This is a genomic window from Seonamhaeicola algicola (assembly GCF_007997385.1).
GTDB lineage: Bacteria > Bacteroidota > Bacteroidia > Flavobacteriales > Flavobacteriaceae > Seonamhaeicola > Seonamhaeicola algicola.
Genome location: NZ_VOSC01000019.1, coordinates 549,891 through 607,561, shown reverse-complemented (window position 1 = coordinate 607,561; position 57,671 = coordinate 549,891). Strand labels below are relative to the sequence as shown.

Annotated in this window: 60 protein-coding genes (2 of these 60 cut by a window edge); 34 read left to right on the top strand and 26 right to left on the bottom strand. The window is 31.3% G+C overall.

Annotation, left to right across the window (positions count from 1 at the left end; translation table 11 throughout):
* The 5 genes in view from FUA26_RS08130 to FUA26_RS08110 are tightly spaced (at most 55 nt apart) and all read left to right on the top strand, a layout consistent with a single transcriptional unit that may run on beyond the window.
* Window positions 1–557, top strand: the 3' portion of a protein-coding gene (locus FUA26_RS08130) for a glycosyltransferase (RefSeq protein ID WP_147134148.1). The gene continues 550 nt to the left of window position 1, outside the view; 557 of the gene's 1,107 nt are visible here — the last part of the coding sequence; its start codon lies beyond the left edge, outside the window; it ends in the stop codon at window positions 555–557.
* A 2-nt stretch (window positions 558–559) separates the two neighbouring features.
* Window positions 560–1,633, top strand: a complete 1,074-nt coding sequence (locus tag FUA26_RS08125) for a glycosyltransferase (protein ID WP_147134145.1) — start codon at window positions 560–562, stop codon at window positions 1,631–1,633.
* Window positions 1,633–2,997, top strand: coding sequence for an O-antigen ligase family protein (locus FUA26_RS08120; protein WP_147134143.1), 1,365 nt, complete (start codon window positions 1,633–1,635; stop codon window positions 2,995–2,997). Before FUA26_RS08125 ends, FUA26_RS08120 begins: the two co-directional genes overlap by 1 nt.
* A 33-nt stretch (window positions 2,998–3,030) precedes the next feature.
* On the top strand, window positions 3,031–4,041 hold the full coding sequence (locus tag FUA26_RS08115) for a glycosyltransferase family 4 protein (protein WP_147134140.1): 1,011 nt from the start codon (window positions 3,031–3,033) through the stop codon (window positions 4,039–4,041).
* Window positions 4,042–4,096: 55 nt separating this feature from the next.
* Window positions 4,097–5,488, top strand: a complete 1,392-nt coding sequence (locus FUA26_RS08110) for an exopolysaccharide biosynthesis polyprenyl glycosylphosphotransferase (RefSeq protein ID WP_147134137.1) — start codon at window positions 4,097–4,099, stop codon at window positions 5,486–5,488.
* Between the two features lie 13 nt (window positions 5,489–5,501).
* Here the strand turns inward: FUA26_RS08110 and FUA26_RS08105 are convergent, their stop codons facing one another.
* Window positions 5,502–6,680 (bottom strand): lipoprotein N-acyltransferase Lnb domain-containing protein, encoded by a 1,179-nt coding sequence (locus FUA26_RS08105; protein WP_147134134.1) that lies wholly within the window; start codon window positions 6,678–6,680, stop codon window positions 5,502–5,504.
* Window positions 6,680–7,750, bottom strand: a complete 1,071-nt coding sequence (locus FUA26_RS08100) for a putative type IX sorting system protein PorV2 (RefSeq protein WP_394344914.1) — start codon at window positions 7,748–7,750, stop codon at window positions 6,680–6,682. The genes FUA26_RS08105 and FUA26_RS08100 overlap by 1 nt, the downstream gene beginning before the upstream one ends.
* Window positions 7,751–7,866: 116 nt before the next feature.
* Between FUA26_RS08100 and FUA26_RS08095 the strand changes: the two genes are divergently transcribed.
* A complete protein-coding gene (locus FUA26_RS08095) occupies window positions 7,867–8,592 on the top strand; it encodes a CDP-alcohol phosphatidyltransferase family protein (RefSeq protein ID WP_147134129.1) in 726 nt (241 codons plus the stop codon).
* A 9-nt stretch (window positions 8,593–8,601) separates the two neighbouring features.
* Complete coding sequence (locus FUA26_RS08090; protein WP_147134126.1) at window positions 8,602–9,420, top strand: TerC family protein; 819 nt, start codon at window positions 8,602–8,604, stop codon at window positions 9,418–9,420.
* Window positions 9,421–9,468: 48 nt separating this feature from the next.
* On the opposite strand, the gene FUA26_RS08085 is transcribed toward FUA26_RS08090, so the two are convergent.
* Entirely contained in the window at window positions 9,469–10,059 is a 591-nt protein-coding gene (locus tag FUA26_RS08085) for an NAD(P)H-dependent oxidoreductase (RefSeq protein ID WP_147134123.1), read from the bottom strand.
* A 91-nt stretch (window positions 10,060–10,150) separates the two neighbouring features.
* On the opposite strand from FUA26_RS08085, the gene FUA26_RS08080 reads away from it, so the two are divergent.
* On the top strand, window positions 10,151–11,059 hold the full coding sequence (locus FUA26_RS08080; protein WP_147134120.1) for a LysR family transcriptional regulator: 909 nt from the start codon (window positions 10,151–10,153) through the stop codon (window positions 11,057–11,059).
* 16 nt (window positions 11,060–11,075) lie between these two features.
* On the opposite strand, the gene lptB is transcribed toward FUA26_RS08080, so the two are convergent.
* The 4 genes from lptB to FUA26_RS08060 all read right to left on the bottom strand — a co-directional run bounded on the left by lptB (window position 11,076) and on the right by FUA26_RS08060 (window position 14,026).
* Window positions 11,076–11,816, bottom strand: coding sequence for an LPS export ABC transporter ATP-binding protein (gene lptB / locus FUA26_RS08075; protein ID WP_147134117.1), 741 nt, complete (start codon window positions 11,814–11,816; stop codon window positions 11,076–11,078).
* Between the two features lie 83 nt (window positions 11,817–11,899).
* Window positions 11,900–12,244 carry a carboxymuconolactone decarboxylase family protein gene (locus FUA26_RS08070; RefSeq protein ID WP_147134115.1) on the bottom strand — a complete coding sequence of 115 codons (345 nt, stop codon included), beginning with the start codon at window positions 12,242–12,244 and terminating at the stop codon, window positions 11,900–11,902.
* Entirely contained in the window at window positions 12,237–13,061 is an 825-nt protein-coding gene (gene tatC / locus FUA26_RS08065) for a twin-arginine translocase subunit TatC (RefSeq protein ID WP_147134112.1), read from the bottom strand. Before tatC ends, FUA26_RS08070 begins: the two co-directional genes overlap by 8 nt.
* Window positions 13,061–14,026 carry a KpsF/GutQ family sugar-phosphate isomerase gene (locus FUA26_RS08060; RefSeq protein WP_147134109.1) on the bottom strand — a complete coding sequence of 322 codons (966 nt, stop codon included), beginning with the start codon at window positions 14,024–14,026 and terminating at the stop codon, window positions 13,061–13,063. The genes tatC and FUA26_RS08060 overlap by 1 nt, the downstream gene beginning before the upstream one ends.
* 201 nt (window positions 14,027–14,227) lie before the next feature.
* Here FUA26_RS08060 and FUA26_RS08055 point away from each other — a divergent pair, with 201 nt between their 5' ends.
* The 5 genes from FUA26_RS08055 to FUA26_RS08035 all read left to right on the top strand — a co-directional run bounded on the left by FUA26_RS08055 (window position 14,228) and on the right by FUA26_RS08035 (window position 19,080).
* Window positions 14,228–16,432, top strand: a complete 2,205-nt coding sequence (locus tag FUA26_RS08055) for an ATP-dependent DNA helicase RecQ (protein WP_147134106.1) — start codon at window positions 14,228–14,230, stop codon at window positions 16,430–16,432.
* A 93-nt stretch (window positions 16,433–16,525) separates the two neighbouring features.
* Window positions 16,526–17,458, top strand: a complete 933-nt coding sequence (locus FUA26_RS08050; protein WP_147134101.1) for a peptidylprolyl isomerase — start codon at window positions 16,526–16,528, stop codon at window positions 17,456–17,458.
* Between the two features lie 124 nt (window positions 17,459–17,582).
* The gene (locus FUA26_RS08045; RefSeq protein WP_147134098.1) at window positions 17,583–18,002 is read left to right on the top strand and encodes a hypothetical protein; all 420 of its coding nucleotides are present in this window, start codon (window positions 17,583–17,585) and stop codon (window positions 18,000–18,002) included.
* 42 nt (window positions 18,003–18,044) lie between these two features.
* A complete protein-coding gene (locus FUA26_RS08040) occupies window positions 18,045–18,587 on the top strand; it encodes a YfiT family bacillithiol transferase (RefSeq protein ID WP_246109102.1) in 543 nt (180 codons plus the stop codon).
* A 4-nt stretch (window positions 18,588–18,591) separates the two neighbouring features.
* Window positions 18,592–19,080 (top strand): GNAT family N-acetyltransferase, encoded by a 489-nt coding sequence (locus tag FUA26_RS08035; RefSeq protein ID WP_147134093.1) that lies wholly within the window; start codon window positions 18,592–18,594, stop codon window positions 19,078–19,080.
* Here FUA26_RS08035 and FUA26_RS08030 read toward each other — a convergent pair.
* A complete protein-coding gene (locus tag FUA26_RS08030) occupies window positions 19,064–19,621 on the bottom strand; it encodes a thioredoxin family protein (RefSeq protein ID WP_147134091.1) in 558 nt (185 codons plus the stop codon). The two genes, FUA26_RS08035 and FUA26_RS08030, sit on opposite strands and share 17 nt — an antisense overlap.
* 47 nt (window positions 19,622–19,668) lie before the next feature.
* On the opposite strand from FUA26_RS08030, the gene FUA26_RS08025 reads away from it, so the two are divergent.
* Window positions 19,669–20,004, top strand: a complete 336-nt coding sequence (locus FUA26_RS08025; RefSeq protein ID WP_147134088.1) for a tRNA-binding protein — start codon at window positions 19,669–19,671, stop codon at window positions 20,002–20,004.
* A 49-nt stretch (window positions 20,005–20,053) separates the two neighbouring features.
* Here the strand turns inward: FUA26_RS08025 and FUA26_RS08020 are convergent, their stop codons facing one another.
* Both FUA26_RS08020 and FUA26_RS08015 read right to left on the bottom strand, forming a co-directional pair.
* Entirely contained in the window at window positions 20,054–20,446 is a 393-nt protein-coding gene (locus FUA26_RS08020) for a PUR family DNA/RNA-binding protein (protein ID WP_147134085.1), read from the bottom strand.
* A 151-nt stretch (window positions 20,447–20,597) separates the two neighbouring features.
* Window positions 20,598–22,355 carry an ABC transporter ATP-binding protein gene (locus FUA26_RS08015; protein WP_147134082.1) on the bottom strand — a complete coding sequence of 586 codons (1,758 nt, stop codon included), beginning with the start codon at window positions 22,353–22,355 and terminating at the stop codon, window positions 20,598–20,600.
* A 239-nt stretch (window positions 22,356–22,594) separates the two neighbouring features.
* Here FUA26_RS08015 and nusB point away from each other — a divergent pair, with 239 nt between their 5' ends.
* The 3 genes from nusB to yajC all read left to right on the top strand — a co-directional run bounded on the left by nusB (window position 22,595) and on the right by yajC (window position 24,367).
* Window positions 22,595–23,506: a transcription antitermination factor NusB gene (nusB, locus tag FUA26_RS08010; RefSeq protein ID WP_147134410.1), complete on the top strand. Its 912-nt coding sequence runs from the start codon at window positions 22,595–22,597 to the stop codon at window positions 23,504–23,506.
* An 83-nt stretch (window positions 23,507–23,589) separates the two neighbouring features.
* On the top strand, window positions 23,590–24,063 hold the full coding sequence (locus tag FUA26_RS08005; RefSeq protein ID WP_147134079.1) for a DUF1573 domain-containing protein: 474 nt from the start codon (window positions 23,590–23,592) through the stop codon (window positions 24,061–24,063).
* A gap of 10 nt (window positions 24,064–24,073) precedes the next feature.
* Entirely contained in the window at window positions 24,074–24,367 is a 294-nt protein-coding gene (yajC, locus tag FUA26_RS08000) for a preprotein translocase subunit YajC (protein ID WP_147134077.1), read from the top strand.
* Between the two features lie 165 nt (window positions 24,368–24,532).
* On the opposite strand, the gene FUA26_RS07995 is transcribed toward yajC, so the two are convergent.
* Together FUA26_RS07995 and pepT are read right to left on the bottom strand one after the other, a co-directional pair.
* Window positions 24,533–24,868 (bottom strand): PID-CTERM protein-sorting domain-containing protein, encoded by a 336-nt coding sequence (locus tag FUA26_RS07995; RefSeq protein WP_147134074.1) that lies wholly within the window; start codon window positions 24,866–24,868, stop codon window positions 24,533–24,535.
* 199 nt (window positions 24,869–25,067) lie between these two features.
* A complete protein-coding gene (pepT, locus tag FUA26_RS07990; protein ID WP_147134071.1) occupies window positions 25,068–26,300 on the bottom strand; it encodes a peptidase T in 1,233 nt (410 codons plus the stop codon).
* 124 nt (window positions 26,301–26,424) lie between these two features.
* Here pepT and FUA26_RS07985 point away from each other — a divergent pair, with 124 nt between their 5' ends.
* Window positions 26,425–27,459 carry a quinone-dependent dihydroorotate dehydrogenase gene (locus tag FUA26_RS07985; protein WP_147134068.1) on the top strand — a complete coding sequence of 345 codons (1,035 nt, stop codon included), beginning with the start codon at window positions 26,425–26,427 and terminating at the stop codon, window positions 27,457–27,459.
* Here FUA26_RS07985 and FUA26_RS07980 read toward each other — a convergent pair.
* Both FUA26_RS07980 and FUA26_RS07975 read right to left on the bottom strand, forming a co-directional pair.
* Complete coding sequence (locus FUA26_RS07980) at window positions 27,452–29,386, bottom strand: T9SS-dependent choice-of-anchor J family protein (RefSeq protein ID WP_147134065.1); 1,935 nt, start codon at window positions 29,384–29,386, stop codon at window positions 27,452–27,454. The genes FUA26_RS07985 and FUA26_RS07980 overlap by 8 nt on opposite strands.
* 90 nt (window positions 29,387–29,476) lie before the next feature.
* On the bottom strand, window positions 29,477–30,391 hold the full coding sequence (locus FUA26_RS07975; RefSeq protein ID WP_147134062.1) for a T9SS type A sorting domain-containing protein: 915 nt from the start codon (window positions 30,389–30,391) through the stop codon (window positions 29,477–29,479).
* A 93-nt stretch (window positions 30,392–30,484) separates the two neighbouring features.
* Between FUA26_RS07975 and FUA26_RS07970 the strand changes: the two genes are divergently transcribed.
* The 5 genes from FUA26_RS07970 (at window position 30,485) to FUA26_RS07950 (ending at window position 37,782) form a co-directional block, all read left to right on the top strand.
* Entirely contained in the window at window positions 30,485–31,348 is an 864-nt protein-coding gene (locus FUA26_RS07970; protein ID WP_147134059.1) for a hydroxymethylglutaryl-CoA lyase, read from the top strand.
* Between the two features lie 138 nt (window positions 31,349–31,486).
* The gene (locus tag FUA26_RS07965; protein ID WP_147134056.1) at window positions 31,487–32,686 is read left to right on the top strand and encodes a DUF4856 domain-containing protein; all 1,200 of its coding nucleotides are present in this window, start codon (window positions 31,487–31,489) and stop codon (window positions 32,684–32,686) included.
* A 122-nt stretch (window positions 32,687–32,808) separates the two neighbouring features.
* Window positions 32,809–33,993: an imelysin family protein gene (locus tag FUA26_RS07960; protein ID WP_186826886.1), complete on the top strand. Its 1,185-nt coding sequence runs from the start codon at window positions 32,809–32,811 to the stop codon at window positions 33,991–33,993.
* Window positions 33,994–34,010: 17 nt separating this feature from the next.
* Complete coding sequence (locus tag FUA26_RS07955; protein WP_147134050.1) at window positions 34,011–35,378, top strand: HTTM domain-containing protein; 1,368 nt, start codon at window positions 34,011–34,013, stop codon at window positions 35,376–35,378.
* Window positions 35,359–37,782 (top strand): TonB-dependent receptor family protein, encoded by a 2,424-nt coding sequence (locus FUA26_RS07950; protein WP_147134047.1) that lies wholly within the window; start codon window positions 35,359–35,361, stop codon window positions 37,780–37,782. Before FUA26_RS07955 ends, FUA26_RS07950 begins: the two co-directional genes overlap by 20 nt.
* Here FUA26_RS07950 and FUA26_RS07945 read toward each other — a convergent pair whose 3' ends face one another.
* Window positions 37,783–38,127 (bottom strand): hypothetical protein, encoded by a 345-nt coding sequence (locus FUA26_RS07945; RefSeq protein ID WP_147134044.1) that lies wholly within the window; start codon window positions 38,125–38,127, stop codon window positions 37,783–37,785.
* 7 nt (window positions 38,128–38,134) lie between these two features.
* Window positions 38,135–38,488 (bottom strand): DUF6686 family protein, encoded by a 354-nt coding sequence (locus FUA26_RS07940; protein ID WP_147134041.1) that lies wholly within the window; start codon window positions 38,486–38,488, stop codon window positions 38,135–38,137.
* 161 nt (window positions 38,489–38,649) lie between these two features.
* Between FUA26_RS07940 and guaB the strand changes: the two genes are divergently transcribed.
* The gene (gene guaB / locus FUA26_RS07935; RefSeq protein WP_147134038.1) at window positions 38,650–40,122 is read left to right on the top strand and encodes an IMP dehydrogenase; all 1,473 of its coding nucleotides are present in this window, start codon (window positions 38,650–38,652) and stop codon (window positions 40,120–40,122) included.
* A 74-nt stretch (window positions 40,123–40,196) separates the two neighbouring features.
* On the opposite strand, the gene FUA26_RS07930 is transcribed toward guaB, so the two are convergent.
* The 3 genes from FUA26_RS07930 to FUA26_RS07920 form a co-directional block, all read right to left on the bottom strand.
* Window positions 40,197–40,820 carry a tRNA (guanine-N1)-methyltransferase gene (locus tag FUA26_RS07930; RefSeq protein ID WP_147134035.1) on the bottom strand — a complete coding sequence of 208 codons (624 nt, stop codon included), beginning with the start codon at window positions 40,818–40,820 and terminating at the stop codon, window positions 40,197–40,199.
* Between the two features lie 139 nt (window positions 40,821–40,959).
* Window positions 40,960–42,408 carry a glyceraldehyde-3-phosphate dehydrogenase gene (locus FUA26_RS07925; protein WP_147134032.1) on the bottom strand — a complete coding sequence of 483 codons (1,449 nt, stop codon included), beginning with the start codon at window positions 42,406–42,408 and terminating at the stop codon, window positions 40,960–40,962.
* Between the two features lie 138 nt (window positions 42,409–42,546).
* On the bottom strand, window positions 42,547–43,950 hold the full coding sequence (locus tag FUA26_RS07920; protein WP_147134029.1) for a trypsin-like peptidase domain-containing protein: 1,404 nt from the start codon (window positions 43,948–43,950) through the stop codon (window positions 42,547–42,549).
* A gap of 218 nt (window positions 43,951–44,168) precedes the next feature.
* On the opposite strand from FUA26_RS07920, the gene dapF reads away from it, so the two are divergent.
* From dapF to FUA26_RS07895, 5 genes are all read left to right on the top strand, one after another.
* Window positions 44,169–44,945 (top strand): diaminopimelate epimerase, encoded by a 777-nt coding sequence (gene dapF / locus FUA26_RS07915; RefSeq protein ID WP_147134026.1) that lies wholly within the window; start codon window positions 44,169–44,171, stop codon window positions 44,943–44,945.
* Window positions 44,942–45,466 (top strand): GNAT family N-acetyltransferase, encoded by a 525-nt coding sequence (locus FUA26_RS07910; protein WP_147134024.1) that lies wholly within the window; start codon window positions 44,942–44,944, stop codon window positions 45,464–45,466. The genes dapF and FUA26_RS07910 overlap by 4 nt, the downstream gene beginning before the upstream one ends.
* Window position 45,467: 1 nt before the next feature.
* A complete protein-coding gene (gene mltG / locus FUA26_RS07905; protein ID WP_147134021.1) occupies window positions 45,468–46,511 on the top strand; it encodes an endolytic transglycosylase MltG in 1,044 nt (347 codons plus the stop codon).
* The gene (locus tag FUA26_RS07900) at window positions 46,511–47,422 is read left to right on the top strand and encodes a DUF2279 domain-containing protein (protein ID WP_394344913.1); all 912 of its coding nucleotides are present in this window, start codon (window positions 46,511–46,513) and stop codon (window positions 47,420–47,422) included. The genes mltG and FUA26_RS07900 overlap by 1 nt, the downstream gene beginning before the upstream one ends.
* A gap of 111 nt (window positions 47,423–47,533) precedes the next feature.
* Entirely contained in the window at window positions 47,534–48,184 is a 651-nt protein-coding gene (locus FUA26_RS07895; RefSeq protein ID WP_147134018.1) for a peptidoglycan-binding protein LysM, read from the top strand.
* A 22-nt stretch (window positions 48,185–48,206) separates the two neighbouring features.
* Here the strand turns inward: FUA26_RS07895 and FUA26_RS07890 are convergent, their stop codons facing one another.
* The 3 genes from FUA26_RS07890 to dnaA are packed head-to-tail and all read right to left on the bottom strand — an operon-like array spanning window position 48,207 to window position 50,816.
* Complete coding sequence (locus FUA26_RS07890) at window positions 48,207–48,920, bottom strand: SAM-dependent methyltransferase (protein ID WP_147134015.1); 714 nt, start codon at window positions 48,918–48,920, stop codon at window positions 48,207–48,209.
* Between the two features lie 4 nt (window positions 48,921–48,924).
* Window positions 48,925–49,377 (bottom strand): low molecular weight protein-tyrosine-phosphatase, encoded by a 453-nt coding sequence (locus FUA26_RS07885; protein ID WP_186826885.1) that lies wholly within the window; start codon window positions 49,375–49,377, stop codon window positions 48,925–48,927.
* An 11-nt stretch (window positions 49,378–49,388) separates the two neighbouring features.
* Window positions 49,389–50,816, bottom strand: coding sequence for a chromosomal replication initiator protein DnaA (gene dnaA, locus FUA26_RS07880; protein ID WP_147134009.1), 1,428 nt, complete (start codon window positions 50,814–50,816; stop codon window positions 49,389–49,391).
* Window positions 50,817–51,004: 188 nt separating this feature from the next.
* On the opposite strand from dnaA, the gene FUA26_RS07875 reads away from it, so the two are divergent.
* Window positions 51,005–51,403, top strand: coding sequence for an acyl-CoA thioesterase (locus tag FUA26_RS07875; RefSeq protein ID WP_147134006.1), 399 nt, complete (start codon window positions 51,005–51,007; stop codon window positions 51,401–51,403).
* Here the strand turns inward: FUA26_RS07875 and FUA26_RS07870 are convergent.
* The 4 genes from FUA26_RS07870 to FUA26_RS07855 are packed head-to-tail and all read right to left on the bottom strand — an operon-like array spanning window position 51,400 to window position 54,133.
* Window positions 51,400–52,011, bottom strand: coding sequence for an IMPACT family protein (locus tag FUA26_RS07870; RefSeq protein ID WP_147134003.1), 612 nt, complete (start codon window positions 52,009–52,011; stop codon window positions 51,400–51,402). The genes FUA26_RS07875 and FUA26_RS07870 overlap by 4 nt on opposite strands.
* Before the next feature lie 4 nt (window positions 52,012–52,015).
* A complete protein-coding gene (locus tag FUA26_RS07865; RefSeq protein WP_147134000.1) occupies window positions 52,016–52,624 on the bottom strand; it encodes an HAD family hydrolase in 609 nt (202 codons plus the stop codon).
* Window positions 52,617–53,669: a bifunctional diaminohydroxyphosphoribosylaminopyrimidine deaminase/5-amino-6-(5-phosphoribosylamino)uracil reductase RibD gene (ribD, locus tag FUA26_RS07860; protein WP_147133997.1), complete on the bottom strand. Its 1,053-nt coding sequence runs from the start codon at window positions 53,667–53,669 to the stop codon at window positions 52,617–52,619. Before ribD ends, FUA26_RS07865 begins: the two co-directional genes overlap by 8 nt.
* 2 nt (window positions 53,670–53,671) lie before the next feature.
* Window positions 53,672–54,133: a hypothetical protein gene (locus FUA26_RS07855; RefSeq protein WP_147133994.1), complete on the bottom strand. Its 462-nt coding sequence runs from the start codon at window positions 54,131–54,133 to the stop codon at window positions 53,672–53,674.
* A gap of 47 nt (window positions 54,134–54,180) precedes the next feature.
* On the opposite strand from FUA26_RS07855, the gene FUA26_RS07850 reads away from it, so the two are divergent.
* The 4 genes from FUA26_RS07850 to FUA26_RS07835 all read left to right on the top strand — a co-directional run.
* Window positions 54,181–54,672: a GNAT family N-acetyltransferase gene (locus FUA26_RS07850; RefSeq protein ID WP_147133991.1), complete on the top strand. Its 492-nt coding sequence runs from the start codon at window positions 54,181–54,183 to the stop codon at window positions 54,670–54,672.
* Window positions 54,669–55,526, top strand: a complete 858-nt coding sequence (gene prmC, locus FUA26_RS07845; protein WP_147133988.1) for a peptide chain release factor N(5)-glutamine methyltransferase — start codon at window positions 54,669–54,671, stop codon at window positions 55,524–55,526. Before FUA26_RS07850 ends, prmC begins: the two co-directional genes overlap by 4 nt.
* Window positions 55,526–57,520, top strand: coding sequence for an NAD-dependent DNA ligase LigA (gene ligA, locus FUA26_RS07840; RefSeq protein ID WP_147133985.1), 1,995 nt, complete (start codon window positions 55,526–55,528; stop codon window positions 57,518–57,520). Before prmC ends, ligA begins: the two co-directional genes overlap by 1 nt.
* An 84-nt stretch (window positions 57,521–57,604) precedes the next feature.
* Window positions 57,605–57,671 carry the 5' portion of a hypothetical protein gene (locus tag FUA26_RS07835; protein ID WP_147133982.1) on the top strand. The gene runs 662 nt beyond the window's last position, so only the first 67 of its 729 coding nucleotides appear in the window; it begins with the start codon at window positions 57,605–57,607; its stop codon lies off the right edge, out of view.

The window sequence follows — 57,671 nt, the reverse complement described above, 5'->3', positions numbered from 1 at the left end:
AAATTGAAGATTTAAAACCCAAAGATTATACAAAAACACTACATATGGTGTTTGTAGGTAGTTTGGTTGAAGGAAAACATCCGCTTTTTACCATAAAGCTTGTTGAGCAACTAATAAAACAAGGAAAACGTATTTGTTTAAACATGTATGGTAATGGTGTTTTAAAACAAGAGTTACAAGACTATATAGATTATAAAAATTTAAAAACGTCTGTTTTTTTACATGGAAACCAAACAAAAGAAGTTATAAAAACCGCCCTGAAACAAGCGCATTTTTCTATATTACCATCAAAATCTGAAGGGTGGCCTAAAGCCATTGCCGAAGCTATGTTTTTTGGCGTTATTCCTATTGCAACCAAAGTGTCTTGTGTGCCCTATATGTTAGATTATGGAAAAAGAGGTATTTTAATAGATTTAAATTTAAAAACAGCTATACAGCTCATTTTGCACTATCTTGCTTCTGAAAATTTAACAGAAATATCAGACCAAGCAGCACAATGGTCACAGCAATACACTTTAGATGTTTTTGAAGCTGATATAAAAACATTATTACACTAATTATGAGAGTGCTTCAGTTGGTAGATTCTTTAGATGTTGGCGGAACAGAGCGCGTTGCCGTTAACATAGCTAATGCGTTATCTACTAAAATTGAAACATCTTTTTTGTGCGCAACCCGTAGCGAAGGTATGCTAAAACAAAGTTTAAACGCAGGTGTTGGTTATCTGTTTTTAAACAAAAAATCAACCTTTGATATTTCGGCAGTAAAAAACTTAAAACATTACATAGAGCAAAATAACATAAACATACTACATGCACATTCAAGTTCATTTTTTTTAGCTGTTTTAGTGAAGTTGAGGTATTCAAAAGTTAAAATTATTTGGCATGATCATTACGGAAATAGTGCTTTTTTAAATAACAGAAAATCAAAAGTACTAAAACTAGCATCTTATTTTTTTGAGCATGTTTTATGTGTTAATCAAACTCTAAAAGATTGGGCAATAAGTAATTTACACTGTAAACACGTAAATTTTATTCCAAATTTTGCTGTTTCTGTTTTAAATAAACCAGAAACACAATTAAAAGGTATAGAAGGAAAACGTCTTGTGCATTTAGCAAATTTAAGACCTCAAAAAGATCATGAAACGCTATTAGAGGCGTTTGCTATTTTAGTTAAAAGCAATACAGACTGGACCTTGCATTGTGTTGGTAAAGATTTTAATGATGATTACAGTAGGCAAATTAAGCAACAAATAACAGCTTTAAAACTTGAAAAACATGTGTTTTTATATGGAAGTAAGCCAGACATAGCACATATTTTAAAGCAGAGTACCATAGGAGTATTATCTTCAAAATCTGAAGGATTACCATTAGCGTTATTAGAGTATGGCTTAGCCAATTTGCCCTGTGTAGCCACTAATGTAGGCGATTGTAAAAAAGTTATAAGCTCACAAACTGAAGGTTTTTTAGTTGAAAAGCAAAACAGTTATGTTTTAGCAGAAGCCATTACAAAACTTATAAAAAATAAAGATTTACAAGAAACAATAGCAAAACATTTGTATAAAAAAGTAACACAATCTTTTTCAGAAGAAGCAATAATAAATAAATTGCTAACTATTTATAAGCAGTACATTTAATGAAGTTGAGTTTATACTATAAATTATTAATATTTCATGTGTGTTTAGGGGTTTTAGTTTTTGCATTTAAGCCCTTTGCAACAGTATATTTTTTATTTATATCAGCTTTTTTAGGATATAAAATTCTTAAAGTTTCAAAAAAAAATAAAGTGTTTTATGTGTTGTTAGCTTGTGCCTATATTGTTGGTGCTGAGGTTTTTTTACGAATGAATAATGGCACCATATTTTATGAAGCTAGTAAATATTTAGTTATTTTATACGTGCTTTTAGGTATGTTTAGTGTAAGTTTTACCAATAGAGCATTTTCATATGTGTTGTATATTTTATTGTTATTACCAGGTGTTTTTGTGGCTGTAACCGAAATGGGTTTTGAAACCAACATACGCAAAGCTATAGCATTTAATTTAAGTGGTCCCATATGTTTAGGTTTAGTAGCTGTTTTTTGTTACCGAAAAACCGTTACTTTCAAACAAATGCGTGTTATTTTATTAGGGTTTTTAATGCCACTGGTAAGCATGACGGTATATTTGTTTTTATTTACTCCAGATGTAAGTGCGGTAATAGATGGAACAGGTTCAAATTTTGCTACTTCAGGTGGCTTTGGGCCCAATCAAGTGGCTACCGTTTTAGGTTTAGCCATGTTTGTGTTGGCTGTTCGTTTTTTTTTATCAAAAGAAGCTTTACCGTTTAAGTTATTAGATTTAGGTATTTTGGCGCTTGTAGGTTTTAGAGCAATAGTAACATTTAGTAGAGGCGGTGTTTTAACAGCTGCTATAATGGTTGCTGCTTTTGTGGGTTTGTTTTATTTAAGAGTAAATTTGAAAAAAAAGTTTCAAATAAAGTTTTCATTACTATTATTTGCTGGTGCTATACTTTTTATGTGGTTTATTAGTTCTGTACAAACAAGCGGATTAATAGATAAACGCTACGCTAACCAAGATGCCTTAGGGCGTTCAAAAGAAGATGTTACAACAGGAAGGTCAGAATTATTAGCATTTGAATTTAAAGAATTTATAGACAATCCGTTTTTTGGAATTGGCGTAGGTAAAGTAAAAGAAGTCCGTTTTAATGAAACTGGCGTTGTAGCTGCATCTCATAACGAAATGAGTCGTATTGTAGCAGAGCATGGTTTGTTTGGTGTTATAGCATTTTTAATTTTGTTAATAGTGCCCTTAATATTAAGACTTAGAAACAGAACTAACATATTTTTTTATTCGTTTTATGCCTTTTGGTTATTAACCATAAATCATTCTGCAATGCGTATTGCAGCTCCTGCTTTTATTTACGGTTTATGCTTGTTAAATATAACGTATAACACGCCCAAAAAACGCTTTAAAACACCCCTAAAACCAGTTGTTGTTTAAACTTATGTAAAACCACTATTTTTAAGTATAATAATGAAAAACATACTTTACATAGGAAACAAATTGCACGCTAGCAACACTACAGTAACAACCATTGATACCTTAAGCATTAACCTAAAAAATGAAGGTTATAATGTTATTTCGGCTTCAAACAAAAAACAACAGTTACATCGTTTGTTAGATATGTTATTTCATATTGTGAAGTATAAGAAAAAAACAGACTATGTTTTAATTGATACTTACAGTACATTAAACTTTTATTACGCTTATTTAAGTAGTTTACTATGTAGAATTTTCAAATTAAAATACATTCCTATTTTACATGGCGGTAATTTACCCAAACGTTTAAAAAAATCGCCTAAACTATCAAAAGCTATTTTTAACAATGCTTATATAAACGTGGCACCATCAGCATATACAAAACATCATTTTGAAGAATTTGGTATTAACAATATAACCTGCATACCTAACAGCATTCAATTAGAAAAATATCCGTTTAAAAAGAGGAAAATACAAGATGTGAAGCTGCTTTGGGTACGGTCTTTTTCAAAAATTTATAATCCGGAATTAGCAGTTAAAATTTTAAAAGCATTAGAAAACGAAGGTATAAAAGCAAGCTTATGTATGGTAGGCCCCGAAAAAGATGGCACTATGAAAACAACCAAAGCTTTAGCTGAAAAACTTAATGTTGAAGTTCGGTTTACAAATAAGTTAAGTAAAAAAGCTTGGGTTGAATTATCAAAAAACTACACAATTTTTATAAATACCACATATTTTGATAACATGCCCGTAAGTGTAATTGAAGCTATGGCTTTAGGGTTGCCAGTAATATCTACCAATGTTGGAGGTATGCCCTATTTAATTAAAAATAAAGAAAATGGATTTTTAGTTGAAGCAGATAATACATTGGCCTTTGTTGAAGCCATAAAATTTGTAATAAATAACCCCAATAAAATTAGTGAAGTTGCAGATAACGCTTTAAAAACAGTAAAACATTATAACTGGAATGTAGTAAAACATGCGTGGTTTAAATTTTTAACATAATAGTTAATTGCACAAACTTTTTATCTTTACATCAAAATAATTCTCTCTTTGGTTTATGGCAAAAAGCAGTATACACTTTAATATATCAGAGCGTAAGGTGTTATTGCGTATTTTTGATGTGCTTTCGGTACTCATAATGCTATATTTTTTAGGTTATGCTTTTCATTTTGATTATTTCACCATAACCCAAGAAAACTGGCGTTGGGTAGTGGTGTTAATTGTATATCTATCGCTTTTTGGGTCTATTTTTGAAATGTACGATTTACGAAAATCTAGCCGTATAGAAAAAATTTCAACAAGCATTGTATTTACAGTATCAATAACCGTGTTGTTTTATTTGCTAACACCTTACTTTACTCCGGTTTTACCCGATAATAGGTTACAAATAGTATATTTTTATTTTGCCATATTAGTGGCTTTAATTGTGTGGCGTTTAGCGTATATAAATTTTATAGTGTCTCCAAGGTTTTACCGAAAGGCGCTTATTGTTGGCGAGACATCATATATTGAAACTATTATTGAAGCTTTTAAAGATGCCGACCCCAATTATAAAATTGTTGGTTTTGTTAATTGTGAGGCTAACAGTAAAGAATCTATAAAGTTTAATGGTGTTAAAGAATACAGCCCTAAAGATTTAAAAACTGTAGTAGCAAACGAACATATTTCTGAAATTGTTGTAGCAAGTTATAATGCCGAAACCATAACGTATCAAATTTACTATGCGCTAATTTCATTATTAGAAGATGGAATACCTATAAGAGAATATACCCATGTTTATGAAGATTTAACCGAACGTATTCCTGTGCAATTTGTAGGTAAAGATTTTTATAAATACTTTCCGTTTAGCCGAAGTAATCAAAATAAAATGTACTTGTTTTTTCGTAGGTTTTTTGATGTGTTTGTTGCTGCAATTGGCTTAGTTTGGGGTGTGTTATTTTTACCTGTAGTTTTAATGGGTAATGTATTAGCTAATAGAGGACCTTTATTTTATACCCAAGAGCGCATAGGTAAAAATGGCAAACCATTTAACATTATTAAATACAGAACAATGGTAAAAAATGCCGAAAAAGATGGCATTGCTTGGGCTAAAAAAAATGATGTACGCGTAACACCTTTTGGTAGGTTTTTAAGGCACTCACGCTTAGATGAAATTCCGCAGTTTATAAATATACTTAAAGGCGATATGAGCTTAATAGGCCCTAGGCCAGAGCGTCCCTTTTTTGTTAAAGAACTATCAAATATGTTACCTTTTTATGAAACCAGGCACATAATAAAACCAGGTTTAACTGGTTGGGCCCAGGTAAAAACACGCTATGGTTCTTCTGTTGATGATAGTTTATTAAAACTTCAATATGATTTATATTATATTAAACGGCGTAGCTTTTTATTAGATATAAATATTTTAATAAAAACATTAAGCACCGTTATATTTTTTAGAGGGCAGTAGTAAAGTAAACTATTTAGTTTCTGTTTACTTTAGATAAGTGCTTTGTTAAAAATACATACCTTATAAATAGCGCAATTAGTAATGGTATTAACCCAATTGCAAATATTTGTACACCAATAATCCAATGTAAAGTTAAAAGGCATAACATTATTATTAAAAAGTTTAGGTATTTAGTAAACCATGGTTTAACATGTTGTTTTGTTAATTGAAAAACCATTAAAATATTTAAGGCAAAAGCCCATAGTAAATTATAGTTTTGGTGTGTGCCAGTGTGGTCTGTGGCAAACCAAAGTAGTAAAATTAAAACACCAACAAGCCCTGTAAAACTAAACAAAATAACATCTAACCAAATGGTTCTTTTGTGCTTTTTCAAATCGTTGTAGGTAATAAAAACAATAATACTTGCTAAAATACTAAATACAAACAACGGACTTGTTAAAAATGAATTAGTAGCTTTTACGTCTTTCCGTTTAAAAATTACATGACTTTTTTTTACCAGCGGTTGGTTGGTTGTTTTATGAGTTGCTGCTTCAAAAAACTTGTAAATGTTTTCAGGTAAAAACATTTGTTCTTGGGCAGTAGCATTTCTGTCAATTACAGAGCCAAGTGCTATGTCTATACCTAAACTGCCCCACGTATTTTTGTTTACATTATCGTAAATTAAGTTTCTAAAGGTTTTTTCTGTATAATTTTCAGGTAAGTTAAATGTAATTTTATTGTTTGTTGCAATATTGGCTACGTCTTTAATTTTTGTGGCACAATTATCAAAAAAGAACTCATATAAATACCCTCTGTTTTCGGGTTTGTAATTACTAACTAAATAGTTGTAAAGTTGTTGTTTTTCGCTTTGCGATATATTTAAAACTTGTTCTTTTAATGTGCGGTTAAGGTAAACGTAAATTTGATAAAATCGGCTAAAATTATCCTTACTCATTAAATAATTAAGTTTGCCTTGGGCAAATTTTAAGTAAAAGTTTGGTGCTTCAAAATCATATTCACCGTAGCCATACACTATGTCTAAGCTGTTTTCAGGATCTTTAATTCTAAAGGCGCTATGCCCAAAGGCATCGTTAAGTGAATTTCCTGGGCCTGCAGTTAATATGCTAATTTCGGCAGCATTAGAAAGAGTTATTTCTTGTGAAAATGAAAAGGATGAAAAAATTAAAAAAAGAAAAAGTAGTTGTTTTGCCATTATCTAAAAATACTAAAATCTAGTTTTAATGAAAATATGTTTGAGTACAGCGCAACACTTTGGTCGCCTATATCAGTAAAAGCATAATCTACTTGAATGCCATTGTATTTAAAACCCAAACCAAAACTAGGTTGAAAGGTTAATTGCTCAGAATTATCAATTTGCAATTCATTTTGAAAATTCCCCATACCAGCGCGTAAGTACACCATATCAATATAACCAAACTCAAAACCTAAAGCGGGATTTACACTGGCAAATGATGTTGAAATGATATCGTTATTCTCTTCAAACCTCACATTTAAATTGGCGGCAGCTAAAAGAGTATAGTCATAATTAAAATTGAACTTTTTTGAAATGCCAATTTGTAATTTAGGTATTGTAATTTCGGTAGTTTCGGGTAATTCTTGGTTTTGTCCTTCAACAGCATCTTTAATAGTTTCAAATTCATCTTCATCAATAGCCCATGCGTTAAAAGTTGTTGTAATATCGCGTGCCATAATACCAAATTTCCAATTATTATTGGTTTCAAATTGTATAGCAGCATCTAAACCAAAACCCCATGACGATGCAAAATTGCCAATAATACGCCTAATAACCTTAGCATTAACGCCATAATTTAAACCTTGAACTGGCAGTTTACGTGCGTATGAAAATGTTAGTCCATAATCGGCTGTAGAAAAAAGGCTAATTCTATCATAATTAATATTGCCTTGCTCATCAATAAGTTGGGTGGTGTTTAAAATATCATCAACAGCAAACCTAATTAATGAAATGGCTACAGCGCTTCTGTCGTCAAGTGGCATAGCATAAGCCGCATAATCATAATTAGCAATGTTAGCAAAATAACTAGAGTGCATTAGGGCAAGTTGGTTATCATCTAAAGCTAATAAACCAGCAGGATTCCAATAGCCCGAATTAACATCGGCGGTGTGCGAGGTTACGGCGCCACTCATACCCAAAGCAGCAGCATCAACACCAATATTCATAAACTCATTAGAATATTTTCTAGTGGTTTGACTGAAAATGGTAATAGATACCAAACAAAAAAGCGTGCTTAAATAAACTTTCAACTGCAATTTTTTTACAAAGATGCACATAATTTACAAACCTATAAACTTGAATTTATATTAGATATTGCTTGTAACTAAAATTGTTTGTTATTTTTACCACAAATAATAAACATTATATGAAGCGGTACATACCTAACGCACTTACTCTTTTAAACCTTTTAAGCGGTTGTATTGCAGCTATATTTGCTGTTAATGGTAATTTTACTTGGGCTGCATATTTTGTTTTTTTAGGAGTTTTCTTTGATTTTTTTGATGGTTTTGCAGCCAGAAAACTTAATGTACAAAGTGAAATTGGTTTACAGCTAGACTCTCTTGCAGATGTTGTAACTAGTGGTTTGGTACCCGGAATTATTATGTTTAAGTTACTTGAACTTGTTGTTGCAGATTGGAGTACTTTAGATTTTGAAAACGAGTTTAACATGCCCTTTTTACCTATTTTAGGGCTTGCCATAACCTTAGCTTCAGCATATAGGCTTGCAAAATTTAATGTAGATACAGAGCAGCAAACGTTTTTTAAAGGGTTGCCAACACCTGCTAATGCCTTGTTAATAATATCTTTACCATTAATAATAGAGTTTCAAAATAATGATGCTATAAATGCTATTATTTTGAACAAATATTTTTTAATAGCTGTAACAATTTTAAGCTGTTGGCTACTAAACTCTGGTATAAAACTATTTGCTTTAAAGTTTAAAAACTGGAATTTTAAAGACAATGCCACACGCTACATTTTTATATTACTTTGTGTTGTATTGCTTGTAGTACTTAAGTTTGCAGCTATTCCTGTAATTATTTTATTATACATATCCATGTCTGTTTTAAACAATTTAACCTCAAAATAACATTTACAAATGCTAGGAATTATTTTTACCCTTTTAATGCTTGTATTATTACAAGCTGTATTAGGTTTTGACAATTTATTATACATTTCATTAGAATCTAAAAAAGCCCCACAAAGCGACCAAAAACGTGTTAGAAAAGTGGGTATTTTAATAGCCATAGCATTGCGTATTGTTTTATTATTTGTTTTGGTGTCACTAATAGGCTATTTTCAAGAACCATTTTCGTTTTTATCGGGCGGAATTGATGGTGTAGCACATTTTGCATTTAATGGCCATAGTTTAATAGTTTTAGCAGGTGGTGGTTTTATAATTTACACAGCTATAAAAGAAATTTGGCACATGATTTCTTTAAATGATTTAGACCATGATGTTGAAAGTAACGAGGCTGATAAAGGTAAAAAATCATCAAACGCTGTTATAGCAAGTATTGTATTAATGAATTTAGTGTTTTCTTTTGATTCTATTTTGGCTGCCATTGGCCTTACAAGCGAAATAGAAAATGCTACAACAGCTTTTATAGTAATGGCCATTGCTATTGTAATTAGCGGATTATTAATGCTGTTTTTAGCTGATAGAATATCTGTGTTTTTAGCTAAAAACAGAATGTATGAAGTGCTTGGGTTATTCATACTTTTTATTGTTGGAATAATGCTTGTTACTGAAGGTGGGCATTTAGCGCATCTTGAATTATTTGGAAACCATATTGTACCAATGAGCAAAACAACATTTTATTTTGTACTAGCAGTTTTAGTGATTGTTGATGTTGTACAAGGGCGCTATCAAAAAAAGTTATTGAAAGAAAAAGCAAAAGAAAATTTTAAAAAATAATTAAACTAGATAAAAAAAGGTTCGTTATTAACAACGAACCTTTTTTGTTTATTTCTTAAAAATAGTATCTAAAAAATTATTGTAATTATCTATTTCTAAAGGCACATTGGCATTTTTTTCAATATCATGAAAATGATAAGATCCTAAGGGTTTCATACCAGTAAACGCATTCATTTTATGAAAACCAAACATAGCGCCATCATCAACACTAGTTTCGTTAAAAAATTCATCCTTTAATGTAAATGCTGTTTTTGGGGCATTCCAACTTGTGGTTAGTATATATTTTTTACCGTGCATTAAGCCTCCCGTACCATAATTAATTTCAGGATTATTTCTACTACGTCCATCACTTTTATATATTCCATTTTGGTGGCCTTCAGTAAAAACAACATCTAAATATTTTTTAAAACCAAACGGTATTTGAAACCACCAAATAGGTGTGTGATAAATAATAATATCTGCCCATTTAAATTTTTCTACTTCATTTTTTGCGTCATAATTACTACCAACTTCTGTGGTTTTAACATTATAATTTAAAGTTTTAAAATAAGACATTGAATTATTAAATAATGTTTTGTTGAATTTACCTCCAGAGTGCGCAAATGTATGAGCACCGTTTATTATAAAAATATTTTTCATGTTTTAATATTAATTTTTAACAAAAGTAATGATGTATTTAGTATTAATAAAATAATATAAATTATACATTTGTATTATATTTTTAATAGTTATGGTTAATTTTGAGTGGTACAGAACGTTTAAAGCTATTTATGAGAATGGCACATTAACAAAGGCTTCATTGGCTTTATATGCATCACAACCAGGAGTTAGTGTTCATTTAAATGCTTTAGAAGCTTATATTGGTAAAAAGTTGTTTGAACGTACAGCAAGACAAATGATACCTACTGAAGATGGTAAGTTTTTATATGAAAATATAATTAATGCTATTGAAGTATTAGAAGTTGCAGAACAGCATTTTAAAAAAACAACCCAAGATAAAACCCCATCTTTACATATAGGTATGTGCTCTGAAATGTTTCAGTTAATACTAGAACCAGAAATACCTAATTTGAACTTTGATTTAGTGGCTAGGTTTGGTACGCACACAGATTTAATTAAAGATTTAAATAACGGATTGTTAGATTTAGTAATTACACCAAGAAAGCACATTGAAAAAAAATCATTAGTAACCTATATACCTTTTTCAAAAGAGCGTATTGTGCTTGTTGCTGGTGCTAATACTGATACTAATGAGGTTGAAGGTTTAATAAAAAATAAACAGTACGCAGCATTAAAAACCATGTTAGTTTCAAAAAAATGGTATAGTGCATCAAATGAAATGGAACATTTTAGACGCTTTTGGTTTGAAAATTTTAAAGCTAAACCTGCTTTTAAACCTAATTATATTTTGCCTAATATAGCATCTATTATAAGGTGTTTAAGCAATAGTACTGGGTATGCTTTTGTGCCAGATTTTTTGTGTGAAGAAGCTATAAAAAACAATAGTATTAAGCTACTTTGGCAAGGAAAAGTTTATACTGAAAATATACTATATTTTGCTTTACGAACAGATTTGAAATATAAAGCAGAGATTGATGTAGTAAAAGATATTTTTAAGCAAAAAATGAAACCCATTTAAACAGATAATAGGTTGCTTAATCTCTAATTTTTTTCTTTCTAAGCTCAAAATTCTGCCCTAAATAAACTTTACGTACCATAGCATCATTAGCTAATTCTTCAGGTTCACCAGCTTTAAGAATGCTACCTTCAAACATTAAATAAGTTCTATCAGTAATTGCTAATGTTTCTTGCACATTGTGGTCTGTTATTAAAATACCTATATTTTTTTTGGTAAGTTGTGCTACAATACGTTGAATATCTTCAACAGCAACAGGATCTACACCAGCAAAAGGCTCATCTAATAAAATAAAATTAGGATCTGTAGCTAGGGCACGAGCAATTTCAGTTCTTCGGCGTTCGCCACCAGATAATAAATCGCCGCGGTTTTTTCTAATATGGCCTAGGCTAAATTCTTCAATTAAAGATTCCATTTTCATGCGTTGTTCTTTTTTACTCAGTTTGGTAAGTTGTAACACGCTTAAAATATTATCTTCAATACTTAATTTTCTAAAAACCGAAGCTTCTTGTGCTAAATACCCAATACCATTTTGGGCACGTTTATACATGGGGAATTTTGTTATTTCAGTATTATCTAAAAAAATGTGTCCGCCATTAGGTTTAATTAACCCAACAATCATGTAAAAAGAGGTTGTTTTACCGGCACCGTTAGGCCCTAATAAACCAACAATTTCACCTTGTTTTACTTCAAGAGAAACATCTTTAACAACTTTTCGTCCGTTATAGGACTTCATTAAGTTTTCGGCTTTTAAAATCATATTTGCAATAACGTAATTTTTATTTAATTGAAAAAGTGTTATACAACGCTAAACGCCTTTGTGGCTTTAAAATTGTTAAATGGTTAGTTTTCTTGTAAGGCATCCCAAAACTCATAAGCGCGTCTTAAATGCGGAATTACAATGGTACCACCAACTAAGGTTGCAATACTTAGAGCTTCAACAACTTGCTCTTTTGTAAAGCCTTCTTTATGGCAGTTTTCTAAATGATATTTTACGCAATCATCGCAACGTAAAACGGCCGATGCTACTAAACCAAGTAGTTCTTTGGTTTTTACATCTAAAGCGCCTTCTGTGTAAGCGTTAGTATCTAAATTAAAAATGCGTTTTATTATTTTGTTGTTGTCGTTTAATATTTTGTCGTTCATTTTTGAACGATACTCATTAAATTCTTTTACTATATCAGACATTTTTGGCTTCTTTTCGTTTTTGATTTCTAACTACAATTTTAGAAATATAAATACTTACTTGGTAAAGTATTAATATAGGAATGGCTACAATTACTTGGCTAGCAATATCTGGCGGTGTAATTACTGCAGAAAGTATTAAAACAATTACCAAGGCATATTTTCGGTATTTTCTTAATGTTTCAGGTGTTACTAAACCAACTTTTGTTAAAAAATAGATGATTATAGGTAATTCAAAAATTAAACCCGAAGCTAATACTGATGAGCGAACTAACCCAATGTATGAGCTAATATCTATTTGGTTATCAACAATATCGGCAACGCTATAATTTGCTAAAAAATTTATAGATAGTGGTGTAACTATGTAATACCCAAACAAAACACCTATAAAGAATAATAATGATGAAATGATTATAAAACCTCTTGAGTGTTTGCGTTCATTGTCATGCAACCCTGGGCTAATAAATTTCCAAAGTTGGTAAATTATATAGGGGAAAGAAATAACAAAGCCTCCTAAAATGGCCGTCCAAATATCGGCCGAAAATTGTCCAGCCATGGTACGGTTTTGTATTATAATAGGAATTTTTTCATTACAAAACGTGGTAGTAACATCAATATAAGTTGCGGCGCTACATAAAAAATCATATGTTGGGAAACTCATATCTAACGGTGCAAAAATGATAGATTTAAAAATAAATCTGCTAAAAATAAATGCTAATGTAGCTACAATAATTACCGCTAAACAAATTCGTATTAAATGCCATCTTAAATCTTCAAGATGATCTAAAAAAGACATCTCGTTTATATTCTTTTTAGCCATTATATAATGCCTTCTTTTATTAAATCATGTAAATGTACAACACCTGCATAATTGCCATTACTTTCAACAAGTAATTGCGATATGCCTTTTTCTTCCATAATATCTAACGCATCAACCGCCATAGTATCAGCATTAACTCGTTTTGGGTTTGTGCTCATAATATCTTTGGCCGTTAGTGTTGTAAAATCTATGTTTTTATTTAGCATACGTCTAATATCACCATCGGTAATAATACCTACAATTTTATTGTTTTCTACTACAGCCGAAACACCTAGACGTTTTTCGGTTATTTCAACAATAACATCTTTTACATTAGCATTGGGTTGTACTTGCGGTTTTTCACTAACCGAAGAAATATTTTCAACTCTTAAATATAGTTTTTTACCAAGTGAACCACCTGGGTGGTATTTGGCAAAATCTTTACTAGAAAATCCGCGCATTTCAAGTAAGCAAATAGCTAGGGCATCGCCCATAACTAATTGTGCAGTGGTACTTGTTGTAGGAGCTAAGTTATTAGGGCAAGCTTCTTTTTCAACATAAGCATTTAAAACAAAATCTACTTGTTGTGCTAAAAACGAGTCGGTATTACCAGTAATAGCAATCATTTTATTTTTGGCACTTTTAATTAAGGGTACAAGTACTTTAATTTCGGGGGTATTGCCACTTTTTGATATACAAATAACTACATCATCTTCTAAAATTAAACCTAAATCGCCATGAATGGCATCGGCGGCATGCATAAAAACAGCAGGCGTACCGGTAGAGTTTAAAGTGGCAACAATTTTTTGTGCAATTATAGCACTTTTACCAACACCAGTAATTATAACACGGCCTTTAGAGTTGTAAATAAGTTTAACAGCTTTTTCAAAATCATTTGTAATTAAACTAGAAAGGTTTAGTATAGCTTTACTTTCTGCTTCAATAGTTTGTTTAGCAATTTTTATAATAGAATTCTCGCTATTCAAAATTTATATGGTTTTAGTTGATGCTTTTAAAGAATTTCTTATCTTTAAAGGTATTCAAATTTAAATTTTGTTGTATTTTGGTTTTTCGTTACAAAGCTAACGAAAAAAATATGGGGGTTCTTTAAAATAGTCTCTTAAATTATTCAAAAAATTATTGAATATTTTATAGTGTTTTAAGTTTAAATAAATTTTAATTAATTCATGTTGGTAGCAAAAAGTGACTTGCATTCTGCACTAAAAAAGTATTTTGGGTTTAATAAATTCAAAGGGTTGCAAGAAGATGTTGTTGAAAGTATATTATCAGGTAATCATACATTTGTAATTATGCCAACGGGTGGTGGTAAATCACTCTGTTATCAATTACCTGCGTTAATGCAAGAAGGTACAGCCATTGTGGTTTCGCCATTAATTGCTTTAATGAAAAATCAAGTAGATGCCATTAGAGGCGTTTCAAACGAAGAAGGTATAGCACACGTTTTAAATTCGTCATTAAATAAAACCGAAATTAAACGTGTAAAAGAAGATATAGTTAATGGCGTTACAAAATTACTTTATGTAGCACCAGAATCTTTAACCAAAGATGAAAATATTGAATTTTTAAAATCGGTTAAAATTTCATTCATGGCTATTGATGAAGCCCACTGTATTAGTGAATGGGGGCATGATTTTAGGCCAGAATATAGAAACTTACGTAATATTATTGGTAGAATTGGTGATAATATTCCAATTATTGGTTTAACAGCCACAGCCACACCAAAAGTACAAGAAGATATTATAAAAAACCTTGGTATTACAGGCGCAAATACCTTTAAAGCATCGTTTAACAGACCTAACCTGTATTATGAAGTAAGGCCTAAAACAAAAAATGTTGACGCCGATATTATTAGGTTTATTAAACAAAACGAAGGAAAATCTGGTATTGTTTATTGTTTAAGTAGAAAGCGTGTTGAAGAACTAGCACAGGTACTACAAGTAAACGGTATTAAAGCAGTACCGTACCATGCTGGTTTAGATGCCAAATCAAGATCAAACCACCAAGATATGTTTTTAATGGAAGACATTGATGTGGTTGTAGCAACAATAGCCTTTGGTATGGGTATAGATAAACCCGATGTTAGGTTTGTAATTCATCATGATATACCAAAGAGTATAGAAAGTTATTACCAAGAAACCGGACGCGCCGGACGTGATGGAGGCGAAGGCCATTGCTTAGCATTCTATTCATATAAAGACATTGAGAAACTAGAAAAATTCATGTCTGGAAAACCTGTTGCCGAACAAGAAATTGGGCACGCTTTGTTACAAGAAGTAGTAGCATTTGCCGAAACTTCTATTTCTAGAAGAAAGTTTATTTTACATTATTTTGGTGAAGCTTTTGATAATGACACAGGCGAAGGTGGTGATATGGATGACAACGTTAGGCACCCAAAAAAGAAAACAGAAGCTAAAGATGATGTGGTTGTTTTATTAGAAACAATACAGGCTACCAATGAAAAATACAAATCAAAAGATTTAGTAAATGTAATTGTTGGTACAGAAAACGCCATGATAAATTCTCATAAAACCAATGAACAACCGTTTTTTGGACGAGGTAAAGACAAAGAAAAAAATTATTGGATGGCACTTTTAAGGCAAGCCCTTGTTGCAGGCTACCTTAAAAAAGATATTGAAACCTATGGTGTTATAAAGCTTAGTAAAGCAGGGGCAGATTTTATAAAAACGCCCGTGTCATTTATGATGACTGAAGACCATGTTTTTGATAGTGAACAAGATGATGCTAACATAATAACAGCAGCAAAAAGCGGAGGCGCATCTGCCGATGAAACACTTATGGCCATGCTTAAAGACCTCAGAAAAAAGAATGCCAAAAAACTAGGTGTACCACCTTTTGTTATTTTTCAAGACCCATCATTAGAAGACATGGCCCTTAAATACCCCATTTCATTACAAGAATTAAGTAATGTTCATGGTGTAGGCGAGGGTAAAGCCAAAAAATTTGGTAAAGATTTTGTGGCTTTAATAGCAAAATATGTTGAAGATAACGATATTATGCGTCCTGATGATTTAGTGGTAAAATCTACCGGAACCAATTCAGCAAATAAACTTTACATCATTCAAAGTATAGACAGAAAATTACCTTTAGATGATATTGCCTCTGCAAAAGGACTAGAAATGGAAGATTTCATAAAACAAATGGAAGCCATTGTATATTCTGGTACTAAATTGAATATAAATTATTGGGTAGATGAAATTTTAGACGAAGATCAGCAAGAAGAAATACACGAGTATTTTATGGATTCTGAATCTGATGCTATAAGTGAAGCTATTGAAGAATTTGATGGTGATTACGATGAAGAAGAATTACGCCTTTACAGAATTAAGTTTATTAGTGAGGTAGCTAACTAAGCAACAGTAATCAGTATTTTAAATAAAATTGTAAATCGTCAATTGTAAATTGCCAATCATTCGTATCTTTGCACTTTCTTAAAAATTAGAACAATGCAAGACGGATTATACGCAAAATTCAATACAACAAAAGGCGAAATTTTAGTTGCTTTAGAGTTTAAAAAAACACCTGGTACAGTTGGTAACTTTGTAGCTTTAGCAGAAGGTAACCTAGAAAATTCAGCAAAACCACAAGGAACACCTTATTACAATGGTTTAAAATTTCACAGAGTAATTCCAGATTTTATGATTCAAGGTGGTTGCCCACAAGGTACAGGCACAGGAAACCCTGGATACCAATTTGATGATGAATTTCACCCAGATTTAAAGCATGATGGTCCTGGCGTATTATCTATGGCTAATGCAGGCCCAGGAACTAACGGAAGCCAGTTTTTTATAACACATGTTGAAACGCCTTGGTTAGATAATAATCACACTGTTTTTGGTAAAGTACAAAGCGGGCAAGATGTTGTTGATGCCATTGCACAAGATGATGAAATTGAAACTTTAGAAATAGTTAGAGTTGGTGCTGAAGCAGAAGCATTTAATGCTGTTGAAGCGTTTAGAACTTTTGAAGGTGCTAGAGAAAAAAGAATTGCTGAAGAAAAAGCAAAAGCCGATGCTGAATTAGATAAATTAGCTGCTGGTTTTGAAAAAACTGAAAGCGGTTTACGTTATCAAATTATACAAAAAGGTAATGGTGCTAAAGCCGAAAAAGGTAAAACAGTATCTGTACATTATAAAGGCCAATTAGCCGATGGTACTGTTTTTGATTCTTCATACAAAAGAAACCAACCCATAGATTTTCCATTAGGTGTTGGCCAAGTTATTCCTGGTTGGGATGAAGGCATCCAACTTTTAAAAGTAGGAGATAAAGCACGTTTAGTTATACCTAGTAATTTAGGGTATGGTAGCAGAGGTGCAGGAGGAGTTATACCGCCTAATGCAACATTAATTTTTGATGTAGAATTAATGGATATTAAATAGTATTTATTTACAATATACTTTTAAAAGCACACTTGTAATAGTGTGCTTTTTTTATTACATCTATTTATTTTTGTTAATAATTGATTTTTTTCATATTTTTAAATTGCCTCAATAATTTTGCAGTATGATTAAAGTAGAAGACACCCCCTTTTTTAATGACGTTTTAAAAATTTTTAATTACCCTTTTGGTAAGCTATATATTTTTTCTGGTTTTGTAATTTCTGAAATAGGAGAAGGCGTTGTTTTAAGTTGGGATAACGCTAAACAAATGGTTGAAGATGTTGAAGGCTTTTTAGGTACCAATGGTAAAGATTTGGTATATATATCAAACAGAATAAACTCATATTCTGTTGTGCCACAAGATTGGTTAAAATACTTCAAACTAAATTATGGTTTAAAAGCATATTTTGTAGTAACGGCAGCTAATAAAGGTAGTTTTAATATAACATTTGAAAAACTTTTTTTTAGGAGTAAAATAAAAACATTCACCTGTTTAGTAGAAGCTGTAAATAAAGCCAAAACAAGAAAGCAAGAAGTTGCTTAACATAAATTTTAAAACTATATTTAGTTAATTAAAATATACGTTTTGAAAAAAAGTTTAGAGCAATTAAAATATCCTATAGGTACGTTTCAATGCCCGGAAACTGTTACTACCCAACATTTAAAAAACTGGATTTTAACTTTAGAGCAGTTTCCTATAAAGTTTGAAGCCTTAGTTAAACATTTAACAAAAGAGCAGTTAGATACTTCTTATAGACCTGACGGATGGACTATTAGGCAAGTTGTGCACCATGTAGCCGATAGTCATCATCATAGTTACATCCGTTTTAAATGGGCTTTAACTGAAGATACGCCACTAATTAAAGCGTATAATGAAAAACTTTGGGCCGAATTACCCGATAGCAAATATGCTCCTATTCAAATGTCTTTAGAGCATATTAAAGCTGTGCATTACAAATTAGTAGCATTACTAAAACTATTAAAAACCGCCGATTTTAATAAAAGTTTTTTGCACCCCGAAACCAACAGAGAGGTACTGTTATCATACAATGTTGGTAATTATGCATGGCATAGTAAACACCATTATGCACACATTGAAAATGTTTTAAAAGAAAAAGGTTGGTTGTAAAAAAATGATTAGAGTTTTTAGAGAAGAAGATACCCAACAGTTACTAGAAATATATAATTATTACGTACAAAATTCAGTAGCTACTTTTGATGATAAACCTTTAAGTTATAACGTTTTTTTTGATAAGTTAAAGACTATAAATTTAGAATATCCTTTTTTTGTTTTTGAAGAAAGTAATACACTTTTAGGCTTTGCTTATGCTAGCAAATTTAGGCCCAAACCAGCATACCAAAATACAGTTGAGTCTACTGTTTATATAAAGCACACTGCACATGGTAAAAATATAGGTACTCAATTGTACCAAGCGTTATTACAGGCGCTAAAACAAAATAAATATCATACTGTTTTGGGTGTACTTACATTGCCTAATGAAGCCAGTGTTAAATTACATGAAAAATTTGGTTTTAAAAAAGTAGCACATTTAAAGCAAGTGGGTTTCAAATTTGATCAGTGGCAAGATGTAGGCATGTACCAACTTATACTTTCCACTTAATATTACAACCAATACTTGGTTTTTGTACTTTGGTGTTTTCGGTATTTTTAAGCATACAATCTAAAGCATGTTTTAAATCAGTTCCTGTTACAGGAATGTTGTTTCTAGGCCTAGAATCATCTAATTGACCTCTGTAAACTAATGAATTTTCAGCATTGAAAACATAAAAATCTGGTGTGCAAGCAGCATCATAAGCTTTAGCAACTGTTTGTGTTTCATCATATAAATAAGGAAACGGATAGCCTTCATTTTTGGCATGCATAGCCATTTTTTCAGGACTATCTTGCGGATAGTTAATAACATCGTTACTTGAAATAGCTACAAAACCAATACCTTTTTCTAAATAATTATTAGCAATATTAATAATGGTAGCATTTACATGAATAACAAAAGGGCAGTGGTTGCAAATAAACATAACAACAGTGCCTTTTTCACCTTTTACATCATTAAAAGTTAGTAATGCGTTTGAAACTGTATCTAACATTGAAAAACTTGGAGCTTTTGTACCTAGCGGTAGCATGTTTGAAGGAGTATTTGCCATGGTGTTAATTTTTAATCAAATTTCGTGATAATTTGTATTTTTAAAAAATGAATGATATAATAACTTTTGAAGATTTTACTAAAGTAGATTTAAGAGTAGGAACCATTATAGAAGTTAATGATTTTCCTAAAGCAAGAAAACCGGCGTACCAATTAACTATAGATTTTGGCGATTTAGGAGTTAAAAAAACATCGGCACAAATTACAACACTTTACACTAAAGAAGTTTTACTGCATAAACAAATTGTGGCGGTTGTAAATTTCCCAAAAAAGCAAATAGCCAATTTTATGAGTGAATGCTTGGTTTTAGGAGCTGTAAATGGTAAAGATGTTATTTTGTTAAACCCAGAACATAAAGTTAAAAACGGTATGGTTGTGTCGTAAAAACAAAAAAGCAGCGTTTTAAACGCTGCTTTTTACTGTATTTGTTTAATTAAATATCATCAAAATCTACATCTGTAAAACTTTCGGTAGTTTTAAGGGTGTCTTCTGTTTCAGATTTTGCGGAATATTCAGTGTTGTATTCTTTTTTAAAATCTTTTTGGTGACGTTCACTAATTACTTCATCACCTTTTTCTTCTATGATATAATCTGTCATTTCAGATAAAATACTCTTAAACTCAGCAAAATCTTCTTTGTAAATATAAATTTTATGCTTTTTGTAGTGAAATGATCCGTCGTCATTGGTGAACTTTTTACTTTCTGTAATAGTTAAGTAGTAATCATCTGCTTTAGTAGCTCTTACGTCAAAGAAATAGGTACGTCTTCCTGCTCTCAATACTTTAGAAAATATTTCTTCTCTCTCCATCATATCATTATTATTCATAGTTGTATAGAAATTTATAGTATTATGGTTTGTGTACCAAAAATCTAAAAAAAACCTTTATTAACCAACAAATTATGAATTTTCTTTTTAAAATGTTATGTTTTGTTGATATTATTTTAAAAATATTAACCGTAAAATATTGATTTAAAGGTTATTTGCTTGAAGTTTCACTAATTTGTTTTAAATACAAATCTTTGTAGTAACCATCAGTGTTTATAAGGGTTTCATGCGTGCCTTCTTGTATAATTTTACCATCATCTAGAACAATAATTTTATGGGCGTTTTTAGCTGATGATACTCTGTGGCTAACTATTATAGATGTTTTTCCTTTGGAAAGTTTATTAAGGTTTTTAAGTATTTTTTCTTCAGTTTCAGTATCCACAGCCGATAAACAATCATCAAAAAGTAATATTTTAGGTGCTTTAATTATGGCTCTAGCAATTGAAACACGCTGCTTTTGCCCGCCAGAAAGTGTAATACCTCTTTCGCCTAAAATAGTGTTATAACCGTTGTTAAATTTGATAATGTTTTTGTGTACTTGCGCGTTTTTTGCAGCTTCAATAACCTCTTCTTCAGTAGCATTTTCTTTACCAAATTTTATATTATTTTTTATAGAATCTGAAAATAGAAAAGCATCTTGTGGCACGTAGCCAATACTATCTCTTAAATTGTTTAGGTTTAAGTTTTTTATTTCTTGGTTGTTTATGGTAATACTGCCATTATCAATATCATAAAGTCTTCCAATTAAATCTAAAATAGTAGATTTTCCAGAGCCAGTTTTACCAAGTATGGCTAATGTTTCGCCTTCTTTTATTGAAAAACTAATGCCTTTTAATGCGTTTATATTAGTATCATCATAAGTAAATGACACGTTGTTAAATGCAATATTGCCAGTTATTTTTGTGTTTTCTGTAACGGTGTTTTTAATTTCGGGTTCTAGTTTTAAAAACTCATTTATACGTTTTTGTGATGCTTCGGCTTGTTGAACAATAGAGGTTACCCAACCAACAGTGGCTACAGGCCATGTAAGCATATTAACGTAAATAATAAACTCGGCAATGGTACCTATACTTTCAATTTCACCATTTATGTATTGCATGCCTCCAATGTAAATTACTAGTAAATTACTGGCGCCAATTAATAAAATCATCATAGGGAAAAACCAAGCTTGTACTCTTGCTAAACTTACTTGTTTATCTTTACTTTCTATTGCTAAAGTTTCAAAATTATTAGCGGTTTGTGGTTCAATTCCGTAGGCTTTTATTACAGAAATACCACTAAAAGATTCTTGTGTAAAGGTTGAAAGTTTTGATAAATATTCTTGTACAATTGTGCTTCTTTTATGTATTTCTTTACTTAATTTATAAATTATTACCGAAAGAATGGGCAGTGGTAAAATGGTGTAAAGTGTAAGTTTAGGCGCTTCTTTAAACATATAAATTAGTGCCACAACAAAAAGTGCAATGGTATTTATACTATACATTAAAGCGGGGCCAGCATACATACGTACTCTTCCAACATCTTCAGTAATGCGGTTCATGAGGTCTCCCGTTCGGTTTTGCTTATAAAAATTTAAAGATAATTTTTGGTATTGTTCGTAAATTTCGTTTTTCAAATCAAACTCAATATAACGAGATACATTTATAATGGTTTGCCTCATAAAAAACGTTAGTATACCACCTATAATAGCAGCGCCAATAATATATAAAATAGCTTCAGTTAGTTGTGCTTTAAATACAGTTTGAGTAATGGTGTTATCTCTGTACTGCTCAACCGTAGCAATAATTTTTTTTACATAGCGCGGTGTAAATAACAAAAAAATACGAGCCACAACTGTGGTTATACTACCAATAATAAGGTAAGTTTTATATTTTAAAAAATATTTATTTAAATGTTTTAATTCTTTCATTTAATACCTGTAAACAAGAAAGCAAATATAACGTATATATATGTTATATGCCTTTAAAACGCGTTTAGTAATTGTTAAAAATACTCTAAATTATTAATGAAATAATTAAAATTAAAAATGAAGTTTCTTTATAAAATAATATTATTTTTGCAGCGAAAACAAACAGTAAATGTTTTACTATTTCTTAAATTAAGTTCTTTGTAATTATGCTAAACAGAAGACATATTAGAGTAAAAGTTATGCAAACTTTATACGCCTTTAAAGGTAGTGAAAGTGATGATTTTAGTAAAGACCAAAAATTTCTATTGTTTAGTATAAATAATATGTACAATTTGTACTTGTTATTAATTTCGTTACTGCTAGAAATTAAAAAAAGAGCTGAAAAAGATCTTCAAAAAAAGCAAAACAAGCATTTAGCAACAAAAGAAGATAAAGACCCTAATAAAAAATTTATAAACAACCAACTACTTACTTTTTTAAGCAACAGTTTACCGCTTAAAGATGAATTAGATTTACATAAAATTACCAATTGGGAGTTAGATACCGAATATGTTGAAATACTTTTTAAAGATATTATTAATAGTGATCTTTACAAAGAGTACATGAGCACACGCGTATCTGATTTTAAAGAAGACAAGGCCTTTATTGTTGATGTTTTTAAAGATATTATAGCACCAAATAACAAGCTGTATGATTATATTGAAGACAAAAATTTAACATGGTTAGATGATTTACCAACCGTAAATACAACCATTTTAAAGCTTTTACGTAAAGTGAAATCAACCAGTTTAGATACACATTTTGTACCCAAACTTTTTAAAGAAGAAGATGATAAGCAATTTGCTATAGATTTGTTTAAAAAAACATTATTAAACAGAACCAATTTAAACAAAGAAATAGAAGCCAAAACTAAAAATTGGGATGCCGAAAGAATTGCAGATATTGATTACGTTTTGTTACAAATGGCTATTAACGAACTTAAAAACTTCCCGTCAATACCTGTAAAAGTAACCATTAATGAGTATTTAGAAATAGCTAAAGAATATTCAACACCAAAAAGTAGCATTTTTATAAATGGTATTTTAGATAAACTTGTGAAAGAATATACAGATGCAGGAACCCTTAATAAAATAGGGCGCGGGTTATTGTAAAATGTTGTTAAGTTGAAGATGAAAAGTTTTTAATAGATTAAATAATTAGTATTTTTACCCTTATTAATAGAAAAATAGTTAACATGAAAAAAATAATTTTAGGTTTAAGCACTATGTGCTTATTAGCTTTTACAGCTTGTAAAGAAAATGCCGCTAGTAAAATAGATAAAAGTAATATTGCTGCAGCTGCCCAAAGAGATGAGCAAGCATCAAAATTTCCAGTAATTGAATTTGATAAAACTGAGCATGATTTTGGTGAAATTGAAGCTAAAAAATCTGTTTCTACAGTATTCAATTATACTAATAAAGGTGAAGCGCCTTTAGTAATTACAGATATTAAAAGCTCTTGCGGTTGTACAGTACCACAAGATTGGAGTAGAGCACCTTTAGCTCCTGGCGAATCTGGTAAATTTACTGTTACTTTTAATGGTAGCGGATCAAATAAAGTATCAAAAACAATAACAGTTACAGCTAATACCGAAAAAGGTAAAGAAACTGTAAAAATAACAGCTTTTGTAAAAACTGATGCAAAAGCAACTAATTCACCAGTACAATAAAACATAAATTATGGGAGAAGGATTTGGGGCATTTATGCCAATGATTTTACTATTTGCAGTGCTTTACTTTTTTATGATAGCACCTCAAATGAGACGTGCAAAAAAAGAAAAAAAGTTTGCAGCAGAACTTAAAAAAGGCGACAAAATTGTTACTAAAAGCGGTATGCATGGTAAAGTTTTAGAACTTAATGATAAAGACGGAAGTTGCGTGCTTGAAACATTATCAGGTAAAATTAAGTTTGAACGTTCAGCTATTTCTATGGAAATGAGTAACAAAATTAATACCCCTGCAACTACAAAATAAATAAGTAGTTTAATTAAAGTATAAAGGCTTCATTTTTAAATGAAGCCTTTTTTGTTAGGGCTAATTTATAATGATGTTTACATTCACAATTAAAATCTACACACAAAAAAAGGTCTCAATTAAAATTGAGACCTTTTTTATTATTAAAACTAAGTTTTAAATATTTTAATTTTTTCTAAGCTTTCTAACTCCAAAAGCGGTAGCGCCTAAAAGTAAAACACCTAATCCTCCATCTAATGGAACTGAATCTGTAGGTTGTTTTGGTTTTTTATGCCATTGCTTTTTCTTTTTCTTATACCATTTCTTTTTCCATTTGTAATACCAACCAAAACCCCATGTTAATGTTGGGTTTTGAGCAGAAATGGTAAGCGTGTTAGAAGTTAAGTTCATTGAAGGCGCATTTGTTGCAGCATTGGCATTAGAGCCAAAGCTTAACATAAAAACTATTACAAATGCTATAACCTTTAAATTTTTTAATAAAAAATTACCCTTGTTTTTCATTGTTATAAATTAGTTATTAATGGATTAATAGCAATGTAAAAGTATTACAATTCAAGGTAACACCACTTTTTATTCGATAAACACTATATTTTTTAGATTAACAATATTTTTTCACAAAAGGTTTTTAATAAGTCGAATTAATACGCTTTTTATCGATAAATAAAATGAAATAGTAGGCTTAAACTTTTAATGTGTAAGTTTATTTAGCAGTAAGTTCAGCTATTTTACATATTACTTGTGTTGCTTTAATAATACTTTCAACGGGTACATATTCATAGCGCCCGTGAAAGTTGTGTCCGCCAGCAAATATATTAGGGCAGGGTAACCCCATATAGCTTAATTGAGATCCATCTGTGCCACCTCTTATAGCTTTTATAAGTGGTTTTATATCTAGTTGTTTCATGGCTTCTTCAGCAATAGCAACAATATGCATTACGGGTTCAATTTTTTCACGCATATTATAGTACTGATCTTTTATTTCGGTAATAATAACTTCTTTACCATATTGAGTATTAAGTTCATTTGTAAGTTTTACCATAACCTCTTTTCTGGCTTCAAAATGCTCTTTATCATGGTCTCTTATTATATAATGTAGCTTAGTTTCTTCAACATCACCTTCTATATTATGCAAATGAAAAAAGCCTTGGTAACCATCGGTATGTTCTGGAGTTTCTAATCTTGGTAATGAGTTTATAAATTCGGTAGCTATGTACATTGAATTTACCATTTTTCCTTTGGCATAACCAGGGTGTACAATTTTACCTTTTACTTTTACAACAGCGCCTGCCGCATTAAAATTTTCGTATTCTAATTCTCCTATTTGGCTACCATCCATGGTGTAAGCCCAATCTGCGCCAAATTTTTCAACATCAAATTTATGAGCGCCGCGCCCAATTTCTTCATCGGGTGTAAAGCCAATACGTATTTTACCATGTTTTATTTCGGGGTGTTTAATTAAATATTCCATGGCAGAAACAATTTCGCAAATACCTGCTTTATCATCGGCTCCTAAAAGGGTTGTACCATCGGTAGTAATTAAAGTTTGGCCTTTGTATTGTAGTAAATCTTCAAAATAATCAGGAGATAAAACAATGTTTTCTTCTTCATTTAAAACAATATCTTTTCCATCATAATTATCAATTATTTGAGGTTTAACATTAGCGCCTGTAAAATCTGGAGAGGTATCAAAATGTGAAATAAATCCAATAGTTGGCACATCATGGTTTACATTACTTGGTAAAGTTGCCATAATGTATGCATTAGCATCAATAGTTACATCTTGCATGCCAATAGCTTTTAATTCTTCAACAAGTTTATTAGCTAAGTTCCATTGTTTTTCTGTGCTAGGGGTGGTTTTAGAGTTTGGGTCAGATTCTGTATCAATGGTTACATAACTGTTAAAACGCTTTATTATGTGTGCTTTTGAAATCATTTTAAAATTGAATTTTTAAATGTGTAATTATAATTTCAAAATTACAATTATTAATTGTTAAGCTCTTTACACTAAGTGGTTTTTTATTTAAACTATTAAGTGTATTTTTGCACAAATAATACCGATGTATAAACAACTTATCCGCCCAATATTCTTTTCTTTCGATCCTGAAAAAATCCATCATTTCACATTTAGTTTAATAAAATTAACTTCTAAAATACCTGGTTTACAAGCTGTTTTTAGAAGTTTGTATGTTGTGAATGATAAAAAATTAGAGCGTAATTTGTTTGGGTTAACCTTTAAAAATCCTGTTGGATTAGCTGCGGGTTTTGATAAAAACGCTGTTTTATATAACGAATTGGCAAATTTTGGTTTTGGTTTTATTGAAATTGGTACGGTAACGCCAAAAGGACAAGCGGGTAACCCCAAAAAGCGCTTGTTTAGGTTAAAAGATGATAAAGGCATTATTAACCGTATGGGGTTCAATAATGAAGGTGTTGAAGCAGCCATAACGCAATTAAAAAAAAATAAAGGCCAATTAGTTATAGGCGGAAACATTGGTAAAAACACAGCAACAAAACCTGAAGATTATACTAAAGATTATTTAACATGTTTTAATGCATTACACCCGTATGTAGATTATTTTGTGTTAAACGTAAGTTGCCCAAATGTTGGTAGTCATGAAAAATTAAATGATAAAGATTATTTGCTTGAATTAATTGGAGCGGTACAAAAAGCTAATAAAACATTTGAAAAACAAAAACCTATAGTATTAAAAATAGCACCAGATTTAAATGAAGGCCAGTTAGATGAAATTATTGAGCTTATAAACGAAACAAACCTAGATGGTGTTATTGCTAGTAATACATCAGTAGATAGAACTGGTTTAAAGGCCTCAGAAAGTATGCTTAATGCCATAGGAAATGGTGGTTTAAGCGGGCAACCAATAAAAGATAAAAGTACTAAAGTAATACAGTATTTAGCAACTAAAAGCAATAAAGCATTTCCAATAATTGGTGTTGGTGGTATTCATTCAGCTAATGATGCTCTTGAGAAAATTAATGCAGGTGCCGATTTAGTTCAAGTGTATACAGGTTTTATTTATGAAGGACCACGTTTAGTAAAATCTATAAATAAAGCACTTTTAAAAACTACTTAATAAAACGTTTTACTACTCTATTAGTATTGCTTATTACGGTTAGCAAATAAGAGCCTGAAGCTAAATTACTGGTGTCAATTGGTTTGTTTGTAACAATACCTGATGAAAATTTTTGACCTACTAGGTTTGAAATTTCAAAGTGTAAAACAGTACTATCATCATTAAAATTAGATGCTAATGTTTGTATGTAAAGTAAGTTGTTTTTAACAGGGTTTGGGTATAATTTTATGTCTTTGTCTGTTACCGGAACACTAATTGTTTTTAAATGTACATTATCAATAGCAATATCACCTTTCCAACCATTACCTCTAACAGCTCTAAACCTAATATTAATGGTTTCACCTGCATAGTATGATAAATTGATAGATGCTGTTAAAAAATCATCTGCTTGGTTATTTTGTTGACTGCCAATAAATGGCGGAATTACATCATTTTTGTACCCATTGTTGGTTTTAATATCAACATGAAGTTCACCTATATTTTCGCCAAACATATGATAATTAAAATCTATTTCAGAATTTTGATGTACGACATCAATACAGGGCGAGATAAACTCTGTAATTGCACCTTCTTCAGCACCAGAAGCTTCCGTGTAAATGTATCTATTTAAGTCTCCATTTTCATGATGATGATTGTGTATTGGGCCAGTAGCATCAGAGTGTGTTTCACCATGATTAATAACCCAATGGTAACCACTGTTGTTATCGTTTACAGTCCACCCATCATCTCCAGCTATATTAAAAGTATCAAAACTTTCATCAAAAAGTGTTTCAGTTAATACACCAACTTTAACAAGGTTATGATAGGTTTTAGTAATTTTTTTTGAATTTTTATAAACAGAAAGTGTTACACTGTACATACCCGAATTAAATGTATGCGAAGGGTTTTGTGAGGTGTAATCAATAACACCATCAGAGTTTATATCCCATTCCCAAGCTGATGCATTTGGGCATGAGTTGCTAAAGTTAACAGTAAGTTTGTTTTGGCAAGTTATGGTATTGCTAGCAACTACATCTGCATTAAAATTAGTGCTAGATAAATAATGCTTTTGGGTAATGTAAAAGGCATACATTCTTTGTAATTGTTGTTTAGAAAAATGCGTTCTACAGTTTTTTTTAGCATATGACATTATGTTACTAACATCTGGCTTAAAGGTGTGCCCGTGGGCATCAGTTTCTATACCAATGTATTCACAAAATTCATTAACATTAGTGGTGGTTAACTTTGGGTCTGCAGGTGTGTCACAAATACCATCGCCGTCAGTATCACAATTGCTACCATCTACAAGTTCAGTAGTTAATGCATTATTGTCGTTACCATGGGTGTGCAATAGAGAGAAAAAGTGGCCCATTTCATGCACAAGTGATGTTGTTGCGCAACTATTTTTAATTACTAAATAATCCTTGTTTCTGGTATTGTTGGTATAACCACAAATACTTAGGTTTGCTTCGTTTTTTAAAGCATGCGTAAAATAAATGTTTATAACTCCAGGAGTGTTATTAGTTTCAAAAACAGTGTCATCTTTTCCTTTTGTTATATGAGCTGTTTGGTTATTATCAATATAATTAACTTCACTAGAAACAAAAAATGTCATTCTAGCATTGTTAAAATGGTTGTTTAAATTATCAATAGCAGTATTCAAATCGGCATCACATAAACCATCACTTCCGTTTGAATATCTTAAAATATGAATTTTTACAGGAATGTAATTAACAATGTTTTCCGATAAATCTTTTAGGTTTAAATGCTTGTTAGCTTCTAAGTTGCTTAAAGTTTCGTTGTGCTTTATACTGTTAAAAAGTTCAATTTGTGCTTCAGAGAAAGATGTGCCACAAGCAAAATCATTGTTTTGGGCATAAACATAACCAAACAACGGCAAAAACAGTGTTATTAAAAAAGGTAATGATTTTTTTAGGTTAGGTGTCATTAGGTAAATTTGGTTAAACAAATGTACCTGTTAATGTGAAAATACTGTAAAATAAACGTTAAGTGTAAATATTATTCGATAAATAGGAAGTTAATTGATAATAAGCCTTTTACTTACACTTACATTATTAATTGAATTAAGTTTTAATAAATATATACCCGTATTTAGGTTTGATATATCAATTTCTAAATTTTCGCTGCCTTTTTCAATATGTAATTTTTTATGAAGTTTACCAAGTAAACTGTAAATTTCTAAATTACTTATGTTTTTAAGGTTGTTTATAAACAGTTTATCATTGGCAGGATTTGGGTATATTTTAATATTTGTAAATGCGTTTTTTGAAGTATTTAAAACCGATTGCAACGTAAATGTTATGGTTGCAACTTTTTCATTATTAAATGGCTGAACACCTTGTATATTTTGAATAACACTTTGTGGGTTAGTTGGTGGGTTATTTAAAGAATACGTTGAGCCTGCTTCTGTTCCTGCATCATAAGGATATAAGTCAATTGTAATGGCGTTAATCCAGCCACTAGTATTTTGTAAGTTTACTCCGTTAACACCAATAAACCAATCAGGGCTTGGAGCAATCATTGAAAGTATTGATACCAATGAAAAATTTTCACTAATCTGTAAATTATTGTATGTTATAGTATTACCAGAAGATAAAAATAAACCACCAGCGTTAATAAAGTTATTTGCATAACCTGCATTAATTGCGTTTTGGTAATCTTCATTTTTAAAATTTGAAACATCACCAAGTTCAGCAATTAACGCAACACCGGGGCTTGCCATTTCATTCATTTTAAAAAACGTTACATTGTTGTTATGAGTAGTAATAACTAAATCAGACCAATGGGCGTTTTCTGGTAAATTGTTACCGTTATTGTGGTCATTAGCATTCCAAAAATTTGTAAATTCTACGTTGTAAATAGCAGTGCTTTGAGCAAATGAAAGGGCAACAAAAAAGATGAAAACAGTAAAAACCAGTGTGTTTTTATTCATGGTATTTGCTAATTAGTGTTAATTTTGAGTCTTTTGCAAATGCTAAACCTTACAAAAAATAGTAGTATTTTTACACTGAAACTAAACTAGTATATGTTAGAAAAAATTAAGATAATTGAGTGCCCGCGTGATGCTATGCAAGGCATTAAACAATTTATTCCAACAGAAAAAAAGGTACAGTATATTCAGTCGTTATTACGTGTTGGTTTTGATACTATAGATTTTGGTAGTTTTGTTTCACCAAAAGCCATTCCGCAAATGGTTGATACTGCTCAGGTTTTAGAGCAACTAGATTTAACTAAAACTAGCAGTAAATTACTGGCAATTGTAGCCAATTTACGAGGTGCCCAAGATGCTTGCAAACATCCTGAAATAAACTATTTGGGCTATCCGTTTTCAATATCCGAAAATTTTCAAATGCGTAATACACATAAAACTATTGCGCAATCTGTTGATATTTTGAATGATATTTTAAACGAAGCGAACAAGCATAACAAAAAAGTAGTTGTTTATATTTCAATGGGTTTTGGAAACCCTTACGGAGACCCTTGGAATGTTGATGTAGTAGGAGAGTGGACCGAACGTTTAAGCACTATGGGTGTTGAAATTTTATCATTAAGTGATACAATAGGTAGTTCAAACCCAGAAAATATATCGTATTTATTCTCTAACTTAATTCCTAAATACACTAATATTGAATTTGGTGCGCATTTACATACTACACCAAATACTTGGTTTGAAAAAATTGATGCAGCTTATAATGCAGGTTGTTTACGTTTTGATGGCGCCATACAAGGGTTTGGTGGTTGCCCTATGGCAAAAGATGAACTTACAGGCAATATGCCAACTGAAAAACTACTTTCATACTTCACTTCAAAACATAAAAACACTTTAAACGCTATGAGTTTTGAAAGTGCTTTTAACGAAGCTTCAAAAATATTTAAAAATTATTTTTAGTGTATTTTGTTGTTAATCAATAGTTTGTTTGTTGTTTAGAGTTTTAATTTAAAATTAATCTAAATAAATTTTGCATCCTTTAAAATGGGTTTTATATTTGCGAAAATTATTTTAAATAAATCTAAATAAACAAACGTAATGAAAAAATTAGCTCTATCGCTTTTAGCTATTGCAGTTTTATTTCAATCATGCTCAGATGATGATAATGATGGTGCACAACGTGTAATTTCTCAAACAACAGGTATAAATATTACAGATTTAACAGTGCCAACATCATACACCTTTACAAGAGATGGAAAAACAACAGTAAGTTTTTCTGGGCAAACAACACGTTTAAAACAAGTGGCTGCTATTGGTAGTGATTTAAACGCAACAACTTCAACACTTACTGAATTAGAAAATAATTTTAAAAACGGTGAAGGGTTTGATGATGCTTCATTAAACGGAACAGGGAAGAAAATAAGAAACAAAGTAGCCAATTCATTAGGTTTATTTTCTGTAGGCGTAACAAACAATGCAGATGCTTTAAAAGCAGATTTTGATGCGTACATAGCTAATTTTATTGCTGAAGTACAAACACCAGTTTCAAACAGTGTTCAAGCAACAAAAGGTAATGCTGGAATAGCCGATGGCAATAGAAATGTAAACGGTGATGGTTTAGAGTATAATCAAGCATTTTACAAATCGTTAATTGGTGCTTTAGTGTTTGATCAAGCTGCTAATCATTATTTTAATAGATTAGATGAAGATGATTTTGATGGTACAAATAGCTTTCGTACTGCAAATGACGCAGGTGAAGTTGCAGAAGGTAAAGATTACACCACCATGGAACATCATTTTGATGAAGCATATGGTTACGTGTATGGTTTATCTGCAGATGATGACATTTTAATGCAAAAATACATTAACAGAGTAGAGGGCGATAGTGATTTTACAGGCACTGCGCAAACTATTATAGATGCCTTTATTATTGGTAGAGCAGCAGTTGCTCAAAAAAAATATGATATAAGAGACGAAGCTATAACGGTTATTAGAAAAGAGCTTGCAAAAGTAATTGGTATTAGAGCCGTTTATTACTTACAACAAGGCAAAGCTAAATTAACTGATAGGCCAACAGCATTTCATGATTTATCTGAAGGCTACGGTTTTGTATACTCATTACAATTCTTATCTCTAGATGGTGTAACACCATTATTTACACAAACTGAAGTACAAGGTTTTATAGATGATTTAGTAGCTGGAGACGGTTTTTGGGATGTTACCGAAACCAAGTTAGATGAAATTTCAGCAGCTATAGCGGCAAAGTTTAATTTTACAGTAGCGCAAGCAGGTGCATAATTTTAAAATTATAACATACAATAAATTAATAAAAGTGGCTTATGTAAATGAGCCACTCTTTTGGTTTTACAAATAAGCAGTATATTCGTGGCAATAAATTGCTATTCAATAAAAAAAAGAACATGAAAAAAGGATTATTAATGTGTTTTGCTTTTACAGCTTTAATAATTATTTCTTGTAGTTCAAGTGATGATTCTACAGATAAAGGCAATAACAATACGTTTAACAGAGAAGCGGTATTAACCAATTGGGTAAACAATATAATTACGCCAGCAATTTCCGATTTTAATACCAAATTAACAGCATTAAAATCAAGTCAAACTCAGTTTACAACCACACCAAACGAAACTAATTTAGTAGCGTTGCAAACGGCCTTGTTTAATGCGCAAAAATCATGGCAACACATAGCAATGTTTAATTTTGGTAAAGCCGAAGAGCTAAATTACAGGTTGTTTATGAATTCATATCCTGTAGATTTTATAACAACTGCCGATGATTCTCAAGAAGATGATAATACCATTGTAAGCAATATTGAAGCCAATACTTTAGCAATTGCTGATATAGATTTTACTTTAGAAAAAAGAAACAATGAGCAAGGGCTGCCAGCCGTAGATTATATGGTTAACGGTCTTGCCGCTACAAATGCAGAAATAGTTACGTATTACACCACTAATGCTATTAAAGATAATTACATTGCATATTTAGAAAAAGTGCTAGACAGAATGGTAAGCTTAACCAATGAAGTTGTAACTTATTGGAATTCTAACGCAAATACAGTAATTGCTAATAATGGCTCATCTGCAACAGCATCTTTTGATAAGCTAGTAAATGATTATGTTAATTACGTAGAAAAAGGCTTTAGAGAACTTAAAATTGCAACACCATCAGGTAAGCGAAATGGAAGCCCAGATAAAGAAACGGTAGAGTCTTTTTACAGTCCACAAAATTCAAAAGAATTATTTTTAGAGGCTTACAAAGCTGTTAAAAATTTATATTACGGAACATCTTTTTCAAACGGAACAAACGGACAAAGCATTGATGATTATTTAGATTTTTTACAGGCTACCGCTTTTGATGCTGATGAAAGAGCAACAAAAAACATTACAGATATTATTGATGAACGTTTTGCTGCTATAGATCAGGTTGTTGCAGGTTTAAACAATGATTTTTCTATACAGGTAGAAACAAATAACAACCTAATGTTAGAAACCTTTAACGTTATTCAACTATACGTTACCGTTTTAAAAACCAGTGCATTGAATGCCATGGATGTAACAGTTGATTTTGTTGATAGTGATGGCGATTAATAAATTGTAATAGTACAATGACAAGGGGTTTTAATTTCAGGTCATACATAAAAAATGATAGAAAAGAAGCTAGTATTTTAGCTTCTTTTCGTGTTTTATTTGGTGTACTTATGCTACTAAGTTTAGTAAGATTTATAAGCATGGGCTGGGTTGAAGATTTCTATATTTCACCAAAATTTCATTTTAAATATTATGGTTTTGAATGGGTTAAAACCTGGGGAAACTACACATATGTATTATTTGGTATAGCTATAGCTGCTTGCATTGGTATAATTTTAGGGTTTAGGTATAAAATATCAATGGTGCTATTTTTTTTAACATTTACTTACATTGAGTTAATTGATAAAACCACCTATTTAAATCATTATTATTTCATAAGTATTTTAAGCTTTCTACTTTGCTTTTTACCATTAAACGCTACATTTTCAGTAGATAGTTTTAAAAGTAAAATAAACTACAAATACGTACCAGCATACACTATTGATAGTATAAAATTACTTTTAGGTATTGTGTATTTTTATGCTGGTTTAGCAAAATTAAATTCAGATTGGTTATTAAAAGCGCAACCCTTAAAAATTTGGCTATCTTCAAAAACCGATTTATGGTTGGTAGGCCCTTTAATGAAAGAAACGTGGTTTCATTATACAATGAGTTGGAGTGGTGCTTTATATGATTTAACAATTCCGTTTTTATTACTCTATAAAAAAACAAGGCCATTTGCTTTTGTTTTAGTAGTAATTTTTCATGTGTTTACAAGAATTCTGTTTAACATTGGTATGTTTCCTTATATAATGATTGTGGCAACATTGGTGTTTTTTAATGCTTCAGTACACAATAATTTCATAAGTTTTATAAAAAGAGTTTTAAGTTTAAATCATATATCAGCTTTCAAAATCAGAGAAAAATATGCACTTAAAAATCAAAATATTAAGCTGTATATAATTTCTATATTTTTTGTAATACAGTTACTTTTGCCGTTTAGAAATTTGTTGTATCCAGAAGAATTATTTTGGCATGAGCAAGGTTACAGGTTTTCATGGCGTGTTATGCTTATGGAAAAGGTTGGCGAAACACAACTTATTATAAAAAATGGGGTTACAGGAAAATATTTTTATGTTGATAATACCGATTTTTTAACCAGTTTTCAAATAAAACAAATGAGTTTTCAGCCAGATTTTATTTTAGAATATGCTCATAAATTAGGAGATCATTTTAAAAGTCAGGGGCACGAAAACATTCAAATTTTTGCCGAAAGTTATGTAGCGCTAAATGGCAGATTAAATCAGCAGTTTATAAACCCTACTGTAGATTTATATAAACAAAAAGAAGGGTTTAAACACAAAACATGGGTTTTACCATTTAAAGATGAAATTAAAGGTTTTTAGTCTGTTCTTCTTCTTGTTCGCAAGTGCTGTATTTGCACAAGAAATAACATTTAAAGTATATAACGAAACGTCTTTACTTCCCGTAGCAAACGTAAAAGTTATAACAGCAAAAAGTAAATTATTAGGTGTAACTAATGCCAAAGGAACTTTAACAGTTAATATAGAAGCTGAAACGCATTTCTTTTTTCAAAATGAAGATTATAAAATTTCAGAAGTATTTATTCAACCAGCTTCTAACAGCATTGAAGTTTATTTAATACCCATTTCTGAAGCGCTTTCGGAAGTTGTAATTAGAACAAAAAAACAACAAGATTACACTGTAACAGCCTTGGCACCAGTTGAAGGCACACATATTTACGCCGGAAAAAAATCTGAAGTAGTACATTTAGATTTAATTGACGGTAATAAAGCAGCAAACAATGCACGTCAAATATTTTCAAAAGTAGCAGGCTTAAATATTTATGATGCTAATGATGGCGGACTGCAACTAAACATTGGCGGGCGTGGTTTAGACCCTAACCGAACAGCTAATTTTAACACAAGACAAAACGATTATGATATTAGTGCCGATGTTTTGGGCTACCCCGAAAGTTATTACACGCCACCAACCGAGGCATTATCTCAAATTCAGGTAATTAGAGGCGCAGCATCATTGCAGTACGGTACCCAATTTGGCGGATTGGTTAACTTTAAGTTTAGAAAACCAAGTTTAGATCCTTTTGAATTTATAACAAGAAACACAGTGTCTTCTTTTAACTCATTTTCCAATTTCACATCGGTAAGTGGTACACTAAATAAGTTTTCGTATTACACATTTTACAACGGTAAAAAAGGCGATGGTTTTAGGCCTAATTCAGATTATGAATCGCATAATGCTTTTGCCCATTTAGGGTATAAGTTTAATGAAAAAACCAGTATAGCGTTTGAGTATACGTATTTTGATTATTTAGCGCACCAACCAGGTGGTTTATCCGATGTTCAGTTTTTAGAAAACCCTGAACAAAGTTATCTTAAAAGAAACTGGTTTGATGTAAACTGGAATTTATTTAACTTAAAATTAGAGCACGAATTTAATGCTAATAACAAAGTTACGGTAAGTCTTTTTGCTTTAGAAGCAGCCAGAAAAGCCATTGGTTTTAGAGGTGTTCCGGGAGCTACCAATCCTAGAATATTTAATCCTAATGGCGATGCTGTAAATGAGTTTGGCGAGTATGAGTACCAAAGAGATTTGCTAATTGACGAGTTTAGCAATTGGGGGGCAGAAGTACGGTTTCTATCAAATTATAAAATAGGAAATAAAGATGCTTATTTACTATTAGGTTCAAAAATTTATAACGCCGATAACAGCTCTCAACAAGGACCAGGAAGTAAAAATACCAATGCCGATTTTAATTTTATAGATGCAGCACAATACCCCAATCAAAATAATTTTGATTACCCCAATTTTAACGCTTCTTTTTTTGGAGAGCATATATTTAATGTAACCAATAATTTAAGTATAACACCTGGTTTTAGGTTTGAGCATATTAACACCAAATCTAAAGGCAGTTATTATGATGTTAATTTAGATGATTTTGTTCCAGATAATAACTCCTTTGTTAGAAATTTTGTGTTGTTTGGTGTTGGGGTTAGTTACAAACCAAAGCCTTATTTTGAGTTGTACAGTAATATATCTCAAAATTATAGGTCGGTTACATTTTCAAATATAAGAACCGTAAATCCATCGTTTATTATAGACCCAAATATTACTGATGAAGAAGGTTATACTTTTGATGTTGGAGTACGCGGAAAATTCAAAAAAACGTTGTCATATGATGTAAATGCATTTTCGCTCTTATATGATAATCGTATTGGGCAGGTTTTAAACAACAGAGCTCAATGGGTGCGAAAAAATATAGGAACCGCTTTTATTTATGGTTTAGAGTCTTTAATTCAATGGAATATAAAAGAAACATTTTTTAAAAATAATGAGGCTATATCATTTAATGCGTTTAGTAATTTAGCCTTAACAACTTCAGAATACACTAAATCTGAAGAAAGTGGTGTAGAAGGTAATGAGGTAGAATTTATACCAGCTGTAAACTTAAAGGCAGGTGTTAATTTTGGTTATAAAAATGCAGTTATGGCTATACAATATACCGCCATTTCAGAGCAATATACTGATGTTACAAACTCACCGTATAACCCTAATAATGCTACCGATGTTATTGGTGCTATACCAAGTTATGATATTTTAGATGTATCACTTTCATACAGGTTTACAGATAGTTTAAAATTAGAAACAGGTATAAATAATATACTAGATAATACTTATTTTACAAGAAGAGCAACAGGCTATCCGGGGCCAGGTATTATTCCATCGGCACCATTAAACTGGTATACAACCCTTCAAGTTAAGTTTTAATTATAAAATAGTTTTCAATAAGTTATTTAAACCTAGTTGAAAAATTGTACCATCAATTAAATGTTTTAAAGTTAACATGTCATTATACTTTTTAACTAGGGTTAACTGTGGTATAGGTGTTTCTAACAAAATAACCTTACAAGGTTCATTGCAGTGTAAGCAGGCGTTTTCTTTTTTTACAGTTTTATTAATGGTATTGGCAAAATGAAGCAATTCTTCTTTAGTTAAATGCAGTGCAATATCATTAATAATTATGTTTATGGTTTTTAAATGTTTAGCATTACAACGTTTCCAGTTAAATGAAATACCAATATCAGTTTTATAAATTACGTTTACATCTTCCATAATAGTATCAGTTTAAATAAAATAAATAATCAATATCTAATACTTTCAAGGAACTAAAAGGTTTTTTTGTGGTTTGCATAATTAAACTCTTTAAAGCGTTTATTTCTTGTTTATTAAAAAAAAGCGCTAAGTTTTGCTGCATGGTTTGTATAGGTATTTTTCTATTTAGTACTACTTTATTGTATTTCGCATCCCAATATTCAAAATCTATAGATGAAATATATTCTTTAAAGCGCTCCATTTCTTTTTCATTGAATTCTAAAAATATATTATTAAATGTTAAGTGATAAACATTACAGCATAAACAGTAATTTAATTGTCCGAAATTATTTTTAGCTATGGTTTTAAAATCATCACACATATTATATTTATTTAGACTAATTATAAATAACAAATTTAATCAATTAAAATTGTAATCAAAATTTGAAACATCATTTTTAACAAATACTTCTTAAGCTAGTATTAACATTAAATAAGAAAAAAAGATGTATATTTGCACGCAATTATTAATGTAATTGCACTATGACCGCACATCAAAACAAGATAGTAGGAGAGGGTTTAACCTATGACGATGTTCTACTAGTTCCAGCATTTTCTGAAGTACTTCCGCGCGAGGTAAACATTCAAACAAAATTAACACGTAACATTACTATTAATGTACCTATTATTTCGGCTGCTATGGATACAGTAACCGAAAGCAAAATGGCTATTGCTATGGCGCAAGAAGGTGGTATTGGTGTTTTACACAAAAATATGACTATTGAGGCGCAAGCTAACAAAGTAAGACGTGTAAAACGTGCTGAAAGTGGCATGATTATAGATCCCGTTACGCTACCACTTACCGCTGTTGTTGGTGATGCTAAACGTGCTATGGCTGAACATAGTATTGGAGGTATACCAATTGTTGATGAAGACGGAACATTAAAAGGTATAGTAACAAACCGTGATTTACGTTTTGTTCACACTAACAAAAAACCAATTGTTGAAGTTATGACAGGTGAAAACCTTGTAACTGCTCCTGTTGGAACTTCATTAACCGAAGCTGAAGTAATTTTACAAGCTCATAAAATTGAAAAATTACTTATTGTTGATGATAACTATAAACTATCAGGGTTAATTACTTTTAGAGATATTACCAAAGTTAGCCAAAAACCAATGGCTAATAAAGACCAATACGGACGTTTACGTGTAGCTGCTGCTTTGGGTGTAACTGCCGATGCTGTTGAACGTGCCGAAGCACTTGTAAATGCAGGTGTTGATGCCGTTGTAATTGATACAGCGCACGGGCATACCAAAGGTGTGGTTAGCGTACTTAAGGAGGTGAAAAGTAAATTTCCTGAACTCGATGTTATTGTTGGAAATATTGCAACTGCAGCCGCTGCTAAATATTTAGTTGAAGCTGGAGCCGATGCGGTTAAAGTTGGTATTGGGCCAGGTTCTATTTGTACCACACGCGTAATTGCTGGTGTTGGTTTTCCTCAGTTTTCTGCAGTTTTAGAGGTGGCAGCTGCTATTAAAGGTAGCGGTGTTCCTGTAATTGCCGATGGTGGAATTCGTTATACAGGAGATATACCAAAGGCCATTGCTGCAGGTGCAGATTCTGTAATGTTAGGTTCACTTTTAGCAGGAACTAAAGAATCTCCTGGTGAAACTATTATTTATGAAGGAAGAAAGTTTAAATCATACCGTGGTATGGGCTCTGTTGAGGCTATGAAACAAGGTAGTAAAGATAGATATTTTCAAGATGTTGAAGATGATATTAAAAAATTAGTACCTGAAGGTATTGTTGGTAGAGTTCCTTATAAAGGAGATTTATACGAAAGTATTCATCAATTTATAGGTGGTTTACGTGCAGGTATGGGATATTGCGGTGCTAAAAATATTGAAGCTTTAAAAGAAAATGGCCAATTTGTTAAAATTACCGCTAGTGGTATTAATGAAAGTCATCCGCATGACGTAACTATTACTAAAGAGTCTCCTAATTACTCAAGATAATTAGTAAAAACTTATTATAAAAAAAAGCTGCAATTTTTTAATTGCAGCTTTTTTAATGTCTTTATATTGTTAGGTTATTGTACCCCTTTTTGTTTATTAATTTCATCTTGTAACTGGCGTCTTACCTTTTGTTCACGCTCTAAAGCAACACGACGGTGCTCATCAAATTCTTCCTCAATTTCGGCTAAATTTTTCTTAGCTTGTTTAGTTATGGCATTACTGTTTTTAAACTTAAATATGAAAAATAATAATAGTGCAAGTAAAGCAGCAATAATAATCCACATAAGGGTATTGTAACCTGTTTTGCTCATTTGCAGCCCAAACAAAGCCATACTATCTTTTTCTAAATTAGTTTTATCTAAATTATCTTTTGTGTTAGTAAGTTTAGATTTTAATTCTGAAATTTCTTTAGCTTGATTTTTTACAATAGCTTCAGTATCAACTAAATTTTTTCGTATTGTTTTTAAAGAATCTAAAGTGTGGGCTTTTAATGTATATAGCCATGCTTGTTTTACAGCTTCGTAAGCTTGACCATTAGTGCCTTTAAAATTTCCAGATTTTCTAATAACAAATTCAAATTGACTGTCTATTGTACCGCTATTTAATGATAGGTTGTCATCTGCATCGGTTTGCGAAAAACTTGTAGCAGAAAATAGTAACATTAATAGTAGAACAGTAGATGATTTTATGAACTTCATTATAATTGGGTTTTTTGTGTGAATTTTTGGTGTTGCTAATTTAAAAAATTAAGTTAAACAAATGCATTTTTAATAAAAAGCCTCATAATTTATGAGGCTTTTATATATACGGTTAAAATTTAAATTAAGATGTTATAAATTAATAATAAGTAAAGCGTCTTACTTTGGCAATGTGTTTTGCAAGCCTAACTACTTGGTGGCTATAGCCATATTCATTATCATACCAAATATATAGCACTATATTTTTGCCATCTTTTCTAACAATAGTTGCTTTACTATCATAAATTGAAGGGGCTGAAGAGCCTACAATATCACTTGATACTAATTCATCACTTAATTCATATTTAATTTGTTCAACTAAATCACCTTCTAAAGCATATTTTTTTAAAATAGTATTTACACCGTTTATTGAAGTTTTTTTATCTAATTCTAAATTTAAAATAGCCAACGAACCATTAGGCACTGGCACACGTATAGCATTTGATGTTAGTTTGCCTTCTAAACTAGGTAATGCTTTAGCAACAGCACTACCAGCACCTGTTTCAGTAATAACCATATTTAAAGCAGCGGCTCTACCACGGCGGTATTTTTTGTGCATATTATCTACCAAATTTTGGTCATTGGTGTAAGCATGAATGGTTTCTAAATGTCCGCTTTTTATTCCAAAAGAGTCTTCAATAACTTTTAAAACTGGTGTAATGGCATTAGTGGTGCATGAGGCTGCCGAAAAAATGTCTACACTATCTGGGGTGTGATCTAAATGATTTACACCGTAAACAATGTTAGGTATTTCTTTTCCGGGTGCTGTTAGTAATACTTTGTCAACACCTTTAGCTTTTAGGTGTTTACTTAAGGCTTTTTTATCTCTAAAAGCCCCAGTATTATCAATAACTAAGGCGTTGTTAATATTGTAATTATTATAATTTATTTCTTCGGGTATGTTAGCCGAAATTATGTTTACCGTTGTACCGTTTATTATTAATGCATTTTTTTCTACATCAACAGCAACCGTACCGGGGAAATCGCCATGTACAGAATCATTACGCAAAAGTGAAGCTCTTTTTTCTAAAACCTGAGCATTAGTTTCGCCTCTGGTAACAATAGCTCTTAGGCGTAATTGGCTACCTTTGCCTGTTCTAACCATGAGTTCTCTGGCTACTAAACGTCCAATTCTACCAAAACCGTATAGCACAACATCTTTTGGTGTTATGTCTTTACTTTTATCGGCATTTTTAAGTTTATTGGCCACAAAAGCGGTGGCGTTTTCGTGTTTATTGTCATCTAAATGAAATTCATAGGTTAGTTTACCAATATCTAATTTAGCCGGTGGTACGTTTAATGTTTGTATTGCACGAGCAATTTCAACAGAATCAAAAACAGAAATGGGTTTTTGCACAAATTTACCAGCATAATCATGTAAATTTAGTATTTGACTTACGTTACGATCTATTAACTGGTTTCTAAAAAGTACCAGTTCAATAGACTTGTCATACCACAAATCGCTTACAACTTTAATGAATTCTACAGTAGCTCTTCTTCTATCGGCTTGAAAGGCTAACTCTTTTTCGTAAGTTTTGTTTGTACTCATACAAAAATTGTTTAGTTGGGTTTAATTTTTTGCAAAAGTATCATATTTCAAACGTTTTCGTAGCACTTTTTGTAAAAAAAATAGCTCCCTTAATTTTACTTAAGGAAGCTATACTTTTTATCGGAATTTTAAGTGAAATTATCTGAAGTTGAAACGGTCTTTTTCGCCTTTGGTATTTATTAACTCAATTTTTAATGATTCAAATTCTGTAGCGTTTTTTAATGCTTTTTGCACATCATCAATAGAGTTTACTTCAACATCATTCACCATTGTTATAATACTACCTTCTTCAACACCATTACGGGTCCAGTAATCTCTATATTTTTCATTAAGTTTAATTACTTTCACGCCATTTGAGGCTTTAAGTTTTTTCAAATCGTTAGCCTTTACGTTTTTAACTTCACCAACCAGTGGCATTGTATAGGTTTGGTTTTTTAATAAAGTTACGTTAACTGTTTTAATTTTTCCGTCTCTGGTATATGTTACTTCAACTACATCATTTGGTCTTTTTGAACCTATTTGACCTGTTAAATCAGAGAATTTTGAAATTTTTATGTTATTAATTTTTTTAATAATATCGCCTTCTTTTAAACCTGCTCTATCAGCTCCAGAATCTTCAACAACTTCAGCAATATAAACACCTTCGGTATCATTAATGCCTAGTTCATCAGAGTATCTGCTATTTAAAGCACCGCCTCTAATACCTAAAATACCATTTTGTACATTACCGTATTCCATGATATCTTCAACAACTTTTCTAGCAATATTACTTGGTACTGCAAACGAATACCCAACATATGAACCGGTTTGCGATGTAATGGCAGTGTTAATACCAATTAGTTCTCCATTAGTATTAACTAAAGCGCCACCTGAGTTTCCTGGATTTACAGCTGCATCGGTTTGTATGAACGATTGAATGCTTTTACCCGATAAATCTCTGGCTTTTGCACTAATAATACCTGCGGTAACGGTAGATGTTAGGTTAAAAGGGTTACCAACGGCTAATACCCACTCGCCAATTTTAGCATTATCAGAATCGCCAAAAGTTACAAACGGTAAGGCCTCATCTGCTTCAATTTTTAAAAGTGCTATATCTGTTTTTTCATCGGCTCCAATTAATTCAGCTTCATAAGTTTTATTATTGTTTAAGGTTACCGAAAGTTCTTGAGAGTTTTTAATAACGTGGTTGTTGGTAATTATATAACCATCGGCATTTATTATTACTCCAGAGCCTGTACCTAATTGCGGACGCTGAGAGTTACGGCCCCAAAATAAATCTTCAAAAGTCATTTGGCCAGAGCCCATTGATACGTTTTTTACGTGTACAACAGCATGTACTGTGTTTTCTGCAGCACTTACAAAATCTGGTGCCTCAGTAGTATTATACAAGGTGTTTACATTACTAGTAGGGAAAAAATTTGGTGTTGTTTGTGTAGTATCAACAACAACGGTTTTATCTTTTTCTAAAAATAATTTGTAACCACCTAGCGTTAAAACACCACCTAAGGCCGAAATAAGTACTAACGATGCAATCTTCTTCATAATTTTTCAGAATTAAGTTTATTTTAAATTATTTCTATGTTGAACTTGTTTTATTTGAGTTCTTCTTAAAACGTTATACATTTAAGTAAACGTATTTCAAAATTAAAATTAATTATTTATTGAATTTACAACTTGCTTTTTAACGGTTTTTAACTTCAACTTTAACTAGTTTTAACAAACAAAAAAATGGTTTTATATTCCTATATTTGTGCACTATTATGCAACAAGAATTTTATAAATATCAAGGAACGGGTAACGATTTTGTAATGATTGATAATCGTTTACAAACGTTTGATAAAAATAATACCAAACACATTGCTTTTTTATGTGACCGACGTTTTGGCATAGGTGCAGACGGATTAATTCTATTAGAAAACCATGACACTTATGATTTTAAAATGGTTTACTTTAATTCTGATGGAAATGAAAGCACCATGTGTGGTAATGGTGGGCGTTGTTTGGTAGCTTTTGCTAGAGATTTGGGTATTATTACAAAAAATACTGTTTTTGAAGCTATTGATGGTTTGCATCATGCAGCCATTACTAATGATATTGTTAAACTTCAAATGTTAGATGTTGATACTATTGAAAAACATGAAAACCACGTGTTTTTAAATACAGGTTCACCACATCATGTTGAATTTAAAGACAATATTGAAGATTTTGATATTAAAACCGAAGGCGCTAAAATACGTTACGGTGCGCCTTACAATGAAGCTGGTAGTAATGTTAATTTTGTAAAGAAATTAACAAATGACACTTTTACAGTTAGAACCTATGAACGTGGTGTTGAAGATGAAACCCTTTCATGTGGCACTGGCGTTACTGCAGTAGCTATTGCTATGCATGCAATAAACCAAACTACTAGTAATAACGTTAATTTAAATGTTCAAGGTGGTAAGCTAAACGTATCGTTTACAAAGGATACTAATGGCGCTTATAAAAACGTATGGCTTGTAGGGCCAGCTAACTTTGTTTTTAAAGGAACCATATGATTACATTAAAAGGCAAAGATATTTATTTGCGCGCTTTAGAGCCAGAAGACTTAGCCTTTGTACACAAAGTAGAAAACAATGAGGCCATTTGGCAACTTAGTAATACCCAAACGCCTTTTTCAAAATATATAATTAAACAATATATTGAAAATGCTCATAAAGATGTTTATGAAGTAAAACAATTACGTTTGGTTATTGCAAATTACAATAATGATGCCTTAGGGATGATTGATATTTTTGATTTTGATGTTAAAAATAGTAGGGCAGGTATTGGTATTTTAATTGAAGACGAAAAAAGTAGAGGCAAGGGCTATGGAGCACAGGCTTTAAATTTATTAGTCAATTATTGTTTCACACATTTGAGGTTGCACCAGTTATATTGCAACATAACTGAAGATAACCTAGCTAGTATAAAACTTTTTGAAAAACAAGGTTTTAAGCAAGTAGGATTAAAAAAAGACTGGAATTTTATTAATAACTCTTATAAAAACGAATATTTATTTCAGCTAATAAATAACTAACATGTATATAAAAAAAATTCTTTGGGCCATAGCTTTAATAGGCTTGGTAATTGCTGGCTATTTTGCCTATTTTATTTACAGTGCTATGATGGTGCCTAACACAGCTTTTAATAACAACGAAGCTTATATTTATATAAAATCTACAGATAATTACACACAAGTAAAAGAGCAACTAGAACCACTATTAAAAAACATAAATAAGTTTGATGCACTAGCAAAACAAAAAAAATATGTTAATAACATAAAGCCCGGTAAGTACGCTATAAAAAAAGGCATGAGTAATAATGAAATTATTAATGCTATACGCAGTAAAAATTTACCTGTTAAAGTGTCTTTTAATAATCAAAGTTCTTTAGAGAAATTAGCAGGCAGAATTGCGTTACAAATTGAAGCGGATAGTGTTTCATTAATTAAAGCTTTTACAGATAAAGCATTTTATACTGATAATAATTTCACTGAAGCTACAGCATTAGGTATGTATTTGCCCAATAGTTATGAGTTTTTTTGGAATACAAGTGCCGAAGATTTTAGAGCCCGAATGCTAAGAGAATACAAGGCCTTTTGGAATACTAACCGCCAAAATAAAGCCAAAGCATTAGGCTTATCTCAGCATGAAGTAATGGCTTTGGCATCTATTGTTTATGAAGAATCTAAACAAGCACAAGAGCAACCAAGAATTGCAGGTGTTTACATAAATCGTCTTAAAATAGGTATGCCTCTGCAAGCAGACCCAACCCTTAAATTTGCGGCATATAAACTGCCAAAATATAAAAATACGGTTATTAAACGTGTATTAAATGTGCATAAAGATATTGAGTCTCCTTACAATACTTATAAAAACGCAGGCTTACCGCCAGGACTTATAGCAATGCCTGATTTGTCGGCAATTAATGCCGTTCTAAATTATGAAAAGCATAAATACTTATATTTTGCTGCAGATGCTCAACGCTTGGGCTATCATAAATTTGCTAAAACATTATCACAGCACAATCAAAATGCTAGAGCTTACCAAAGATATTTGTCATCACAAGGCATAAATAAGTAGTGAAACAGTGTGGCAATAAATACATTTTACCTTTTTTTCTGCTTGTAAATGTGGTGTTTGGGCAAGCTGAAAAGCCTCATTTTTTTAAACCAAGTGATACCTTAAACATACCAAGACGTAATTTGGTGGTTATTTCTGAGGCTTCTTTAGCAACCGTTTCTTTAATAGGTTTAAACCAATTATGGTATGCTAATTACGATAAGTCTAAATTTCATACCATAAATGATAATAACGAGTGGTTGCAAATGGATAAAGTAGGCCACGTGTTTACAGCTTACCAAATAGGAAGCGCAGGAGCCAATTTACTAAAATGGAGTGGTGTAAGTAAAAAAGATCAATTACTATATGGTGCTACTTTGGGCTTTTCTTTTTTAACAGCAGTTGAAGTTTTAGATGGTTTTTCAAAAGAATGGGGCTTTTCATGGGGTGATGTTTTTGCCAATGCTACGGGCACAGGTTTGTACATAGGTCAAGCGTTACTTTGGAAAGAGCAACGTATTAGCTTAAAATATTCCTTTCATCAAACAGCATACGCATCTCAAAATCCAAGTACATTAGGAGCTAATTTTTCTGAACAAATTTTAAAAGATTACAACGGACAAACCTATTGGTTAAGTTTCAATTTACACGCTTTTTTTAAACGTAGCAATTTACCAAAATGGTTAAATATTGCTGTTGGTTATGGTGCCGAAGGTATGCTTGGTAATTTAAAAGATATTGACAATCAGTTGTTAACAAATAAAAAGCCTATGCGTCAATTCTATTTAAGTTTTGATGTAAATTTGAAAAACATAAAAACAAAGTCTCCAGTTTTAAGTTCTATTTTTAGTGTTTTGAATGCGATAAAAATACCCTTTCCAGCATTAGAATTTAATAAAAAAGGAAGTGTATTTCATCCATTCTACTATTAAATTACGTATTTAATCGAGTAGGTTTGCGCGTATTAATATTTTTTGTACATTTGCACGCTCAAATTTCAAGGCATATTTTTTGTATAAAATATGTTGTAAAAATTTAGAACTATGGTAAAGAATATTGCAGGTTATATTACCCTCGGTCTTACTATATGTGTTATAGCATATGTTTCGTTTGCTGAAAATGAAACGATAGATTTGAGTAAGTATTCTACAAAAGGACTAGGCTTAAATTACACAGTTGGCCTAAACGATGTTAAAGACCAGGATCTTATAGCATCTAATGAAGTTTTTACGCCTTACTTAGGTAAATCCTTTATTGGTTTTAAAGAAGCGGTGGCTTTTAAAGAATCTAGAGGAAATTATGCGTGTATTAACACGTTTGGATACCTTGGTAAATATCAATTTGGCGAAGAAACTTTAAAACTAATTGGTATTTATAATGCCAAAGCGTTTTTAAATGACCCTAAACTTCAGGAAAAAGCATTTATTGCTAATGCATCAAGAAACAAATGGATTCTGCGAAGAGATATTAGAAACTTTGTTGGTAAACGTATTAATGGCGTTTTAGTAACAGAATCTGGTATTTTGGCTGCAGCACATTTAGCAGGGCCTGGAAGTGTGAAAAAGTATTTAAGAAGTTACGGATTAGATAACTTTGCTGATGGATTTGGTACCACCGTGTACACTTACATGAAGCGTTTTTCTGGTTATGATACTTCTTTTATTAAACCCAACAAGAAAGCAAAAGCTATGTAATGTGTTGTTTTTTGCAGTAAAATTAGCTTTTATGAATAATGAATATGGTAGGTCTTTTATGAAGGTCTACCTTATTTTTTTTCCAATTTCCGGCAGGTAGTGTTTTAATAAATTCACTTTGAAGTGTAATATCACACGCTACACAAACGCTAGTATTATCTGATAAAACAGCTGTGATATCTTCTAGCATTTTATTGTTTCGGTAAGGTGTTTCAATAAAAATTTGAGATTGATTTTGGTCAAATGATAAACGTTCTAAACGTTTTAATTCTTGTTTACGTTCATTTTTATCAATAGGAAGATAGCCGTTAAAAGCAAAACTTTGGCCATTCATACCAGAACTCATTAATGCAAGTAATATTGATGATGGCCCAACTAAAGGAACTACTTTTATGTTTTTTTGATGCGCTATTTTTACAACGTCGGCTCCCGGATCAGCAACTCCTGGGCAGCCAGCTTCAGATAATAAACCAACATTTTTACCATGTAAGCAAGGTGTTAAAAACTCAGGCAATTCAGTAAGCTCTGTATGTTTGTTTAAAACAAAAAGATTAAGTGATGGTTGTGATTTATTAGGTGCAATTTTTTTTATAAAACGTCTTGCAGTTTTTTGGTTTTCAACAATAAAATAATCTATGCTTTCAATGGTGTTTTTAACCGTAATAGGCAAAACATCAAGTGGTTCATTATCACCTAAAGTTGTAGGTATTAAATATAGATTTCCTGTTGTATGCATTGTTTTATTGTAATTTTTCAGCAATTATATTACATGCCTCATCAAGCATTTGGTAAACGTTTTCAAATCCTTGTTCACCACCATAATAAGGGTCTGGCACCTCAAAATTTTTATTAGGGTATACCACGTTTAATAGCATTTCAACCTTATTTCTGTCTGCATCATTTCTAGCAAGTTTTATAACGTTTTGGTAATTTGTTTGATCCATAACGTAAATAAAATCAAAAACATCAAAATCGTTTACTGTAAATTGTCTTGCTTTTTGGTTTGAAATGTTTAAGCCGTGTGTTTTTGCAACAGCTATTGATCGGCTATCAGGTTGTTTATTAGTGTGGTAGTTTGCAGTTCCGGCAGAATCTACTATGTAGTTTTCTTTTGGTAGTTTATATTTTAAAATACCTTCTGCTAATGGAGATCGGCAAATATTGCCCAAGCAAACCATTAGTATTTTTGTCATTATAAAAGGTGTTAAACTGAAAGCTTTTTAGTAATATCTTCAACGTATTTTCTAAATTGTTTATCTGTTGAAGTAAGGTTGTCAACCGTTTTGCAGGCGTGTAAAACAGTTGCATGATCACGTTTTCCAATTTGCGAACCAATACTAGCTAATGATGCTTTTGTGAATTTTTTTGCAAAAAACATAGCTAATTGACGTGCTTGAACAATATGACGTTTTCTAGTTTTAGATTGAAGTGTGTCAACATCCATTTGAAAGTAATCAGATACTACTTTTTGTATGTAATCTATTGAAACTTCACGTTTTGTATTTTTAACAAACTTCTCTACAATAACTCTTGCTAAATCTATAGTTATTTCTTTTTTATTGAAAGAAGATTGTGCAATGAGTGAAATAATAGCACCTTCAAGTTCTCTAACGTTCGATTTTATGTTTTTAGCAACATAATCAATAATATCTTCAGGCATTTCAACACCATCACGATATAGCTTATTCTTTAAAATTGATACACGAGTTTCAAAATCTGGGGTTTGCAGTTCAGCTGAAAGTCCCCATTTAAAACGTGATAACAAGCGTTGTTCAATATCTTGCATATCAACCGGTGCTTTATCACTGGTTAAAACAACTTGTTTGCCGTTTTGGTGTAAGTGGTTAAATATATGAAAGAAAACATCTTGTGTTCCTGTTTTTCCTGATAAAAATTGAACATCGTCAATAATAAGAACATCAATAATTTGATAGAAATGTATAAAATCATTTCGGTTGTTCTTTTTTATAGCGTCAATATATTGTTGCGTAAACTTTTCTGCAGAAATATATAAAACTGTTTTTTCAGGGTATTTGTCTTTAATATCAACACCTATAGCGTGTGCTAAATGTGTTTTGCCTAAACCAACACCACCAAAAATTAATAACGGATTAAAAGAAGTGCCTCCTGGTTTGTTTGCAACGGCTAAACCAGCACTACGCGCTAAACGGTTTGAGTCTCCTTCTAAAAAATTATCAAAACTATAATTTGGGTTTAGTTGAGATTCTACTTTAACATTTCTAATGCCAGGAATAACAAACGGATTTCGTAATTCCGGACTCTTATTATTTAAAGGAATATCAACATCTTGCGATTTTACAGCAGATCTATTTGAACTTGGTATTTTTTCTGTGAAAGGTTGCTTATTACCATAAGTGTTTTCCATTTTAATAATGTACACCAATTTGGCATTTTTACCTAACTCTTTAGTTAAAGCAACTTTAAGTATTTTTACGTAGTGCTCTTCTAACCACTCGTAAAAAAATTTGCTAGGTACCTGAATGCTTAAAGCATTGTCAGTGAGTTTCACTGCAACTATGGGCTCAAACCATGTTTTATATGCTTGCGGTTGAATATTATCTTTTATGAATTTTAGACAATTATTCCATACCGATTTCGCAGTGTTACTCATTTTTAAATTTTAAGGTTTGTTAATTAGCAAAAATTAGAAAAGAGGTGTGTAATCCCTGTCCCTCTTACAGTGGGGCAAATATGTGAACAAAATTCTTAAAAAAAAAATGAAATATTATTGAATTTTTAGAAATTTTTCCTCATGTTTAATCCGTTTCCGAAACTACAAAAAAATATTCAAAATAAACAATGAAAATCGACGAAATACAAATTAGAGTGAGGTATGGTGAAACAGACCAAATGGGGGTAGTGTATCATGGTAATTATGCGTTGTATCTAGAAATGGCAAGGGTTGAATGGTTGCGTAAGCTTGGTGTTTCATATAAAACAATGGAAGAAAATGGTATTATGCTACCTGTAGTTTCTTTAAATATAAATTATAAAAAACCAGCAGGTTATGATGAGTTAATTACAGTAAAAACTCAACTTAAAAATAGGCCAACTGCTAAGATTGAGTTTGATTATGAAATTACCAATGAAAAGGGTGAAATTTTAACCACAGCAAGTACAATTTTGGTGTTTGTTGATATGAAAACTAAACGGCCAATACAAGCACCCGATTACATATTAAATTTACTTGAAGATTAATTGCATTGTTTTATGCTTATTTGATGCAATGTATTGAAACTATTAAAAGTAGCTTCTGCATCTTTTTTTCTAACAGAAATAGTTACTTCACAATCCATTTCTAGTTTTTGGTTTATTATATTTAGGTTTTTTTCTTTTATAATACGCATTACGGTATTCATATTGGGGTAATCAAAATGTATTATAAAATTAATATTGATGGTTTTTTCAATAATTTTAGATGCTTCTAATGTAAGTTGCGCTGTGGTTTTATAAGCGTTTATTAAGCCGCTTACGCCCAATTTTACACCACCAAAATAACGTACAACAACAATTAAAATGTTGGTTACATTAAATGATAATATTTGATTGTAAATAGGCATACCCGCAGAGTTACTAGGTTCGCCATCATCATTAGCTCTAAAAATTACAGTTTCAGTGCCAATTTTATAGGCGTAGCACCAATGTCTGGCGCTGTGATGTTCTTTTTTTAATGCTTCAATATGTGTTTTAACATCGTCTTCTGTTAAAACAGGAAATGCATAGCCAAAAAACTTACTGTTTTTATCTTTAAATAAAATGTTGTCAGTTTTTTTGGTAATTGTTTTGTATGTGTCTGTTTCTGTCAAAAAATTAAAATAGGGCGCTTTGGGTTTTAAATAAATTGGCAACATCGTCTTTTTCTGGGTTAAGGTGCCATGTGTTTATGTTCATGTTTTTAGCTGCAGTAATGTTGTTTTTTACATCATCAATAAATAAGCACTCTTCAGCTTCAACATTGTTGTCATTTAAAACAAATTTATAAATATATGAATCGGGTTTTCTTAAGTTTATTTCGTGCGAAAGGTAAAATTTATCAAAACAGTTTTTAAAACTGCTATAAAAAGGAATGTTTTCTTCAATCCATTTTATGTGTAGTGCATTGGTGTTGCTTAATAAAATGAGTTTGTATGATGCGTTTTCTTTTAAATCTTTTATGAAATTTAATCGGTGTTTTGGGAAATCGGCTAAAATGGAATTCCATTTTTCAATAATTTCATTTTCAGAAAATTCAGGAAAAAAACAAGTGTAATTATTTAAAAACTCTTGGGTTGATATTTCGCCTTTTTCAAACTTTAAATTGGTTTTTATAATAGCATCAAAATGTTTTGAAGATTCAAAATGTTTAATGTAATTAGCTGTATACTCATTATTTAAGTTTATAAATACGTTTCCAAAGTCAAAAATTAAGGTACTAATCATTGGTGTAGATTTTTAGAATATCTGACTGAATTGTGGTTTCATAGGTTAAATGTCCTGAAAGTACGGGGGCTTTTGTGCCTTTGTTAAAGTTTGTGTTGCCTGTAAAAATACGTGCTTCATCCCAAAGGTTTTCGTTTATAAAAGTTTGTAAAGTTTGGCTGCCACCTTCAATAATAACTGAGTTTATGTTATGTTTAAAAAGCACATTGCATATTTGCTGCGCTATGTTGGTTTTTGTGTTCCAGTTTATAGTTTCAAAATGGCAATTAGGTGTATTTGTATTTATGTTATTGTGCTTTTCACAAACTATAATAGTTTCAGCTTCGTTATTAAATATATTTAAATTTTTACTTAATTTTAAGTGTTTGTCTATTACCACTCTAGTAGGGTTTTGCCCTTTGTAATTGCGAGTTGTTAGCGTTGGGTTATCTTGTAAAACCGTGTTGGTGCCAACTAAAATGGCCTGTTCTTGCATACGCCATTTGTGTACTAACTGTTTTGAGTATGTGTTAGTTATCCAAACAGGTTCTTGTTTGGTTTTGGTTAAGGGCGCTATAAAGCCATTGGTAGTTTGTGCCCATTTTAAAATTATATAAGGTCTTTTTTTATTATGAAACGTAAAAAAACGTTTTAAATGTTGTTTGCACTCTTTTTCTAAAACACCTACAGTTACATTAATGCCGGCTTTTTTAAGTTTCTTTACACCTTTTCCGGCAACTTGTTCATTATCATCAATACAACCAATTACTACATTGGGTATGTTGTGTTTTATAATTAAATCACTGCATGGTGGTGTTTTGCCGTAATGAGAGCAGGGTTCTAAAGTTACATAAATGGTAGCGTGTTTTAATAAAGCTTTGTTTTTAACAGCGTTTATAGCATTTACCTCGGCATGGTTTCCGCCGTATGCACTTGTAAAGCCCTCGCCAATAATAGTGTTGTTGTATACTATTACAGCTCCAACCATGGGGTTTGGTCTTGTGTTGCCTAAACCGTTTTTGGCTATTTGTATGGTACGCTTTATGTAAAATTCGTTAACTGTCAATATTAAAATTTTATGTTTACATTATCGGTTTTATCTATGCTATAGGTGTATGAAAATCCGAAAACTTTATAAATTATAGCACCTTTATACTGTACTTTAATTTTTTTTGAAAACAAACTTCCTATTAAACCGTTAATGTTTTTGTTGCTTAAAATACTATCTGTAGGAATGTGTGTTTTTAATGGTATAGAAAATTCTTTTTTTGCAGGAACATCAAAACTTTCGGTTGATACGGTTGCCATTTCATTGTTGTTAATAAAAACTTTAATGGCATCGGTTTTTAATTGTCCGCCAATATCATTTGGGTTTAAAAAAATAGCATTAGCAGTAATGGTTATGTGCTTGTTTGTAGATTCTAAAACTTTAATGTTTTCAATATGTAAAAACTCGGGTTTTTCTTTTACAGTACAGCTAAATATTAAAAAAGTTATTGTTAATAAAATAATGAAACCCTTTTTCTGCATGTTTTTATATTTAAGTATCTTCACTTGGGTAAAAATACTATTTTAAAGTGATTAAAGATACTATTGTTATTAGAGAAATTAAGCCAGATGATAATGAGCCGTTAGAGCAATTAATACGCAATTGTTTTCATGAGTTTGATATTCCGTTAGAAGGCACTGCCTACACAGATCCTGAAACATCGCAAATGTACCAAGCCTACCAAAACACAAATGATATTTATTTTGTTATAGAAAATAATGGCGAAGTTTTAGGAGGCGCAGGTATAAAGCCTCTACCAAATTCAAATACGCATATTTGCGAACTTCAAAAAATGTACTTTTCGCCTAAAATACGCGGAAAAGGTTACGGAAAAAAAATGTTTGAAACCTGTTTAAAAGCGGCAAAAAACTTAGGGTATAAACAGTGTTACATTGAGTCGGCACCGCAATTAAAAGCGGCCATTCATGTGTATGAAAGTTTTGGTTTTAAGCATTTACAAGGTGCTCTTGGTAATACAGGGCATTACAGTTGTGGTATTTGGATGATTAAAGATTTATGAAGTTAAAAGCCATACAAAATACATTTCAAACAACATTAAGCGGTATTTATTCAAAAGAAGAAATAGATACTATCTTTTTTATGTTGAATGAAGCCTACTACGGCATAACACGTTTACAATTAGCACTAAATACTAATTTAGAATTAGAAAATACCGATGCTATTTTGAAAGCGCTACAGGCCTTAAAAGCCGAAAAGCCCATACAATATATATTAGGTGAAACTGAATTTTTCGGATTAAATTTTAAAGTAAACCAACATGTTTTAATACCCAGACCAGAAACCGAAGAATTAGTAGCGTGGGTTTTAAAATGGTACTCAAAGTTAAACAGCGCATCTCAATCATTAAAAATTCTAGATGTTGGTACCGGAAGTGGTTGTATAGCTATAACATTGGCCAAAAAAATACCAAAAGCATCAGTTTTTGCGCTAGATGTAAGTGGTAATGCGTTAACTGTAGCAAAACAAAATGCAGTATTAAATAATGTTGATGTTACATGTGTAGAAGCTTCAATTTTAAAACCAGATACGGCTAATAAATTACCAGATTTTGATGTTATTATTTCAAACCCGCCTTATGTTAGAATGCAGGAAAAGGAATTAATGAAACCCAATGTTTTAAACAATGAACCCCATTTGGCATTGTTTGTAGAAAATAATAATCCATTACTATTTTACAATGCTATTTGTAAGTTTGCATCTAATAAATTAAAAGAAAATGGCGCTTTGTTTTTCGAAATAAATGAATATTTAGGTGAAGAAATGAAGCAATTATTACATAATTATAATTTTAAAAATATTGAATTAAAGCAAGATATTTTTAAAAAAGAGAGAATGATAAAAGGCGTGTATTAATGAATACAGAACAAAAAATAAATCAGCTAAGGGAAGAATTACGTACACATAATTACAATTATTATGTGCTTGATACTCCAACAATTTCAGATTTTGAATTTGATATAAAACTAAAAGAACTTCAAGCTTTAGAAGAAAAACACCCTGAGTTTTTTGATGCAAACTCGCCAACACAACGCGTGGGAGGTGCTATTACCAAAAATTTTGAAACAGTTGTACATGAGCACCGTATGTATTCTTTAGATAATTCATACTCAAAAGAAGATTTACAAGATTGGGAAACACGCATAAAAAAACTAGTTGATGGCAACGTACAATACACCTGTGAGCTAAAATATGATGGCGCTTCAATGAGTTTAACCTATGAAAACGGTAAGTTAGTACGTGCTGTAACAAGAGGCGATGGTTTTCAAGGTGATAATGTTACAGCCAATGTAAAAACAATAAAATCTGTACCATTGCAGTTAAAAGGCGATTTTCCTTCAAAGTTTGATATTAGAGGCGAAATTGTTTTGCCTTTTGATGGGTTTAATAAAATGAATGAAGCACGTTTGGCTAATGGTGAAGAGCCTTACAGAAACCCAAGAAATACAGCTTCAGGAAGTTTAAAGTTACAAGATAGTTCTGAAGTTGCTAAACGCCCTTTAGAATGTTTACTTTACAATATTACAGGTAAAAATTTAGGTATAAAAACACAATTTGAGAGCTTACAAAAAGCCAGGGATTGGGGTTTTAAAGTGCCAGAAGCAGCTAAATTAGCCAATTCAATTGACGAGGTTTTAGAATTTATAAATTATTGGGATGTTAATAGGCATAATTTACCGTATGAAACAGATGGTGTTGTAATTAAGGTTAATAGCTTTCAGCAACAAGATGAATTAGGTTATACCGCAAAAGCACCACGTTGGGCAATGGCTTATAAGTTTAAAGCAGAACAGGTTTCAACAAAATTAAATAGTATTACATATCAAGTTGGGCGTACTGGTGCAATTACGCCGGTAGCTAATTTAGAGCCAGTAGAACTGGCAGGAACCACTGTAAAAAGAGCATCATTACACAATGCTGATCAAATTGAAAAATTAGACGTTAGAATAGGTGATGAAGTATATGTAGAAAAAGGTGGAGAAATTATTCCTAAAATTTTAGGCGTTGATGTAACAAAACGTTTGCCAAATTCTCAACCCACTACATATATTACACATTGCCCTGAGTGTGGTACAGAATTAATACGAAAAGAAGGCGAAGCACAACATTATTGCCCTAATTATAATGGCTGTAACCCGCAAATTATAGGTAGAATTCAGCATTACATATCAAGAAAAGCTATGGATATTGAAGGATTGGGAGGTGAAACCGTAGCACTTTTAGTAAATGCAGGACTTATAAATAATTATGCCGATTTATATCAATTAACAAAAGATCAAATACTGCCCTTAGAACGTATGGCAGAAAAAAGTGCCGATAATTTAATTGAAGGTATTTCAAAATCTGTAAATATTCCGTTTGAGCGCGTTTTATTCGCTTTAGGTATTCGTTATGTTGGTGAAACTGTAGCAAAAAAATTGGCTAAACACTATAAAACAATAGATGCCATTGCTTTGGCTACTGAAGAAGATTTAGTTAATGTTGATGAAATTGGTGTTAAAATTGCGCAAAGTGTAGTTGATTTTTTTAATTCTGAAGTTAATAGAAACATTATTGAAAGATTAAAAGGTTTTGGGGTGCAATTAAAAATTTCGGAAGAAGAGCTTGCAGGACAAACAACTATTTTAGAAGGACAAATAATTGTGGTTTCAGGAGTATTTCAAACCGTGTCTAGAAATGAGTTGAAAAAACTTATTGAAGATAATGGCGGTAAGGTTGCTAGCTCAATATCTTCAAAAACTAGTTTCATTGTTGCTGGTGATAATATGGGGCCAAGTAAAAAAGAAAAAGCAGATAAACTTGGGATTTCTATTTTAAATGAAAGTGAATTTTTACAAAAATTAAAATAAAACTGCATTTCATCGATAAAATGCATTTTTTTACCGATAAATTGGATATAAGTTTTACATTTGTATCCAACCAAAAGTAATTGAATGTCAACATCAAAGATAATATATTTATTTGTCTTGTTAGTTTATATCCTATTTTCCGTATTCGGAT

Coding starts and splice junctions, on each gene's coding strand:
- FUA26_RS08125 (WP_147134145.1), top strand. CDS start 560: ATGAGAGTGCTTCAGTTGGTAGATTCTTTAGATGTTGGCGGAACAGAG.
- FUA26_RS08120 (WP_147134143.1), top strand. CDS start 1,633: ATGAAGTTGAGTTTATACTATAAATTATTAATATTTCATGTGTGTTTA.
- FUA26_RS08115 (WP_147134140.1), top strand. CDS start 3,031: ATGAAAAACATACTTTACATAGGAAACAAATTGCACGCTAGCAACACT.
- FUA26_RS08110 (WP_147134137.1), top strand. CDS start 4,097: ATGGCAAAAAGCAGTATACACTTTAATATATCAGAGCGTAAGGTGTTA.
- FUA26_RS08105 (WP_147134134.1), bottom strand. CDS start 6,680: ATGGCAAAACAACTACTTTTTCTTTTTTTAATTTTTTCATCCTTTTCA.
- FUA26_RS08095 (WP_147134129.1), top strand. CDS start 7,867: ATGAAGCGGTACATACCTAACGCACTTACTCTTTTAAACCTTTTAAGC.
- FUA26_RS08090 (WP_147134126.1), top strand. CDS start 8,602: ATGCTAGGAATTATTTTTACCCTTTTAATGCTTGTATTATTACAAGCT.
- FUA26_RS08085 (WP_147134123.1), bottom strand. CDS start 10,059: ATGAAAAATATTTTTATAATAAACGGTGCTCATACATTTGCGCACTCT.
- FUA26_RS08080 (WP_147134120.1), top strand. CDS start 10,151: ATGGTTAATTTTGAGTGGTACAGAACGTTTAAAGCTATTTATGAGAAT.
- lptB (WP_147134117.1), bottom strand. CDS start 11,816: ATGATTTTAAAAGCCGAAAACTTAATGAAGTCCTATAACGGACGAAAA.
- FUA26_RS08070 (WP_147134115.1), bottom strand. CDS start 12,244: ATGTCTGATATAGTAAAAGAATTTAATGAGTATCGTTCAAAAATGAAC.
- tatC (WP_147134112.1), bottom strand. CDS start 13,061: ATGGCTAAAAAGAATATAAACGAGATGTCTTTTTTAGATCATCTTGAA.
- FUA26_RS08055 (WP_147134106.1), top strand. CDS start 14,228: ATGTTGGTAGCAAAAAGTGACTTGCATTCTGCACTAAAAAAGTATTTT.
- FUA26_RS08050 (WP_147134101.1), top strand. CDS start 16,526: ATGCAAGACGGATTATACGCAAAATTCAATACAACAAAAGGCGAAATT.
- FUA26_RS08045 (WP_147134098.1), top strand. CDS start 17,583: ATGATTAAAGTAGAAGACACCCCCTTTTTTAATGACGTTTTAAAAATT.
- FUA26_RS08035 (WP_147134093.1), top strand. CDS start 18,592: ATGATTAGAGTTTTTAGAGAAGAAGATACCCAACAGTTACTAGAAATA.
- FUA26_RS08030 (WP_147134091.1), bottom strand. CDS start 19,621: ATGGCAAATACTCCTTCAAACATGCTACCGCTAGGTACAAAAGCTCCA.
- FUA26_RS08025 (WP_147134088.1), top strand. CDS start 19,669: ATGAATGATATAATAACTTTTGAAGATTTTACTAAAGTAGATTTAAGA.
- FUA26_RS08020 (WP_147134085.1), bottom strand. CDS start 20,446: ATGAATAATAATGATATGATGGAGAGAGAAGAAATATTTTCTAAAGTA.
- FUA26_RS08015 (WP_147134082.1), bottom strand. CDS start 22,355: ATGAAAGAATTAAAACATTTAAATAAATATTTTTTAAAATATAAAACT.
- nusB (WP_147134410.1), top strand. CDS start 22,595: ATGCAAACTTTATACGCCTTTAAAGGTAGTGAAAGTGATGATTTTAGT.
- FUA26_RS08005 (WP_147134079.1), top strand. CDS start 23,590: ATGAAAAAAATAATTTTAGGTTTAAGCACTATGTGCTTATTAGCTTTT.
- yajC (WP_147134077.1), top strand. CDS start 24,074: ATGGGAGAAGGATTTGGGGCATTTATGCCAATGATTTTACTATTTGCA.
- FUA26_RS07995 (WP_147134074.1), bottom strand. CDS start 24,868: ATGAAAAACAAGGGTAATTTTTTATTAAAAAATTTAAAGGTTATAGCA.
- pepT (WP_147134071.1), bottom strand. CDS start 26,300: ATGATTTCAAAAGCACACATAATAAAGCGTTTTAACAGTTATGTAACC.
- FUA26_RS07985 (WP_147134068.1), top strand. CDS start 26,425: ATGTATAAACAACTTATCCGCCCAATATTCTTTTCTTTCGATCCTGAA.
- FUA26_RS07980 (WP_147134065.1), bottom strand. CDS start 29,386: ATGACACCTAACCTAAAAAAATCATTACCTTTTTTAATAACACTGTTT.
- FUA26_RS07975 (WP_147134062.1), bottom strand. CDS start 30,391: ATGAATAAAAACACACTGGTTTTTACTGTTTTCATCTTTTTTGTTGCC.
- FUA26_RS07970 (WP_147134059.1), top strand. CDS start 30,485: ATGTTAGAAAAAATTAAGATAATTGAGTGCCCGCGTGATGCTATGCAA.
- FUA26_RS07965 (WP_147134056.1), top strand. CDS start 31,487: ATGAAAAAATTAGCTCTATCGCTTTTAGCTATTGCAGTTTTATTTCAA.
- FUA26_RS07960 (WP_186826886.1), top strand. CDS start 32,809: ATGAAAAAAGGATTATTAATGTGTTTTGCTTTTACAGCTTTAATAATT.
- FUA26_RS07955 (WP_147134050.1), top strand. CDS start 34,011: ATGACAAGGGGTTTTAATTTCAGGTCATACATAAAAAATGATAGAAAA.
- FUA26_RS07950 (WP_147134047.1), top strand. CDS start 35,359: ATGAAATTAAAGGTTTTTAGTCTGTTCTTCTTCTTGTTCGCAAGTGCT.
- FUA26_RS07945 (WP_147134044.1), bottom strand. CDS start 38,127: ATGGAAGATGTAAACGTAATTTATAAAACTGATATTGGTATTTCATTT.
- FUA26_RS07940 (WP_147134041.1), bottom strand. CDS start 38,488: ATGTGTGATGATTTTAAAACCATAGCTAAAAATAATTTCGGACAATTA.
- guaB (WP_147134038.1), top strand. CDS start 38,650: ATGACCGCACATCAAAACAAGATAGTAGGAGAGGGTTTAACCTATGAC.
- FUA26_RS07930 (WP_147134035.1), bottom strand. CDS start 40,820: ATGAAGTTCATAAAATCATCTACTGTTCTACTATTAATGTTACTATTT.
- FUA26_RS07925 (WP_147134032.1), bottom strand. CDS start 42,408: ATGAGTACAAACAAAACTTACGAAAAAGAGTTAGCCTTTCAAGCCGAT.
- FUA26_RS07920 (WP_147134029.1), bottom strand. CDS start 43,950: ATGAAGAAGATTGCATCGTTAGTACTTATTTCGGCCTTAGGTGGTGTT.
- dapF (WP_147134026.1), top strand. CDS start 44,169: ATGCAACAAGAATTTTATAAATATCAAGGAACGGGTAACGATTTTGTA.
- FUA26_RS07910 (WP_147134024.1), top strand. CDS start 44,942: ATGATTACATTAAAAGGCAAAGATATTTATTTGCGCGCTTTAGAGCCA.
- mltG (WP_147134021.1), top strand. CDS start 45,468: ATGTATATAAAAAAAATTCTTTGGGCCATAGCTTTAATAGGCTTGGTA.
- FUA26_RS07895 (WP_147134018.1), top strand. CDS start 47,534: ATGGTAAAGAATATTGCAGGTTATATTACCCTCGGTCTTACTATATGT.
- FUA26_RS07890 (WP_147134015.1), bottom strand. CDS start 48,920: ATGCATACAACAGGAAATCTATATTTAATACCTACAACTTTAGGTGAT.
- FUA26_RS07885 (WP_186826885.1), bottom strand. CDS start 49,377: ATGACAAAAATACTAATGGTTTGCTTGGGCAATATTTGCCGATCTCCA.
- dnaA (WP_147134009.1), bottom strand. CDS start 50,816: ATGAGTAACACTGCGAAATCGGTATGGAATAATTGTCTAAAATTCATA.
- FUA26_RS07875 (WP_147134006.1), top strand. CDS start 51,005: ATGAAAATCGACGAAATACAAATTAGAGTGAGGTATGGTGAAACAGAC.
- FUA26_RS07865 (WP_147134000.1), bottom strand. CDS start 52,624: ATGATTAGTACCTTAATTTTTGACTTTGGAAACGTATTTATAAACTTA.
- FUA26_RS07855 (WP_147133994.1), bottom strand. CDS start 54,133: ATGCAGAAAAAGGGTTTCATTATTTTATTAACAATAACTTTTTTAATA.
- prmC (WP_147133988.1), top strand. CDS start 54,669: ATGAAGTTAAAAGCCATACAAAATACATTTCAAACAACATTAAGCGGT.
- ligA (WP_147133985.1), top strand. CDS start 55,526: ATGAATACAGAACAAAAAATAAATCAGCTAAGGGAAGAATTACGTACA.